Here is a 57,671-nt window from a genome sequence, read left to right as displayed (position 1 = left end):
ATGGCCAGCTGTACCTGGGCCACGATCGCGTTCTGCACGGCGGGAGACAGGTTGGTCTGGTAGGCGGTGGCCGTCTTCAGCTGCTCGGCGACCAGCCTGCGGGCCTCGGAGAAGGGGTCGTCGCCGGAGACCTTCTGGAAGAACGGATCGTCCAGCGAAGCCGTGGTCGTCGGGAAGACGACCACGTTCGGGTCCTTGCACCAGGCGGTCTGGTTCTCGGCGTCGGTCAGGAACTCGGCGAACGCGAGCGCCACGGGCGCGTGATCGCTGGTCGCGGCGACGGATATGTACTGCGGGGCGCCGGTGGTGTGGCCGAGCGCGTCGAAGGGCTGCTGGCCGACGCCCGTCTTCGCGTACACCGACGGGCTGTTCTGCTTCACGAACCGCACGAAGCTCGGGTTCGTCGAGCCGTACGCCACCTTGCCCTGGCTGTACAGCGTGGACGGGTCGTTGCTGGAGGACAGCGAGTCCTTCGGCATCGCGCCCTCCTTGTACAGCTTCGCCATCCAGGCGACCCACTGCACAGTCCTCGGATCATTGGCGAAGACCGCGGACCTGCCGTCGGCGGAGAGCGCCTTGATGTTCATCTGGTCCCAGTCGGCCGGGATCCGCCACACCGGGTTCGCCATCGTCGCGTAGTACGCGCCCTTGGCCGCCTTGGCGACCTTCTCGTAGTCGGCGAAGAGGCCGAAGACGCTGCTCGGCGACTTCGAGGTGTCCACGCCGGCCTTCTTGAGCAGGTCCGTGTTGTAGGTCAGCACGATGCCGCCGGTGTACCAGGGGAGCACGGTGTGCACGGTCGCCCCCGAGGCGTCCGTCATGGTGCTGGACTTCCAGAACGCGGGGACGAACGGCTTCGCCACGTCCGGGTCCTTGACGCCCAGGTTCAGCAGGTACCCCGCCTTCGTGAGGGCCGTCGCCGTCTCGGAGTTGAGGTTGATGACGTCCGGCAGGGTGCAGGCCTGGGCGTCGGCGACCGTGCGGGTGGTGAACGTGTTGTCGCCGGGGTCGTCGATCCACTTGACCGTGGCACCGGGGTGGGCCTTCTCGAAGTCCTTGATCACTCCGTTGAAGAACGATCCGAAGTCCTTCTTCAGGTTCGTGGTCTGGAAGGTGATCTGGCCCTTGACGTCCCCGGTGAGCTTTCCGGAACCGACGTTCCCCCGATCCACCTTGCAGCCGCCGGCTGTCGCGCCCCCGCCGCCGGAACCGCCCGACAGGCCGCAGCCCGCGGCGGTCAGGGCGAGGACGAGGACGCCCGCCATGGATCCGGTCAGTCTCTTCGCACGCATGGTTGCCCTCCTGCGGCCACTTCCGGATGGTTCAAATCACCAACTCGAACTCTGATTGATGAAAAGGTGGACCAGAATTCATCGGAGGTCAATGGTTCGCGTGTTTCGTTTCGGTTCCGTGCGCCGACGGACGGGCTCAGTGCCGGTGCTCGTGGTCCGGATGCGCCGGGTCGCCGGGGTGCTCGTGCCCGGCCGGGTACGCGACGCCGGCCCGGGCCAGGTCCAGCCAGTCGAAGAAGGCCTGGCGTCCCCGTGCCCGCCGCAACTCCCGTGCCACGTCCTCCCGTACGCGCTCGTACGGCTGGAAGTCCCCGGCCGCCGCCGTCGCGAAGGCGTCGACACCGCGCCGCAGCGCGTCCTTGGTGAGGAACCGGTCCCGGTTGCGGACGTAGTAGTCCCGCACCGCCTCCTCAGGCACCCGCTGTTCGGCCTCCAGGGCGGCCAGCAGGGCGCGGGCGGCGGGGGAGTGGGCGAGGGCCACCGCGACGATGCTGCCCAGGTCGGCGACATCCGTTCCGGACACGGCCAGGACGCGCTCGGGGGAGATCTCCCGGGGCGGTTCCAGGCCGCGCTCCACGCAGGCCCGCCGGGCGAGTTCGTCGGTGACGACGACCTGCGTCGCCCACCGCCTGCGCTGCCGCTCGGCCCGGCCGAGCGCCTCCGGACGGGCTCCCGCCGGGTCCCGGGCGGGAACGGCCGCCAGCAGCGTCTCCACCCGTTCCACCGGCACGGATTCCCCGTCCACCACAGCCGCGTGCTCGCTCACGGCGTCACCTCCAGTACGACCGCCTCGGTGTAGGCGACGCACCCGTGCCAGCCGGCCTTCGCCAGCAGCCAGTACGCCCCGGGCTCCACCGCCGAGGCATCCACCTCGATCCCGCACTCCAGTGCCTCCCCGGCGGCCACGGTGAACCCCTGGCAGCCCGGGGAGACCCCGGCCCAGGTTCCCCACGACGACACCGCCCACAGGGTGCCGTCGACCGGCCCCCGGGTCGGGTTCCGCAGCACGACCGGGACCGTCACCCGTTCACCCCTGCGTACGTGGATCCGCTCGACTCCGAGGCGGGCCAGGAGAGTCGGCCCGGTCCGCCCGTCCGGCTCGCCCTCGGGCACGGCACCCGGCACATCGACGGCGACCACGTCCTCGTACGCCTGCCCGTCGCGGGTCAGCCGCGCCCCCAGCCAGTACCGGCCGGGTGGGGTGTCCGGAGGCGGGGTGAGCGTGACCTCGGTGAGGGTGAAGCCGCCGGGGCCCAACGCGTAGGGCAGGCGGGCGGGTTCGGCGGTCCAGCCGGGCGGGTGTCTGAGGTCGACCGTGCCCGTGGCCGAGGCGTCGGTGAGCTCGGAGGAGATCCGCAGCGTCACCGTGACCGGTCCGGAGGCGGTGAGCGCGGCCGGCGAGAGATGAACGACGACCGGGAGGTTGCCGCGGGGCGCGGGCCCGGAGTTGTGCAGCCAGTAGCGGGTGGCGACCGGCTGGGCGGGCTCGTGCGCGGCGACCCCGGGACCCGGCGCGGGCGGCGCGCCCCCGGGAGTCGCCCGTACGGTGGCCACCTCGAAGCCGGTGAGATCGAGGTCCAGCGCACCGCCGTCGGGGACCAGCGGCTCCCCGGGCCTCTCCAGCACGTCCGCCCGAGCGCCCGCCGTCCACGGCCGGGGCCCGGTGACCCGGGCCCGCACCGGCCGCCCGTCCACCTCGTGCAGCCGTACGACGACCCCGCTCGCCGGATCCGCGGCCGCCACGCTGCCGCGCGCGAGCGGCGCTCCGCTCGGCTTGAACGCATCGAGCAGCACCCGGCCCTCGGGTTCGAGGGAGAGGAGGGTCACCGTGCGCGGCAGGCTGCCCGGTGCGTCGTCGGGTTGCCGGACGCGTGCCGTGAGCGGGTGGTTGAAGGCGTGCCCTGCCTGCGGCAGCCCCAACTCCCGCCAGTCGCCCGCACCCGCGACCACGGCGTACTCGAACGTGTGCGACCAGCGCTGGAGTTGAAAGCCGGACCCGTCGGGTGCGGTGCGGCGGGGCGGGTCCACCCAGATGCCGGAGGGCCAGCCGGTGCAGGACCGCATCAGGGACATGTACAGGTCGCCGGAGGCGGTGACCACGCAGCCGGGCGTGCCCCGGTTGAGGACGGCGAAGCTGCGCCCGTCCCAGGCGTCACCCGGCGGCAGCGCCTCGCCGCGCCCCGCCGCCGTGGTCCGTACGACCGCGTCGTCCAGGTCGGCGACCAGAGCGTCGACCGCCTTCGCGTCGTCGTCGGCGCCGGCCACGATCAGCAGGGGGAGCTGCTCCAGTTCGCGGAGATCGGCGCCGGGCACCCACTCCTCGCGCAACGACGCCCGCGGCGCCACCCAGACGGTCGCGAGGCCGCCCTCGGCCAGCTGCCGGTCCACCTCCCGGGCCGCCGCCGGATCCCAGCTCAGCGCCTCGGCGACCACGGCGTTGCGGTCCGGGGTGCCCACGGCGATCCGGAGGTCGGGCAGGTTGGAGTCCACCTCCAGGTCGCCGTAGCGGGGACCGCCCGCGACCGTCGACGTGGCCGTGACACCCGCCCGCACCAGGGCCGCCGCGAGCGGGGTGCCCAGCTCGCCGGCGGAGTCCCAGTCGGCATGGATGAGTTCGGCGACCCCGACGGCCCGCTGCCCGAGCAGCCGGCCGGTGTCGTCGTGCACGGCGATCCGGGCCGTGGAGCCCAGCCCGAACCAGGTGTCGGCCGGATTGTCGAGGGTCCACGGGAACCGCTCGCTGTCCACCTCCACGAACCCGAAGCCACGCCCGATCACCGCGTCCGCGACCTCGTGCACCGGCAGCCCGCCCCGCACGTCCGAGGGCCAGCGCACCCGGATCAGCCGGTCGGCGCCGTCGTACCCGTCGATGCTCGTCGTCACGTCGAGCCGGTCGACGCCCGTCCAGAGGGTCAGCCGCTGCGTGTACCGGAAGAGTCCGAGGTCACCGCGGACGGTGATCCGCGATCCGGCGGGGGAGTGCTCGACCTCGACGTCCGCGGTGACGTCCCGGCTCCGGGCGGCGGTCGTGCCGGTCGGGGTGAGATGCCAGGGCCCTTCGCCGAACCGCGGATGCCGGGGGTACTCCTCCTGCACGACCAGCTCGTTGCCGATCTCACCGGCGCGCAGCAACTCCCGCCCGCCCTCGGCGAGTCGGCGCAGCCCGCGGACCCCGCCACCGCGCGCCGGATCGACCGTGACCTCGTAGAACTCGTTGCGGATGGTGAGCCCTTCGCCCGGCGCCCACCCGGGCACCGAACCGTCCGCCAGCGAAAGGGCCTTGAGGCCCGTCCCCGGCACGTCGGGTACGACGACCCGGAGCCGGCCGTCCTCCCGGACGGCGGGCAGCGGCAGGCCCGTGAGGTCCAGCGGGACCAGGCCGCCCGGGTCGTCGACCGTGAGCACGTCCCGGCGTCGCCAGGTGGCGGAGTTGAAGACGACCAGGTCCGGGGCGCCGCCGGGCAGCGGGACGACCTCGCGGGCCAGCGCGTCGGTGGCGTCGGCGTGCACCGTCTCGGCCAGGTCGTACAACTCCCGCCAGCCGGTGAGGAGATCGATGTACACCTGGTCCGACTCCGAGCCGGTGATGGCGTCGTGATGGGCGCCGTAGACCAGTTGCCGCCAGGCCTTGTCGAGGGCCGCGTCCGGGTATGGGTGCCCGGTGACGAGGGAGGCGAGGGTCGCCCAGGCCTCGGCGTCGGCGAGCAGCGTCTCGCCGTACCGCTGGGCCTGCTTGGTGTCGATGTAGGAGACGTCCTTGCCGGTGTAGACCGGGTTCATGTCCCGGGTCTGCGGCGAGGCCGTGCGGCCCTCCGTCGCCAACTCGGCGCGCACGGCGGCGAAGAAGTCGCGGGGGATGCCGCTGACGAAGCGCGGCCAGACGTACCGCTCGTTCCAGTCACGGTGGATGCCCGTCACCCAGCGGCACGGCGGCGCGTAGTCACCGCCGACCGGCAGCAGCACGTTCCTGGTGAGCGCGACCTTCTTCAGCCCCTGGAACAGCCGGAACGCGGCCGCCTCCGCCTCGGGCAGGGAGGGCGCGTTGTCGATCGCCCAGCCGGCGCCGTAGTGGTTGACCATGTAGGCGGTGAGCAGCCCGCGCCCCGAGGGCGCGATCCAGTTGAACTCGGCCGGGAACTGCATCCGCCCGGGATCGCGCGGCTCCTCGCCGAAGACGGAGAGCGTCGGCCCCCACTGGTGGAACGGCCCGCGCGCCCAGGAACTGGAGGTGATCCCGGCGTCCGCCATCAGCCCGGGGAACTGCGGATCGTGCCCGAACGCGTCCAGCTGCCAGGCGGTTTCCGGTGCCGCGCCCATGATCCGGCGCTGGAACCCGTCCCCGTACAGGGCGTTGCGTACGGTGGCCTCCGCGCCGGTGAGGTTGGTGTTGGGCTCGTTGTAGGTGCCGCCCATGACCTCGACGCGTCCGGAGCGGATCAGCTGGCGCAGGAAGGCCCGCTCCTCGGGGAAGGCGTCCCAGTAGGGCTTGAGATAGTCCACCTCCGCGAGCACGAAGGTGTACAGGGGGTCGCGCCGGGCGAGGTCGCAGTGGGCGCGCACCAGGCTCATCCCGGACTGGCCGCGTGAGTCGAAGGTACGGGCGGGCAGACCGCTGGAGGCCGGGTCGTCGGCGGTGTCCCAGGTCTCGGTGTAGGCGGCCTGGGTGTTCCACCAGACGGGGTCGTAGTGGAAGTGGCTGACCATGAACATGGTCCAGCTGGGCTCGGCGGCCGTGAACTCGGCCGCGTGGTGCAGGAGTCGGCCCGCACCCGCGTCCTCGACGGTCACCGTGATGCTGCGCCGGTCGCCGGGCGCGAGCCGCTCGGCGGACACGGAGACCTCCGCGCGTACGGTTCCGTCCTCGCCGGCGGTCGCCCGGTGCTCGCCGACGCTGCGCACCCCCGGCCCCTCGACGGTCAGCAGCACCGGGCGGCCCGGGATGTGCTCGGCCCGGACGACGACCACTTGCAGTGGTTTCTCAGGAGTGCCGGTGAAGAGCTCGGTCGACTCGACAGAGGTCACACGCATGGGGCTCCTACGAGTGCTCGGCGGAGCCCCATCCTGGCATCGAGGGGTGGTTCAATCAACCACGAGTGTGAGTCATTGATGGTTCATCCATGCAGGGAGAGGGGTGGCTCAGCGCGACCGCCGGGGCTTCGCCGTGTGCTGCCCGGCGATGTGGTCGGTCAACGCCAGTGAGGCGCTGGCCCGTTGGTAGGAGAGCTGGGCGACCCGGACGTACAGGCAGTCGATGAGGACCAGCACCGAGTGGCGGGCGCCGATGATGCCGGTGGGGAAGCTGGTCTCCGAGGTGGAGGAGATGAGCCGGATGTCGGCGGTGCGGGCGAGCGGGGAACGCGGGTCGGCGGTGAGGGCGATCGTCGTCGCACCGCGCTCCTTGGCCGTCTCGAACGGCTCGGTCGTCTCGCGGGTCGCCCCGGAGTGGGAGATGCCGATCGCGACGTCGGCGGGGGTGAGCAGGGCGGCCGAGGTGGCCGCGGCATGCACCTCGGTCCAGCCGCGCACCGAACAGCCGATCCGGAACAGCCGGGTCTCGGTCTCCTGCGCCACCGCGCCGCTGCCGCCCACGCCGTAGACGTCGATCCTGCGGGCGCGGGCCATGGCCTGCGCGGCCCGCTCGACCGCGTCCAGATCGATCCGGTCCAGGGTCTGCTGGACGGCCCGCAGGTCCGCGGTGCCGACCACCTTCACCACCCGCTCCAGGCTGTCATCCGGGGAGATGTCCGGACCGATCTCGGCCGTGCCCCAGTCGGAGACCTCGCCGCGGCCCCGTTCCTGGGCGAGCGCGATCAGCAGGTGCTGGTAGGAGTCGAGGCCCACGGCCCGGCAGAACCGGGTCACGGTCGCCTGGGAGGTGCCGGTGCGGCGGCCCAGCTCCGCGGCCGAACAGTGGGTGACGGCGGCCGGATCCTCCAGGATCAGCTCGCCGACCTTCCGCAGGGAGCCGGCCAGGCGCGGCAGCTCGGTCCGGATGAGTGTGGTGACGTCGGTCGAGGGCATGAGGAGAAGGTATCAGCCACCCTTTGGGCGGTCTGTTGAATACCAGGACCGGAAGGACGCGGCATTGCACAGCGTATGGCGCGCGTGATTTATTGATTCATCGATAGTGATGTAGATGGGGTGGTTCAATCCATCCGGCCGTTCCCGGCAGTGGGGAGTGCGAACGTGTCCGTCGAGTCCGCCAACGAGTCCGGCACCGGCCCGGTGAGCTCCGAACGCTTCGCCCGCGAGGGCCTCGACGCCCTCCATCGCCTCACCGAGTCCGCACGCGCCGACGTCACCCGGGCCGCCGCACTGATCGCCGACTGCGTCCGCGCCGACGGGGTCGTCCAGGCCTTCGGCACCGGCCACTCCCAGGCCATGGTCCTCGAGGTCGCCGGCCGCGCGGGCGGCCTGGTGCCCACCAACCGGATCAGCATCGCCGACCTCGTCCTCTACGGCGGCGAGCACCCGAGCGTCCTCGACGACCCGCTCCTGGAACGCGAGCCCGGCGTCGCGGCCCGTCTCTACGACCTGGCCGCCCCGCACCCCCAGGACCTCTTCGTCGTCATCTCCAACTCCGGGGTGAACAACGTGATAGTGGAGATGGCCCTGCACGCCAGGGAACACGGACACCGCCTTCTCGCCCTCACCTCCCTCGCCCACACCCGGGCGGTCCCGGCCGGCCACCCGAGCGGCAAGAAGCTCGCCGACCTGGCCGACGTGGTCCTCGACAACGCGGCCCCGCGCGGCGACGCCCTCCTCGGACTCCCGGGCGGCGGCGCGGTCTGCGCGCTGTCCACGCTGACCGGGGTCATGCTCGTGCAGATGGCGGTGGCCGAGGCGGCCGGCCTCCTCCTCACCTCCGGCGACCGCCCCCCGGTCTACGTCTCGGCCAACGTGCCCGGCGGCTTCGAGGGCAACCTGGAACTGGAGAAGCGGTACGCCGGACGGATCCGGCGCACCGCGAGCTGAGGGGACGTCAGCCGACCGGCGGGCGACGGCCGTTCCAGGGGAGCGCGAGTTCCAGGGCGCGGGACACCTGGAGCAGCAGGTCCTCCCGCCAGGGCGCGGCGACGAGCTGGACGCCGACCGGCAGCCCGGTGGCCTCGTCGTGGTGGACGGGGAGCGAGACCGCCGGCTGGCCGGTCACGTTGAACACCGAGGTGAACACCCCCATCGGATAGCTGTTCAGCAGGGCGGCCAGGGGATGGTCCTCGGTACCGGCCCGCCAGGCGCCGACGCGAGGCGGGAGACAGGCCATCGTCGGCGTGACCAGCAGGTCGAAACTGTCGACGAAGCCCTCGACGATGCGCCGCGACAGGTGCTGGGCCCGCTGCACCGCCTCCACATAGGACCACGAGTCCACCGACCGCGCCGCCTCGCGCAGCGCACGGTTGTGCGGCTCGACCCGCTCCGGGTCCGCGAGGTCGATCCCGGCGGCGCCGACGTTCCAGATGGTCGTGAACGCGGCGATCAACTCGTCCGTCGGCGGCAGCGGCAGGGCGGTGTCCACGACATGGTGTCCCGCCGACTCCAGCGCCCGGAGCGTGACCTCGACGGCCGTCACACACGCCGGGTCCACGCCGATCCCGCCGACGGGCGAGTCGGTGAGCACCCCGATCCGCAGCCCGGCCGGCGCCCCGGCCGCCGTCGCCGCGGTGAACGAGCCGCGCGGGGACGGCGGCGACCACCAGACGCCCGGATCGTGGCGGGCGAGCACGTCGAGGGCGGCCGCGGTGTCCGCCACCGTCCGGGTGACCACACCGCTGACACCGAGGCCCTCCACGACGACGGTCGCGTTGCCGACCAGGCCACGGGTGGGCTTGAGACCCACAAGTCCGGTGCAGGAAGCGGGGATACGGATCGATCCGCCGCCGTCCTCGGCGTGCGCGATCGGCGCCATCCCGGCGGCGACGGCCACGCCCGCCCCGCTGGACGATCCGCCCGGCGTACGGTCCGGGTCCCAAGGGTTGCGCGAGATGCCCAGGGCCTCGCTCTCGGTGAAGGGCAGGGCGCCGAACTCCGAGGTGGTGGTCTTGCCGAGGAGTACGAACCCCGCGTCCACGAACCGTCGTACGACCGGGTCCGAGACCGGGGCCGGCGCCCGCCCGGCGCCCGCGGACCCGTGGGTGGTCGGCCAACCGGCCACGTCCGCAAGGTCCTTGACCGGCAGCGGGACACCGTGGAAGGGCGGTAGGTCGTCGGGCGACGCGGCCCGCACCACCTGGTCGGCCGCCACGGCGGCGGCCTTGCGGACGTCGTCGTCGGCCCGGTGGCAGAAGGCGTTCAGCCGGGGGTCCAGCTCGTCCATCCGCCGCAGACAGATCTCGGCCACCTCGACGGGGCTGATCTCCTTCCGTCGTACGGCCGCGGCGAGTTCGACGGCCGGCGTGAACGAGTCGAACGAATCGATGGGCTCAATCGGCTCAATCGGCGAGCGCATCACGAGCGGTCCTTTCCGGTCCGGGGCACTTGCGGGAACGCCGTCAGTCTCGGCCCGCCCGCACCGCTCCGTATTGGACGAATGTTCCGTACGCTGGCGCCATGCGATCCGCCCTGGCGGCTCCGAGCGCCGCACAGATCTGGGACATCGCCACCCCGGCGCGGCCCGGCCTGCTGCCGGGCGTCAGCATGGCCGGGTTCCGCGCGCGCACCAGGGATCCCATCGACCTGAGCGTGGTCCCGTATCCGGCCGTCACGGTGGCCGTCGACCTCGGCGACCGGCCGCTCGCCGTCGACGACCCCGGCGGCCGGCGGCACCACGGCAGCATCGTCGCCGGACTCGCGGCCGGCGGCCTGCGCGGGCACGGCCGTGCCATCGAGTGCCTGCAGATACGGCTGTCACCGCTGTTCGCCCACGCCGTGTTCGGCGACTGCACGGAACTCGGCGGCACCGTCGTCGCCCTCGCCGACCTCTGGGGCCCGGACGCCGTACGCACCCAGGAACAGCTGCGCGCCGCCCGGTCCTGGCCGGACCGGTTCGCGATCGCCGAGGCCGCACTCGCCCGCCGGTACCAGGCCGGCCGTGCCGTCGACCCCGAAGTCGCCTTCGTCTGGCGGGAGATGGTGACACACCTGGGCGGGGTCCGGGTCGAGCCGCTGGCGGCCGAGGCCGGATGGAGCCGCAAGCGCCTGTGGTCCCGCTTCCGCTCCCAGACCGGCCTCACCCCCAAACGCGCGGCCCAGCTGATCCGCTTCGACCACGCGGCCCACCGCCTCGCCGCCGGACACGGCGCCGCGCGGGTGGCGGCGGAGATCGGCTACGTCGACCAGTCCCACCTGCACCGGGACGTCAGGGCCTTCGCCGGGGTGACGCCGGCAGCGGTGTCCCACGCGCCGTGGCTGGCGGTCGACGACGTCGCATGGGCCGCGCCGGCCTACCTGTCGGGAACACCGCTGCGAGCCGCCGGGCGGTGACGGCGCAGCTCCCCGCCCCCCGGTGGCCGGGACCGACTCCGCCGGACGTGCCGTGCGCAGCCGGACGTGTCATGTTCCGCGGGAGGCGCCGTGTTCCGCCGGACGTGCCGTGTTCCGCGGGAGGTGCCGTGCCCAGTCGGTCCGGCCGGTGCCGTGTTCAGCCGGCGGGCGTCTTCCGCAGTCGGCGGTGGCGTGTCCTCGCCTGCGCCCTGGCGGCCTCGGACAGGCCGGGCTGGAGGCGGCGGGCGGCGTCCACGTGGTCGTCGGTCCAGATGATCCGGACCGCGACCGGGGTGGGCCGGCCCCGGCCGTCGCTGAGTTCGGTGCGGACGGACTCCACGAGCCGCGTGGCCCCCTCGGGCCGGAGCGGAACGGCGTCGGGGACGGGACAACGGCCCCCGAGGCTCGCGGCGAAGTCGTGGTACCAGCCGGTGACCAGGGCCGCCGACCCGAGGACGGCGCGGTGGGCGTCGGCCCGGACCGCCTGGACGCGGGCCACGTCCTCGCCCTGCCACAGGGAGACGACGGCGTCGGCGGCCAGCCGCAGCCCGACGACGCCGTTGACGAGGGTGTTGGCGCAGGACAGCGACAGCGGCTTGGCGCCGCGTTCGGCGAGGTAGTTGCGGAACGCGTCGTCGAGGCGGCGGGCGGCGGCCGCCGCCACCCGGCCCTGCGGATCGGGGTCGACGGGGTGGCGGTGGCCGAGGGCGTGGTGCACGGCGTCCCCGAGGTAACGGGCGCTGTCGTCGTACGCCTCGGCGAGTGCCTTGTGGACGGCGCCCTGGGCGCCGCGCGGCCAGAAGAACACGGCCACGAGGACGCTGACCGCGCACCCCAGCGCGATGTCCTGGATGCGCAGCAGGACGATGTGCCAGTTGGGGTCGTGGCCGATGTTGAAGAGCACCACGAGCGTGACGGTGAACGCGGCCTGCCCGGCGGCGAAGGAGACGGCGGCGGGCGCGATCCCGGCGAACAGGACGGCCACGGGGAGCACGAACCACAGCCCGGTGCCGTGGTGGCCGATCAGATGCAGCAGCCCGGCGCCGATCACGGACCCGGCCACCGTGCCGAGGACGGCGCGGGCGGCGTTCTGCCCGGTGCTGAGCGCGTTGGACCGCAGCACGGACAGGGTGCCCAGGAGTACCCAGAAGGAGTGCCCCACGCCGGTCACCCCGGCCAGGAACACGGCGATGCCGAGGCCGGCGGCGCCGCGCAGGCTGTTGTGCAGCCACACCGAGTCGGGCCTGAGATGGGCGACGGCCCGTTCCCGGGCGGAGGCGAGGGGCGCGGCCAGTGCGCCCGGCTCACGGCCGAGGAGCCGCTCGGGCCAGCTGCGCTGCCAGGCGGTGGCCGCCATGTCGACGTTGTCGGCGATCTGCAGCACGGCGAAGCCGAGCTCCTGGGCGCGGAAGGACACGTCCAGCGTGGCGATGAACCCGAAGACCTCCGCCGGACTGTTCCCGCCGGGATGCTCGGCGGGCACCCGGACGGTGGAGCTGTGCTCCATCCCGGCCAGGACCGCCCGCAGCTCCTTCTCGCGGGCCCGCAGCGCACCGGTGTCCCCGTTGAGGTCCGTGAGCAGGTCGCAGGCCGCCTCCAGGACGTGGGCGGCGGCGCGGCGCACGGTGTACGCGGCCGGATCGCAGGTCGGAGGCTCGTCGGTGTAGTCGGACCGGTCGACGAGGACCGCGCACAGCCAGGTCAGCTCGTCCACCAGCCGGACCAGGGCACGTGAGGTCGCGGACAGGCCGGTGGGGCGGTACGTCGTGGCGTCGAAGACCCCGCGCAGGTCCGCGCCGGTCCGCGCGGTCTGCTCCGCCCCCACCCGGCAGTGCTCGGCATCGGCCCCCGGCCCGTCCGGTCCCGGCAGGGCCGCGCGGATCCGCAGGTACCCGGCGGCGGCACGGCACACGGCGGCCGCCGGGGCGCTGAGCGGGTCGGCGACGGGACGCGGCCACAACAGGGCGACGGCCGGCAGCGCCACCGCCGCCGCGAGGCCCGCACCGGCGAGGCGCTCGGGCAGCTGCGACAGCGGTACCGGGGCGCTGACCGGCAGCACGAAGGCCAGCAGGAGCGCCGTCGAGCTGCCGGCCAGGACCGAGCTCACCACGCCGGCGAAGAGGACCACGAAACCGATCACGACCGTGGCCGCCACGGCGAGCCAGATCTCCCGCCCCGCCAGCGTCCCGGCGCAGATCAGCACCAGCCACGCCACCGCGAGCGCCGCCTGTGCCCGCAGCCGCTCCACCATCGGCCCGGAGTAGTCCACCAGCAGCAGCATCGAGAACGAGCCGAACGCGGCATAGCTCGCCATCGTCGGCGAGTGCAGCACCTCGGTGCACAGCGCGAACAGGGCGGGCATCACCAGCGCCGTACGCCCGGCCCGCCGGGTCGCCGCGAGATCCGGGTCCTTGCCGCGCAACCACGTCACCCAGCGTGGCGCCCGCCCCGACATGTCCACCTCCCGCCGGCCCCGGAGCAGCCGGCCCCACCGCCGTACCGCCCACACCACCCATATGCGGCCACCACCGCCCCGCCCGCAACATTTACCGGGGCCGCACGACACCCGGACGACCTGGCAGGACCGCTCAGCGCACCGGGAAGCCGAACGAATACCCCTGTTCCTTCAGCCACGGCAGCACCTCGCGCAGAGCGGCAACCGTCTCGGAGCGGTCGCCGCCGGCGTCGTGGAAGAGGATGGTCGGCCCGTTGGGCATCTCCTCCTTGACGGTGGTGACGATGGCGGTCGTGCCCGGGCGTTCGAAGTCCTTCGAGTCGACGTTCCAGCCCAGCGGGCGCATGCCGTGGGAGGCGGCGAGCTTGCGGCTGTACGGGGTGAACGCGCCGCCCGGGGCGCGGTAGTAGAGCGGCCGTACGCCCCCGGACGCCTCGGTGATCATGCGCTCGGCGTCGAGGATCTGCTGGGACTGGTAGGCCTCGGACTTGGTGTCCATGGTCACGTCGTGGGAGACCGTGTGGTCGCACAGCCGGTGCCCGGCCGCCACCACCGCCCTGACCAGGTCCGGGTGCGCCTTCGCCTGCGGTCCGATCATGCAGAAGGTGGCCTTCACGCCGTACTCCTTGAGCACCTGGAGCACCTCGGGGGTCCAGACCGGATCCGGCCCGTCGTCGATGGTGATGTTCACGCCCCTGGCGCCCCGATCCGAGGCGTGTGCGATCCCCATCGGCACCGGGGCCGCCTTCGGAGCGCTGTGGTGCACCGAAGTCCCGGCTTCCACGCGCTCGTCGACGGGACCGGCCTGCGCGGTCCACAGCGAGGCGGCCACGGTCACGGCCGTGACCCCGAGCGCCGCCGCGACCACCTGGCCGTACCATCCCCGTCCGCCGTGCCGCGCCATGTCCGCCCCGTTCCCTGTCGTTTCGTCGACCTCGTGCACCCGTCAGGACGGAAGACGGCGGGCACCGGATCCATCCGTTACCGATCACGGACAATTCCGCGAGAGTTCTGCGACAGGCTCCCTGCGAGACCTTTAACGCCGGGAACGGCAATCGGTGTTGGCGGTCACCCCGCTTTGTGCCAAGACCCAGGTGATCAGGAGTCGTACATGGGGATGCGCGGCTTGTTCGACCGCTTGCGCACCAGCGGTGCGAGTGTCCTGTGGATGATGAAGTACTCGGCGACGACCGCGCACACGAGGATCGACGCCCAGACGCTCGTGGTGTAGATGTCGTGGAAGGTCAGCGAGGGGAACGGGCCCTGCAGGACCAGGCCGAGACCGAGGAAGGCGCGGAGCACGACCGCGGCGAAGCTCAGCGCGTAGTTGCGGATCAGCCAGATCCGGTGGAGCTGGATCTGGCCCTGCCGGATGGCGCGGAAACCCTGGAAGAGGGTGTACAGCCAGGCGGTGGACAACAGGTAGAACGCGACCTGCACGGAAATGCCGGAGACGGAGAACGTGGCGGCCACGAAGGCCGCGAGCGCGGCGACCACCACGCTGCCCATGTACACATAGCCGAGCGTCCGGTGCAGGGCCGGGCGGCCGGCCAGCAGCCTGTTCACGAACTGGAACGGCCCGATCAGCAACAGCAGGCTCGCGGGCAGGGCGTGCACCACGATCGTCAGGTAGTGCACCGCGACATCCGGGTTGAGCGGGATCCGGCTCGCCGACGCGTCGCCGGTGAGGTAGGTGGCGCCCGAGAACACGGCGATGCCGGCGGCGGAGACCGCGAGCGCGGCCCAGGCGATCCGCCGCCTGCCGCTACGGGAAACGGGAAAGGTCATCACAAGCTCCTGCTCGACCGGGTGGATGCAGCGAGCTTCCCGTGCCGCCGGCCGCGGCCGCGTCGGTGAGAACTACGTAGATCAGCCGCCTACGCGACGCTCAGAGAGGGAGTTCGCGCAGCTGGCGGCGGGAGGAGATGCCGAGCTTGCGGTAGCTGTTGCGCAGGTGCGTGTCGATCGTGCGCGGGCTGAGGAACAGCGCGGCGGCGACCTCCTTGGACGTGGCGCCGCCGGCGACCTTCCCCACGATCAGCCGCTCCTGGGCGGTGAGCAGGTCGAGCGGGTTCGCCCCGTCCCGGCGCGGGCGTTGCCCGGTGGCGACCAGTTCACGGGCCGCCCGCTCGGCGAACGCGGTCGCGCCGACCGCGGTCAGCGTCTCGTGCGCCGCCCGCAGTTCGACGCGGGCGTCGGCGCGGCGGCCGGCCCGGCGCAGCCACTCGCCGTACAGCAGGCGGGTACGGCCGTAGTGCGCTCGCACCCCGGTCCTTGCGAAGAGGTCGACCGCTTCCCGGTAGCGGGCGTCGGTGGCCTCCGCGCCGGGATCGAGCAGCGCCTGCGCGAGCCGGTACCTTGCCTCGGCCCAGGCGGTCCGGCCGGTGCGCGCCAGGGCTTCGAGACGGGCCATGACCGCGGCGCACTCCTTTGGCCGTCCGGCGCGGACGGCCGCCTCGACGAATTCCGGGTCGAGGCCCCACACCACATAGGAACCCTCCTCCTCCTGGGTCCGGGAGGCGAGTCCGGTTTCGAGGGCGGCGGAGTAGTCGGCGAGCCCGTTGCACAGCACCGCCGTCGCGTACAGTTCGCCGACCGCCTCGTCGCGGCCGATGCGCCGGCGCATCGTGGCCCGCAGCTCGCCGACCCGATCGGCGTCACCGCGCCAGCCGGCCAGGATCAGTTCGGCGAAGGAGAGGCTGACGGTGCCCGCCGCCTCGTCGATCGCACGGGCTTCCGCAAGGCTCGCGGCCGCCTCCTCGTAGCGGCCGAAGACCGTCCGGGCGATCGCGTGGACACGCAGGGCCTGGGGCAGCACGGCGAAGGCGCCCTGTTCCCGGGCCAGCTCCACCTGCCGGGCGGAGAGCACCTCGGCGGAGTCGTCGTCGCCCAGATCGAGGGCCATCAGACAGGCGAGCTCCATCCACCACGGGCTGGCGGCGGTGCGGAACGCGGCCACCGCCCGCCGCATCGTGGGCACCGCTTCCTCGACCGGTGCCAGGACCTGGTCGAGCAGCGCGTCCAGCAGCAGGTCGACCGGGCGGGACTCGTCCTGCCGCCGCGGTGCCTGCTCGCGGATGCGCGTGCCGAGCTGCCGCAGTCGTCCCGGCAGCCGGTCGACGAACATCGACGAGGAGAAGGCCTCCAGGTAGGTCTCTCTGGCCCGGTCGGGCGGGAGGCCCACCGCGGCGTCGACGAGCGCGACGGTCGCTTCCGGGCTGCGGGCCACGTGGAATTCGATCAGGGCCCGCTGCAGCCGGGCGTCGGCGCGGTCCGCCGGTGCCAGCGGACGGCGCTCGGCCTGTGCGAGCAGTTCACGGGCCCGGGCGGGCGCGCCGGAATCCAGCCTCGCCCGGGCCGCGGCGAGCATCCGCTCACCCTGGCGGACGGGATCGGGTGTGAGCTGCGCCGCGCGTTCGAGGAACGCCGCGGCCGCGGCCAGACCGCTGCGCCGTTGCGCCCGCCCGGCGGAGCCGACCAGCTCCGCGGCGACCGCCTCGTCGGTGTCGACCACCGAGTGTGCCCGGTGCCAGGCGCGGCGGTCGGGGCCGGTCTCCGCGACGGTGGCCTCGGCGAGTGCGGCATGGACCCGCCGGCGTGTACCGGGGGTGGCCGAGCGGTAGGCGCCCGAGCGCACCAGCGGGTGGCGGAAGCGCAGCCGGGGCCCGAGGCTGACCAGTCCCTCGTCCTCCGCGGCGGTCAGCTCGGCCGGGTCCAGGGCGAGCAGACGCGCGGCGCGGCCCACCAGGCCGAGGTCACCGACCGGTTCCGCGGCGGCGAGCACCACCAGCGAGCGGGCCGCGGAGGGCAGTGCGCGCACCTGTCGGGCGAACCGGGCCTCCAGCGCGTCCACCACGTTGGCCCGCGGCCCGTCGTCGCTCCCGGCGGGCAGGCCCAACGGCCCGGTCCGGTGGCCGAGTTCCAGCAGGGCCAGGGGGTTCCCGCCGGCCTCGGCGAGGATCCGTTCGAGCACCTCGCCGTCCAGGTCCGTGCGGGCGGCCGAACGCAGCAGCGTCCTGGCTTCCGCGTCGCCGAGGCCCGGCAACGGCAGGCGCGGCAGATCCGTGAACCCGGGCTCGGCGGACGGGCTCCGCTCGACCGACCGGTCCCGGTCGACGGACGGACTCCGCTCGGCGAGCAGCACCGCGATCCGCTCGGCGGCGACCCGCCGCGCGACGAAGCCCAGCACCTGCCGGGTCCCCGCGTCGACCCACTGGACGTCGTCCACCACGCAGCACACGGGCCGGTCCCTGGCGAGCTCGTGCAGCAACCCCAGCACGGCCAGGCCGATCGTCAGCGGATCCGGGGTCGTCCCGCCGCCGAGGCCGAACACCGACTCCAGCGCCAGCCGCTGCACCGCGGGCAGGCCGTCGCGATGCCCGATCACCGACGTGCAGAGCTGGTGCAGCGCGGCGTACGGAAGGTCCCGCTCGAACTCGGTACCGGCGGCGCGCAGCACCAGCCATCCGTCGAGGCCGCCGACCGCGGCGTCGACGAGCGCGGACTTGCCCATCCCCGCTTCGCCGGCCACCACCAGCGCCCCACCGCGCCCGTCCGCCGTCGCGCGGACCAGGTCGTCGAGCGCGCGCAGCTCGTTCTTCCGGGCGACGAAGACCATGGCGTCGGCTCCCCTCCCCGGGCGGTGACGAACGCTGTCACTCTAACGGGGGTGCAGGGGGGCAACGGTCTCGGCCGATGGAAGGAGCCGACGGCGGGCGGGGCGCGCGGTGACTGCCGCGCTTGTGCAGCCGCGCTCTGCGTGGTTTTTGCAGCCCTTGCCGACGTGCTCCCGACTGCCGGGCGCGGCCGAACAGGACAGGCTGGGCTGTAGAGCGTGCGTTGTGCGCGTGCTCGACGCACGCCGTTCGCACACCGCGGGTCGGCGTGAGCCGTTCCGGCCGGGGGTGGGGGAGTGGCTCACGCCGAATGCGAGTGCGCGTCCGTGGTGCCCGGCCTGTCAGCCGAAGACGGTGTCGGCCGGAAGACCGGACTGAAGCAGGACGTCCTGCATGTTGTAGTAGTCGTCGTTGGTAAGGATCTTGTTTCCGCGCAGCTGAAGGACGGTGGCGACCGGTACGGAGAACGGCTTGGGTGCGTTGAGCAGCTGTCCGCTGAACGTCCAGCTGATCGACACCTGGTCGCGCCCGGCGAACGCGTCGGTGACCTCGATCTTGGCGTTCTGGACGAAGTACTTGGTGTTGCTGAACCACTCCGCCATCCCGTCCCGGCCGGTGTAGGTCCTCCCGAAGGCGTGGTCGGTGTACCGGGAGCCGTCCTTGACGAACAGGGCGGCGAAGCACCGCGGGTCGTTGCCGTTCCACGCGGTCGCCCAGTTGACGGCAACGGCCGGAAGCCGGTGGTGGCTCGACAGGTCGACCGCCGTCATGGTCGCCGCGGAGGCCGGCTGAGCCGAACTCGACGCGGCCGGCCCGACCGCTCCGGCGATGCCGAACGCGGCAAGAGCCGCGACGGTGGTGACGCTGCGACGATTGATGGTCATGGTTTCTCCAAGAACGGTGATGCGCTCGCGTGCTGGTCGGCTGACAGTCCCGTGGCGGGGCGGCCGTCCGCGTCGGCGAAAACCACGTAGATCCACGCCTACGCAGTCAGGGGCCGGCCGGGGAAACGCCGAGCCGGCAGTCACCCACCTGTGGACGACCGACGAACGGTCGCACCGGCACCGACGTCACCGGCGAGCCGGCCTTCCGCAGCCATGGGGCCCATCGGCGGCGATCACGGAAATAGGGATCCTATGATCCGGAGCGCGCGCTGTCCGAAAAACTCTGTGGTAATTCAGAGAAAGGGCGGGAAGCCGGCCGGAGGCGGCTGCGAGCAGTACCGTATCGTGCGTCATATCGGATTCGTCCGAGCGGATTTAGCAAAGTGGCGACAAGGCCTTCCCTCAGTGAAATCAGCCCAGCCCGACCGTGGCTAAATTTCGCTGGTGGCCGACTTTCGATCCCGCGGAAATCGATGCGAGAGCGCTTTCATGGATTTCTCATTCTTCTCGGTGATAGTCATCGCGCAGCCGCTGACCAGAAAACCCGGAGACTCGAGAAATGAGAGGTGCAACCTAGTGTCCGAAACCGGCATGGGTGAAAGCACGGCACAAGAAGGGCACGCGGCGGAGGTCCGGTCGGCGGAAGCGGACCGCCGTACCTTCATGCGCAGGGTCTTCCTGGCCGGCGGTGCCGCCGCGTTCACCGCCATGGGCGGAGCCGGCGCGGTGGCGTTCGCCGACGACGGCTCCACCGCCAGTCCCTCGGCCGCGGCCGACGACAGCGCCGGCCCGTCCCCCAGCGCGAGCCCCACCGGCGGAGGCGGGGGCGGAGGCGGCGGCATCCTCGGCACGCAGACCATCACCGAGGACTTCTACGGCCTGACCACCGACGGCGGACAGATCGACGACCTCTTCACGCTCCACTCCAAGGGGGTCGACACCGCACCCGTCGTCGCGGCCGCCCAGGCGTTCCTGGCCGGGCTCACCGACGCCCAGAAGGCGAAGACGCAGTTCTCGCTGCGCTCCACCGAGTGGCGGACCTGGAGCAATCTCGACCCAGGGGAGTTCAAGCGGCAGGGCGTGTCGCTGGCCGACCTGACGGACGACCAGAACGCGCTGGGCACCGCCCTGATGACGGCGGCGCTGAGCGCCGACGGCCTGGAGACCACCGAGAGGATCCGCCGTCTCAACAACGCGGCCGGCGTCCTGCTCGGCAAGGCCGACGTCTTCAACGACGAACTCTTCTACTGGACCGTGATGGGCACGCCCTCGGCCACCGCCCCCTGGGGTTTCCAGTTCGACGGCCACCACCTGGTCGTCAACTACTTCGTGCTCGGCGACCAGGTCGTGATGAGCCCCTGCTTCTGGGGCTCGGAGCCGACGAAGATGGAGATCGACGGCGAGACCGTCTCGGTCTGCCAGGAGGAGGTCGAGGCGAGCCTGGCGTTCATCCAGTCGCTCACCGAGGCCCAGCAGGCCACCGCGATCATCAAGGCCACGAAGGCGAACGAGGACATGAAGGCCGGTGCCTTCGCCGACAACGCGGTCGTCGCCTACGCCGGCATCCGTGCCACCGAACTCACCCCGGCCCAGCAACACAAGCTCCTCGCGGTCGCCGAGGCGTTCGTGAACCGGGCCAAGGCCGACGTGGCCAAGGTGCGCATGGCCGAGATCCGCGGCCACCTCGCGGACACCTACGCGGCCTGGATGGGCGGCACCGGCGACGACGACCCCTTCTACATGCGCGTCCACAGCCCGGTCGTCTGGATCGAGGTCGACTGCCAGGCGGCGGGGCCGCTGGGCGGCGCCTACGGCAAGACGCGCGGTGACGGCCCCACCCAGCTGCACATCCACTCCGTCATCCGCACCCCCAACGGCAACGACTACGGCAGGGAACTGCTCCGCCGGCACTACCTGACGTCACCGCACCACCACTGAGCCACGCCATCGAAGGGCCTGCTCCCGTTCCGCCGTTACCCGGAGCAGGCCCTTCGATGGCTTCGTCGGCAGCGGAGCCTCAACCGGTGTGCAGAGCCTCCCTGATGGAGTCGACGGCAAGGTGCCGTGCGACGTTCGTGGCGTTCGTGTCGCGCAGGCTGTCGAGCATCATGAAGTCGTGCACCATCCCCTGGACACGCACGGCGGTGACCGGGACGTCTGCCTCCCGCAGATGCGACGCATAGGCCTCGCCCTCGTCGCGCAGCACATCGGCCTCGTCGGTGATCACCAGGGCCGGCGGCAGCCCCCTGAGGTCCTCGACGGAAGCCTGGAGCGGGGCCGCGTAGCGCTCGTGGCGTTGGGCTTCGTCGGTCGTGTACTGGTCCCAGAACCAGATCATGCCGTCCCGGGTGAGGTAGTAGCCGTCGGCGAACTGCCGGTAGGAGGGCGTGTCGAAGTCGGCGTTCGTGACCGGGTAGAGCAGGATCTGCGCGGCGAGATCGATGTCGCCGCGGTCCTTGGCCATCTGGGCGAGGACCGCCGACATGTTGCCGCCCACCGAGTCACCGCAGACGACCATCCGGGACGGGTCGAGGCCGTACTCGGTGCCGTGCGTCACGACCCACCGGGCGACGGCGTAGTTCTGCTCGATCTGGGTCGGGTACTTGGCCTCGGGCGCCCGGTCGTACACGGGGAACACGACCGCTGCCCGCGCCCCGGCGGCCAGCTCCCGGACGAGACGGTCGTGGGTGTTCTCGTCACCGAAGACCCACCCGGCGCCATGGATGTAGAAGATCACCGGCAGCGGCCCGTTGATGCCCTCGGGCTTGACGACATGGGCGCGTACGGTGCCCCACTCGCCGGCGTCGACGTCGATCCAGCTCTCGTCGATGGGTGGTTTGGCCACCCCCTTGCCCGTCTGCAGACCGGCGAGGATGTCACGCCCCTGCGGGGGCGGTACCTCGTAGATCCGCGGGTGGGATGCGGTGGCGTCGGCGAGTTCGCGGGCTGCGGGCTCCAGGTAGGGGGTGGGCGGCGGGGGCAGATCCTTCATGACGAACCTCCAGAAAGTGCCGATGCCGCGGCGGTGGGGTTCGGCCGGCCGCTCGTCTGCGCAGGTCACCACCTGCTGAGCGGGGCACCGCGGGTGCGTCGGCGGCGAGGCCGGGCGGCGGCATCGCCTTCCAGCCTGACACCGGACGGCGGAGGCGGCATCACGTGGCCCGCGCCGTACGGTAGCCCCGGCGCTACGGGCTGTGGCGGCAACTGGACAAAGGGCCCAGGCGCTGGCCAGTATGGGCCACACGGATCCGGTGACTGGACCCATCCGTGGCAGAGAGCAGCGGAAGCCGCCCCTTACGAGCATCCCGGGGTTGACCATTGGACGAGCTGTTCGGGCGGGACGAGGAACGCGGCCGGCTGACGGCGGCGCTCGACGACGCCCGGCGCGGGATGAGCGGCGTCCTGGTCCTGAGGGGCGGGCCGGGAAGCGGCAAGAGCACCCTGCTCGACCACCTCGAGGCAGACGCGGCCGCCGACTTCGAGATCACGCGCTTCGACGCCGTGGAGTCCGAGGCCGAACTGGGCTTCGCCGCCCTGCACCAGCTGCTCAGGCCGCATCTGTCCCAGCTGCCCAAGCTGCCCGACCCGCAACGTGCCGCCCTCGGCCAGGTCTTCGGACTCGAGGAGCGGACCAGCCCGCCCGACCGGTTCCTGGTCGCCCTCGCGTCGCTGGGGCTGGTGGACGCCCGCGCCGACGACCGGCCCCTGCTGTGCCTGGTGGACGACGCCCACTGGCTGGACGAGGAGTCAGCCGCGGTGCTCGCCTTCGTGGCCCGGCGGCTGCACGCCGACGCGATCACCATGGTCTTCGCCGCCCGCACCCGCCCCGACCGGGTCGACCACCTGGCCGGACTCCCCGAACTGGCCGTGACCGGCCTGGACACGGACGCGGCCGGGCGGCTGCTGGAATCGGTGGTCCCCGGCGCCCTCGACCCCGGCGTCCGTGACCGGGTCATCACCTCGACCGGCGGCAACCCCCTCGCCCTCGTCGAAGCGGCCCGGGAACTGAGCGCCGACCAGCTCAGCGGCGAGGCGTCGCTGCCCGAACCGATGCCGCTCGGCAGCGCCCTGGAACGCGTCTACCTGCGCGAGGCGCTGGCGCTGCCGCCGCAGACCCGCACCCTCCTGCTCACCTCGGCCGCCGATCCCACCAGCGATCCGAACGTGCTGTGGCGGGCCGGCCCCGCGCTCGGCTGCGACGCCGGCGCCGCCGCGGCGGCCGAGGAGCGCAGCCTCCTCTCCATCCGTGAGACCGTCAGATTCCGTCACCCGCTGATCCGTTCGGCCGTCTACTACGGCGCCCCCCTCGCCCAGCGCGCCCGGGTGCACGCCGTCCTCGCCGAGGTCGCGGCGGATCTCGGCGAGGTCGACCTGCGCGCCTGGCACCTCGCGGCGGCCGCCACCGATCCCGACGACGTCGTCGCGGCGGAACTCGACCGCGCCGCCGTACGCACCCGCGACCGCGGTGACTGGACCGGCAGCTCGTCGCTGCTGGCCCGCTCCGCGGCCCTGACCCCGGACCCGCCCGCCCGGGCCCGGCGCCTGCTGGCGGCGGCCGAGGCGAGTGCCGTGGCCGGCTCCCCGGCCCGGGCACAGGCGCTGCTCGACGAAGCGGCCGCCTACCGCGACGACCGGCGCTACAACGGCCTGGTCCAGCGCGTCCAGGCACGGATCCACCGGCTCACGGGCGCACCGGCGGCCGCGACGTACGCCCTGCTGACCGCGGCCCGGGAGCTGGGCCCCGTCGACATCAGGCTCGCCCGCGACATCCTCGTGGAGGCGCTCGTCCAGGCGCAGATCAGCGGCTCGCTGGCACCACCGGGGGCGACGCGCCGCAGCGTCGCCGAGACGGTCCGCTCGCTGCCACTGCCCGCCGGGATGCGGGCCACCACGGGCGACGTGGTGCTGGAGGCCGACACCGCCGTACACCTCGAAGGCCTGGCCGGTGCGGGTCCGAGGCTCCGGCAGGCCGTGGCGGCGGTGCGGCAGGAGGAGTCGACCGCGCCGGAGCTGTTCCAGCTGCTGGCCGCGGCCTGCTCGCACGCCACCGTCCTCGGCGACGACGTCACCCTGCACGAGCTCGCCTGGCGGCTGCACGCCGAAGCCGGCCGGCAGGGCGCCGCCATACCCATGGCCCTGGCCCTCAGCCACACCGCCCTCTCGGAGCTGATCGCCGGCCGCCTCGACGAGTCCGAGCGCCTCTTCGACCAGCGGGCGGCGCTGGAGGAGGCCCGCGGCTCCGAGCTGTATCTCGGCGCCCTGCTCATCGCCGCCTGGCGCGGCCGGTTCGAGGAGGCCGGCGCGCTGGCCGAGGCGGTACGCGAGCACGCCGCCCGCACCGGACAGGGGTACCAGCTGGTCTTCCTCGACTACGCCCGGTGCGTGGTCGAACTGAGCCAGAGCCGGTACGAGGAGGCGTACCTGAGCCTGGCGGGCCAGATCGGGGAACTCTGCCAGGCGAAGTTCGCCCTCGTCGACATGGTCGAGGCGGCGACCCGCAGCGGCCGGCAGGACGAGGCGCTGGGCCTGCTGGAACTCCTGACCCGGCTCGCCGAGCGCACCCCTGTCCCGGGCCTGCTCGGCGACCTCGCCCGCGCGCGGGCCCTGACCACCGCCGAGCCGTCGGCGGCCGAGAAACTGTACGTCCAGGCCATCCGGCACCACCAGGACGTCCGCGGCCCGCTGCGTCGGGCCCGCAGCCACCAGCTCTACGGCGAATGGCTGCGCCGGGAGCGCCGGACCAGGGACGCCCGGCACGAACTGCGCACCGCCCACGAGCTCTTCGACGCCATGGGCGCCCAGGGCTTCGCCGCCAGGACGGCACAGGAACTCTCCGCGGCCGGCGATTCCCTCCCGGCCGGTGCGCACGTGCCGAGCGGCGGCGGCGAACTCACCCCGCAGGAGGCCCGGGTCGCCCGGCTCGCCGCGGGCGGCGCCACCAACGGGGAGATCGCCGCCCAGCTCTTCCTCAGCGTGCACACGGTCGACTACCACCTGCGCAAGGTGTTCCGGAAACTCGACGTCCACTCTCGCCGGGAACTCGCCGCCCGTCGCGACCGGCTCACCTCGACGTAGTCCGGAATCCGGTCCACCGTTCGCGATGATCATATGGAGATATGCGGAAGTCCTCAGGTGAACCTGGCTCCGGGCTCCACGCGCCCCGAAACTGTGAACAGTCAGTCGGTGGCGGCCTGTTCCAGCAGCGTGTGCGCCCAGAGCCCGAGGGAGCAGTCATGAGATCGCGCCTCCAGTGGATCCACGGCCGCGGAGAGCACGCCGTCGTCGCACGCAAACAGGCGTACGCGGCCGAGATCCTGGTCAAGTTCCTCGTCCTGGTCGGCCTGGTGTACATGCCGGTTCTGGTCTTCCACTGGGGCGGGTGGATCCCGTTCGCCGCGGCCGCCGGCTACCTGCTCTGGGAACTGGGCCGCGTCACCAGCGCACTGGGCGAGCTTGCCGACCTCTGGAACGAGCGGCACGCACAGCAGCGCGAGGAGCCGGTGCGAAGCGACGCCCTCAAGTGACCCGACACGCGGTCACCCGGGTTCAGCCGGTCCGGTCGACCTCGTGGACCAGCTCGATCGCCCGCCCCAGCGTGGTGAGCCGGTCCTCCAGGGTCTCGCCGGCCGGGTAGAGGCGGACGGTGTCGACGCCGGCGTCCCGCCAGACCGCGAGGCGCTCGCGCACCATGGCCTCCGTGCCGATCAGCGTCGTACCGAGCACCATCTCGTCGGTCACCAGACCGGCCGCGCCGTCCCGGTCGCCGGCCTGCCAGCGTTCGCGCACCTCGGCGGCGACCTCGGCCCAGCCCTGGCGGCTGTAGGCGCTGTTGTAGAAGTTGGTGGACGCCGAGCCCATCCCGCCGAGGCTGAAGGCCAGTTCCTTCCTGCGCCCGGCGACCATCGCGCCCAGCGCCTCCTCGTCGGCCGCGAAGGCGACCTCGGCCCCCTGGCAGACGTCCAGGTCCGCGCGGGTACGACCGCTGCGGGCCAGGCCCTCGTCGAGGTGGGCGAAGTAGGCGTCGGCGGCGCCCTCGGGCACGAAGCTGGTGCCCAGCCAGCCGTCGGCGGCCTCGCCGGTCAGCCGCAGCATGGCCGGGGAGAGCGCGGCGAGGTAGACGGGAATGTCGTGCTCTGCGCGCATCGACAGCCGCATCGGGACGGCCTCACCGCCCGGCAGCGGCAGTGTGAACTCCGCGCCGGAGTAGGAGAGCCGACCGCCGCCGACCACTCGCCGTACGATCTCCACCGTCTCGCGCATGCGCCGCAGCGGCCGGGCGAAGGAGACGCCGTGCAGCCCTTCGATCACCTGCGGGCCGGAGGCACCGAGGCCGAGCAGGAAACGCCCGCCGGACAGGTTGGAGAGGGTGATGGCCGTCTGGGCCACGGCCGTCGGGGTCCGGGTGCCGAGCTGTATGACGCCGGAGCCGAGCAGCATCCGGTCGGTGAGCGCCGCGTAGTAGCCGAGCGCGGAGGGCGCGTCGGAGCCCCAGGCCTCGGCGACCCAGCAGACGTCCAGGCCCAGCTTCTCGGCCTCGACCACGAAGTCGCCCTGCTGGGACCAGTGTTCGCCGCCCGAGGCCTCGATCGTGGTGGCCGTCCGCATCACGCCTCCGCCCGCTTCTTGATCTGCGCGAGGGTGGCGGTGATGCCACGCTCGAACTCCCGCAGCCGTACGAACACGATCTTCTGCTCCTTGTCCGGCATCCGGTCGATGGCGACCGACAGCCCGGAACGCCCTGGCCCCAGCTGCATCCACTGCGACAGTTCGGTCCCGCCGTCCTTCGGGGCGAGCCGGAACCGCCAGACCGCGGACGGGTCGGCGGGATCCTCTACCGCCCAGGCGAACACCGACTCCGGCTCGCACTCGATCACATGCGAGGTGGTCTCCCACTTCCCGAACGCCTCGTGCTCACTGCGGCCGACGAACCTGGCCCCGACCGCAGGAGCGGCGGCCCCGTCCAGCCAGGCGACGGACCGGAGCTCCTCGCTCATCTCCGGCATCAGCTCGATGTCACTGACCAGGGCCCACACCGTGGCCGGTGAGGCGTCGATCCAGGTCCGCACCTCGATCGTGGGTTTGTCCGCGTAGCGCGCGCCCGTCCACTCCAAGACCGTCGGCCTCCTTGCCGTCCAGGTGTCTGACCTCCAGGGTTGCTAGATGAGACTCTCCCTGTCAAGAGGGAGCGCGGGTGCGCGGTCACGCGGTGCTCAGTCGGTGCCGAACCGCCGGCGGATGTCCGGCCGCTGCCTGAGCCGCTCGGGATATCCGGGCCCCATCCGCATCGAGGTCTCCTCGGACCTGAGCGGCGTACGGCACTGGGAACAGACGACCTCGGCGGTGGTGTCGTGGTCGCAGGCCTCGTGGTGGAAGACCACGGGCACGCCCCGCTCCCCGGCCAGCCAGCGGTCGCCCCACGCGGACATCGCCGCGAGCACCGCGAACAGGTCCCGCCCCTTCTCCGTGAGGACGTAGTCGTAGCGCGGCGGCTCGGCCTCGTACAGCCGCTTCTCCAGGATCCGCTCGTCCACCAGGTGGCGCAGCCGGTCGGTCAACGTGTTGCGGGCGATGCCCAGTTCCTGCTGGAACTCGTCGAAGCGACGGATCCCGTAGAACGCCTCCCGCACCACCAGCGGCGTCCAGTGGTCACCCAGCAGATCGACGGTCCGTGCGATGGAGCACGGCCACTTGGCGAACGACGTCCGTTTCATGGCTCCACGATAGCGAGTCTCATGATGAAACCCAGCTGACTGTTGCGTTTTGCGGGGCTGTGCGACCGGACGCGGTCCCGGCTCGTAGTCATCGGCCCGCCCGCACCACGAACCCCACGGGATGTGAGCGGCCCGCGCAGGCCGCAGCATGAAGCGGGGGGGCCGGGCCGTCCGCCGGGTGGCCGTGAACCGTGAATCGAGGTGTCCGACCATGAAGGTCGAGGGACCGGTCGCGCTGGTGACCGGAGCGAACCGGGGGATCGGGCTGGCGTTCTGCCGCGCCCTGCTGGCCCGGGGCGCGGCCAAGGTGTACGCGGGCGTACGGCGGCCGGAGGACTTCACCGAGCCGGGTCCCGAACCGCTCCGCCTCGACGTCACCGACGCCGAGCAGATCGCGGCCGCCGCGCGGACGGCGTCCGACGTGACCATCGTGATCAACAACGCGGGCATCCAGGCCGGGCCGGGCCTGCTGGAGGGCTCCCTGGACGGCGCGCGGCAGGAGCTGGAGGTGAACTATCTGGGCACCTGGGCTGTCTCGCGGGCCTTCGCGCCGGTGCTCGCCGCCAACGGCGGGGGTGCTCTGGTGAACATGCTCTCCGTGGCGTCGTGGCGTTCGACCAAGCGGTTCCCCAGCTATGCCGCGTCGAAGGCGGCGCAGTGGTCGGTGACGAACGCGTTGCGGGTCGCCCTGCGGGAGCAGGGGACGCTGGTCGTCGGCGTGCATGTCGGCTGGGTGGACACCGACGCCACCGTGGGGGTCGACGAGCCGAAGACGGATGCGGCCGAGGTGGCCGCGCAGACGATGGACGCGATCGCCCGCGACGAGTCCGAGGTCCTCGTCGACGAGACGGCCCGCCGGGTACGCGCCGCGTTGTCCGGCCCGCTCGATCTCATCTACCCGACCGCCTGATCGCGCGACCTGATCGTGCGACGGTGGAGTCAGCAGATCGACTCGACACAACGGTGAGGTGGAGCCATGCAGACCGACTTCGACGTCGTCGTCCTGGGAGCCGGGCCGGGCGGTTATGTGGCCGCGATCCGCGCCGCCCAGCTGGGCCTGCGCACGGCCATCGTGGAGGGCCGCTTCTGGGGCGGCGTCTGTCTGAACATCGGCTGCATCCCGGCGAAGGCGCTGCTGCGCAACGCCGAGGTCGCCCAGCTGATCCTGCACGACGCGGAGAAGTTCGGCGTGAAGATCAGCGGAGAGGTGGGCCTGGACTACCGCGCCGCCTACGAGCGCAGCCGGGTGGTGGCCGACGGGCGCGTCAAGGGCGTCGGCTACCTCATGCGCAAGAACCAGATCGAGCAGTTCGAGGGGCAGGGCACCTTCCTCGACCCCCACACCCTGCAGGTACGCATGAAGGACGGCGAGACGAGGCTCTCCTTCCGCTCCTGCATCATCGCCACCGGCTCGACCGTGAAGCTGCTGCCCGGAACGTCGCTGGGCAGGCGCGTTGTCACCTACGAGGAGCAGATCCTCTCCGACAGCCTCCCGTCGAGCATGGTCATCGCGGGTGCCGGGGCCATCGGCGTCGAATTCGCCTATCTGCTGCGGTCGTACGGCGTCGAGGTCACGCTGGTGGAGTTCCTGGACCGGATCGCCCCGCTGGAGGATGAGGAGGTCTCGGCCGAGCTGACCAGGCGCTTCAAGCGGCAGGGCATCCGGGTCCTGACCTCCACCGCCGTGCAGTCCATCGAGGAGACGGCGGACAACGTCCGAGTCACGGTCAGGTCCGGTGACTCGGAGCAGGTCCTGGAGGCGGAGAAGGTCCTGCAGGCCACCGGCTTCCAGCCGCGGACGGCCGGCTACGGGCTGAACAGCACCGGGGTACGGCTCACCGAGCGCGGTGCCATCGACATCGACGGGTACTGCCGCACCAGCCAGCCGCACATCTACGCCATCGGCGACGTCACGGCGAAGCTGATGCTCGCGCACACCGCCGAGGCGATGGGCATCGTCGCCGCGGAGAGCATCGCCGGCGCGGAGACCATGGAACTGGACTACCGCATGATCCCGCGCGCGACGTTCTGCCAGCCGCAGATCGCCAGCTTCGGCTGGACCGAGGCCGAGGCCCGCGCCCAGGGCTTCGACGTGCGCGTGGCGAAGTTCCCCTTCACGGCCAACGCGAAGGCGCACGGCTTCGGTGACACGGTCGGGTTCGTGAAACTCGTGAGCGACGCCCGGTACGGCGAACTGATCGGCGGCCACATGATCGGACCGGACGTGACGGAGCTCCTGCCCGAGCTGACGCTCGCCCAGAAATGGGACCTCACAGTGCATGAGCTCGCCCGGAACGTGCACGCCCACCCGACGCTGAGCGAGGCGGTCCAGGACGCCCTGCACGGGCTTGCCGGACACATGATCAACCTCTGACGGGCCCACCCGGCCCCCTGGCCTACGCATCCCACGCGCCCGGACTACGCACATCACGGGATCTCCCACGCTCCGGCGCCGGACACGATCGATGTGAAGAGTTCGACGCGAGACAAAGCGAGGATCCACCGCATGCCCATGATCGACGTGTACGCCGCCAAGGGGCTCATCAAGGACCGCAAGGCTCTCGCCCAGGATCTCGCTCAGGCGATCATGCGCTGGGAGAAGGTACCGGTCATCCCGTTCTTCACGGAGAACACCGCCGCGTTCGTCCACGAGCTGGACGCCGACGGGTTCTCCACCGCGGGCGGCGGCAACGACCACGTGCGCATCGCCGTCACCACCAACGCGGGCGCGCTCGACAGGGAGCAGCAGCTCGGCCTGGTCAAGGAGCTCTCGGAACTGGTGGCCGCCGCCGCGGGCGACCCCTCCCTCGCCGAGCGCACCTGGGTCGCCCTGACCGAGGCGGTTCCCGGCGGCTGGGGCATCGGGGGGCACGCCTACACCAACGAGGAAATCGTCCAGCACGTACGCGAGTTGCTGGGCAAGGCCTGACACTCCGGGGGTGCCCGTGCCGTCGTACGACGGCACGGGCACCCCCGCTCCACGAGCGGGGCCCGGGGCCTACGGACGGACGTAGGGCCGGGTCAGGATCTCCATGTTGTGGCCGTCCGGGTCCTCGAAGTAGGCGCCGCGACCGCCGAACAAGCCGTTCGTTCGGCCGGGTTGGGTGTGCTGCGGGTCGGCGTAGTAGGTGACCCCGGCCGTCTCCAGACGGCTGATCATGCCGTCGAACCGCTCCTCGGGGACGAGGAAGGCGTAGTGCTGCGACTGGATCGGCTCGTCGCGCTTCTCGTAGTAGTCGAGTGTCACGCCGTTGCCGAGGTCCATGGGCAGGAACGGCCCCAGCGGGGCGCCGACCTCCAGGCCCAGGATCGTGGCGAGGAACCCGGCGGAGAAGTGCCGGTCGCTGGCGTACACGGCGGTGTGGTTGAGCTGGACGGCTGCCGACGGCAGCTCGGACACGTGCGGGTATGGCTGGTCAGGGGACATCGGTGTGGTCTCTCCGGTCTCGGGACATCCGCTGGGACGGGCGCCGCATACGGGCGCCGGGGCGAGGACGCGGAGATGGCGGCGGGCCTCTTGCACGCCTCGGGCTCACGCCGAGGCCGGGAACCTCACTCGTGCATGGCCCATGGCCGACCCGGCAGTCACCCGGCCGACTTTAGTGACCGTCACGAGCCGGGGGCAACGCCTTTGTCCGCTGCGCCGGACGACTGCGGGCGCCGAGCGGTCCGGCGGAAGATCTCGGGGGCGGATTCGGTTCCGATGGCGGTCGTACTATGACTTGACCGCCCAGAAGCCGCCCCGAGGAGTCACCGTGGCCCGCCCCCGTACCGCCGCCCGGACCGTGGAGCACCCCGAGCTGTCGGAGGTCTCGCTCCAGCAGGTGCTGGAGGCGCTGGTGGACCCGGTGCGCCGGATGGTGGTGTCGCAGCTGGTCCGCGCGGGGGAGGACCTGAGCTGCGGGACGTTTGTCGCGCCCGTGTCGCTCTCGACGCTCACGCACCACTTCACGGTGCTGCGCGAGGCCGGCGTGATCCGGCAGTACTACGTCGGGACGACGAAGATGAACACGCTGCGCACCGACGAGATAGAGCTGCGGTTTCCGGGCCTGCTCTCCGCGGTGCTGGCCGCCGCGGCCGTGGAGGCGGAAGCGGACGCGGTCCGAGACGGCCGGTGACCTTATTTCGATCGCGCTCAAAATTTGACGGCCATCGAACCTTGGGGCAAGGTGAGCGGAGGCGCCGGGCCGACCCGGCGCGTCTCCTCCCCGATCCCTGCCCCTAGGACGGATGCGCCATGGCAAGACTCGTTCAGTTCGACCGGACCGGCGGACCCGAGGTCCTCACCCTCCGTGATGTCGAGGTCGGCGCGCCCGGCGCGGGGGAGGTCCGGATCCGCGTCGACGCGATCGGTCTGAACCGCGCCGAGATCATGTTCCGCGAGGGCGCCTACTTCTACGACCCGGTCTACCCCTCCCTGCTCGGCTACGAGGCCGCCGGTGTGGTCGAGGCGGTCGGCGAGGGCGTGGACGGCCTCTCGGAGGGCGACCCGGTGGCGGTCGTACCGCAGTTCCTGCAGACCGACTACGGCACCTACGGCGACCATGTCATCGTCCCGGCCTCGGCGGTCGTGCCCCGCCCCGCCGAGGTCGACCCCGTGCGGGCGGCGGCCGTGTGGATGGCCTACATCACCGCCTACGGACCCCTCGCCGAGAGCGGCCAGGTGCGGCCCGGTGACCATGTCCTGATCACCGCGGCCTCCAGCAGTGTCGGACTCGCCGCCATCCAGATCGCCCGCCATGTCGGCGCGATCCCGATCGCCACCACGCGCGGCCCCGGCAAGAAGCAGCGCCTCCTGGACGCGGGCGCGGCCCACGTGATCGTCACCGACGAGGAGGACCTGCCCGCCCGGATCAAGGAGATCACCGGCGGCGAGGGCGTCCGCCTGGCCTTCGACCCCGTCGCGGGACCCGGCGTGGAGACCCTCGCCCAGGGGATCGCCCCGGGCGGCTTCCTGGTGGTCTACGGCGCCCTCGACCCGCGCCCCACCCCGCTGCCCAACGCCCAGTCCTTCCCGGCGCTGACCAGCAGCACGTACACCCTCTTCGAGATCACCACGGACCCCGAGCGGCTGCGTCGCGCGGTCGCGTTCGTCAACGCGGGCCTCAGTTCGGGTTCCTTCGACCCCGTCGTCGACCGCACCTTCGACCTCGCGGACATCGTCGAGGCGCACCGTTACATGGCGGCCAACGAGCAGGTCGGCAAGATCGTCGTCACCGTCACCCACGAGGGCGCGGCGTCCTGAGCCCGGAGCCGCGAGCGGGGCGTTGACATGCCGGCCGTCAGCGCTCCGCGCGTGCCGCCATCCGGGCGGCGGCGTCGTGGATGAGCCGCGCGTGCAGTTCGAACAGGGCCACCAGGTCGACGGAGTCGCCCTTGACCTCCCGGTGCACGAACAGGCCGTCGGCGCCGGCCACGGCATAGGTGGTCAGGGTGTCCACGACGTCCTCGGCCAAGGTCGGGAACAGGGTGGCGACGATCTCGGCGATGCGCTGGTGGGCGGTCTCGCGGACCTGGAGGAAGACCGTACGGCCGCGGGGCTCGGTGGGGCGGCGTTCCAGCGCGAGCATCAGGCCGAGGCGCAGGAAGTCCGGTGCGGCGACGAGGGACCTGGCCACGTTCGCGGCCATCATGGTGACCCGTTCCAGCGGGGTGCCGGCGTCCTCGTCGGGCAGTTCGACGGCCCTGAGCCAGGTTTCGAAGCTGCGCTCGATGACGGCGGCGATCAGGTCGTCCTTGTCCTTGAAGTGCCAGTAGATCGAGCTGGCGGGCAGTCCGCACTTGGCGCTGACGGCCGCGATGGAGGTGCCGTCGTAGCCGCGCTCGCCGGCGATCTCCACGGTGGCGTCGAGGATGCGCTGCCGCGACTCCACCCCGTTCGCACGCTTCCTGCGCGTCGTCTGCGGCCCGGTCATCTCTGCGCCTCTCGGGGACGGGATCGCGGCGGCCCCGGTGGCGGGCCGCCTCTGCAGTGAGCACTTTAATTGGAACATCCCCTACAGCAGCAACCGCCTGCCGGGGTCCGGCCACCGATCGTCCCGGCCGGACCGGCATTCGGCGGGCCGGGAAGCCGGAGCCGTGTCGTCCACGCGGTCCGGGGCTCCCCGCGGCCGAGTGTCAGCCGTGGCCCAGGCGGGCCTCCATGGCCGCCACCAGCCGTCGCAGCGCCTGGGTCACCCACTCGCGGTCCTCGCCCAGGCCGTCCAGCAGGCCGATCTCGACGGAGAGCTGCCGGGGGAAGAGGTCGTCGACCGCCTTCGCGCCGGCCTCGGTGATGGTGACCAGGGCGGCGCGCCGGTCGGCGGGGTTGGGGGTACGGGTGATGTAACCGCGCTGTTCCAGCCTGCCGAGGGTCTTGCTGACCCCCGCGCGGGAGAGGCCCAGCCGCTCGGCGAGGCTCCGGGCGATGAACGGCTCGGTCGCGTGCCGCAGGGGGATCAGCATGTCGACCTCCGGCGCGGTGAGCGGAGCGCCCGCGTAAAGGGGTTCGACGGAGCGGTTGAGCAGTCCGGTGGCGTGCTTGAGCAGCCCGACCAGCTCCATGGGGGAGGTGTCCAGGCCGGGGTTGTGCGCTGCCCACTGGGCGCCGACGTCTGCGGCGGACGGAGTGGACGGGGCGGAGGGGTTGGGGGAGGGCATGCGGCTCGTCTTCTCGCTCTCCATGTTTGTTAGCTAGTGAACTATCAGCTACCTTTATTTTCATGGTAGCTCCGTCATCCTCGCGCAACCGCGACGACGCCGTCCCCGACACCGCCGGACCTGCGCCTTCGGGTCGTACGGTCACCGCCCTCATCGCCGTGCTCGGTGCGCTGACCGCCGTCGCCCCGCTCGCCACGGACATGTACGTTCCCGGTTTTCCCGCGCTGGGGAAGGCGCTCGGTGCGAGCAGCTCGGCCGTGCAGCTGACGATGACCGCGTTCCTGGCCGGACTCGTCGTCGGCCAGCTGGTCATCGGCCCGCTCAGCGACGGCCTCGGCCGGCGCCGGCTGCTCATGGCCGGGTCGGCCGGATTCGTCCTCTGCTCCGTCGCCTGCGCCGCCGCCCCGGACATCGCCGCCCTGACCGGTGCCCGCTTCCTGCAGGGTGTGGCGGGCGCGGCAGACATGGTGCTGGCCAGGGCCGTCCTCACCGACCGCTTCCACGGACCCGAACTGCCGCGCTACTTCGCGGTGCTGTCACAGGTGATCGGCGTGGCGCCGATCGCCGCGCCGGTGCTCGGCGGGGTCGTCCTCGCCGTCTCCACCTGGCGGGCGGTCTTCGCCGTGCTGGCCGTGCTCGGTGTGCTGCTCCTGCTCGCCGTCGTACGGGCGGTGCCCGAGTCGCTGCCGCCGGAGCGGCGTCACGGCGGCGGACTCGCCGGGACCTTCCGGGCCATGGGTGCGCTGCTCGCCGGTCGCGCGTTCATGGGATACGTCCTGGTGGTCGCCCTCGTCTCGGCCGCGATGTTCGCCTACATCAGCGGCTCCAGCTTCGTCTTCGAGAACCTGCACGGCGTGTCGTCGACCACGTACTCCCTCATCTTCGCCACCAACGCCGTCGCCATGCTGGCCGCCGGGGCCTCCTTCGCTCGCCTGGCCGGGCGCGGCACCCGCCTGAACACCCTCCTCTCGGCCGGGGTCGGGATCGCCCTGCTGGGCGCGCTGGCGCAGGTCCTGCTGGTGGTGACCGTGGGCGAGACCCTCGCGGGCACCTGGACCACCCTGTTCGTGACCGCCGGTGGCATCGGCCTGGTCTTCCCGAGCGCCATGAGCATCGGCCAGGCGGTCGGCCGCACGGCTCCGGGCGCGGCGTCCGCGCTCCTGGGCGGCTTCCAGTTCCTGTTCGGGGCCCTGACCGCACCGCTGGTGGGCGTGTTCGGGGAGGACAGCTCCCGGCCGATGGCGCTCATCATGCTGAGCGCGCTGGTGGCGGCGGGGCTGGCGCTGGTGGGGCTGGCCCGGCCCTGGGAGGGATGCGGGGAGCCGGTGCCGACGGCGTAGCGGCAGGAGGCCCTTGTCGCCTACGTCCTCCCCCGCCCGCTCTCAGGGCCCGGAGGCGCGGGACCGGTCCGCCGGTCCCGCGGCGGTTCACCCGGCGGGCAGGTCGGTCAGGAAGCGGGCCCCGGAGGTGTAGGCGGGATCGTGCGAGACCTCGCCACCGACGGCCCGGGCCAGGCGCCTGGCGAGCGGCAGTCCGAGGCCCGCGCCGTCGTGCCCGTCCTCGGGATCGGCCCGGCGACCGGGCTGGAAGAGGTCGCCCACGAACGCCTCCGGCACGCCGGGACCGTCGTCGGTGACGCTGATCCGCACACCGCCGGGCACCGGTCGCGCGGACACGGTCACCGTGGAGCGCGCGTACCGGACCGCGTTCGTCAGGAGCGGGCTGACGATGCGTTCCAGAAGGGCCGGCCGGACGCCCGCCGCCAGCTCCGGAACTGTCGCGTCCACGACGGCCTCCACCTGCTCCGGCGTCCCGAGGCGGTCGACCAGCCGGTACAGGACCGGCACGACGGCCGTGGCGCCGGGGGCCGTGGCGGTGGTGTGGGCTCCCTCACGGGCGTCGTCCAGCAGGGTGTCGCAGATGGTGCGCATGGCCTGGGCGGCCTCGGCGATCACCTCGTGCGTGGCGCGGGTCTCGGCGGCGGAGCGCGGCCGGGCCCGCCACCAGTCCAGCTCGATGATGATCCGGGTGAGCGGGGTGCGCAGTTCGTGGGACAGCTCCCCGGTCAGCTGCCGCTCGTGCCGCAGCACGGTACGGATGCGGTCCAGCAGCGAGTCCAACGAGGAGCCCAGGCGCGCGAGTTCGGCCGGATGGTGGGCCGCGCCGAAGCGTTGGTCGGAGCCCACGGCGCTCCACTCGGTGGCCTGGTCGGTCATGGTGCGCACCGGACGCAGCGCCCGCCCGACGGCGAGGCGGGTCAGCGCGTAGGTGCACGCGAGCATGACGGAGTCCAGGACCAGGGAACCCAGCAGCACGGCGGCCGCCGAGTTGCGGTACGGGGCGAGGTCCAGGGCGGTGACGACCGTCGCCGTGCTGCGGCTCCCGGCCATGGACCGCGCGCACAGCCGGACCGATCGGGGATTCCCGGCCGCCACGGTCGAACAGACGCCGTCTCCCCGTGCGGCGAGCCGCGCGGCGGCCTCGGTCAGTGTGCTGTCGGCGGCGGTGGACGGGGGCTTCTCCAGCAGACGTGTCCCCGTGTAGATCCAGACGTTGGCGTCCAGGAGCCGGTCGTTGACGGTCTCCAGGACCCGTACCCGCGGGCCGCTGGTGTCCACGGTGGTGGCGACGGCGTCCGCACGGCTGCGCAGCTCCGCGTCCGCCTGATGCTGCAGATGCCGGTCCAGCACGGTGTTGAACGCCACGGTCAGGACGGTCATCAGGAGGGCCGCGGTGGTCAGTGCCACGAGTGAGAGCCGGCCGCGCAGCGTGCGGGGGGCCAGGTGCCGCAGGAATCCTTTCATGACAGCCGGTGGCCGATCCCGCGCGCCGTTCCCAGGCTCAGGTCGCTGCCAGCCTCGCGGAGCTTGCGGCGCAGCCGGCTCAGGTACTGGTCCAGTGTGTTGTCGCTGACCTGGGCGCCGTCCGGCCAGGCGGCCCTGACCAGGTCGCGGCGGCTCACGATGCCGCCTCCCGCGGCCACCAGGTTGGCCAGCAGGCGGAACTCCGTCGGGGACAGCTCGACCTGGGCCTCGCCGACGCTCGCGCTGTGCCGGGTCGCGTCCAGGACCAGGTCTCCGGCCGCGGACACCGCCGGCGGGGCGGCCCGTTTGAGCGTCGCCCGCAGCCGCGCGACGAGTTCGGCGAGGTGGAACGGCTTGGGAAGGTAGTCGTCGGCCCCCGCGGAGAACCCGGACAGCCGGTCGGTGAGGTGGTGGCGGGCTGTCAGGAAGATGATCGGGGCCGCGAAGCCGTTGGCACGCATCGCCTGGCACACGTCCCGCCCGTCCGCGTCCGGCAGTCCGACGTCCAGTACCACCGCGCCGATGGCGTCGTTGGTCAGCCGCAGGGCAGTGGCACCGTCGGCGGCGGGCACGGGCTCGAACCCCTCGTCGGCCAGCCCGCGGCGCAGCACGTCACGCAGGGCGTGGTCGTCCTCAACGACCAGGATCTTGTGACGCATGGCCCTCCGTCGGAGCGACGGCCGTACGGCCCGAGTCCGGGACGAACGAGGCGGGCAGCGGCCCGGGCCTCCGTCCACCGGCACGGGCCGAGCCGTCCGGTCGTGGCCCGTCGGCCACCGAAGACGCCGGTGAACCGGCGGGTACGCCGGGACGGACGCGGGCGGTACCCGCCGGCGGGACGCGGTACCCGATGGCGACGCCGGGCCGGACGGCCCGGGCCCGGACGATCACCCGCGTCCCTCCTCGGACGCGGCGGCCCGCCTCCCCCGGTACACCTCGGCGAGCACGGGGATCAGCGACACGAGCACGATCAGTGCCACCAGCGGCAGCAGGTACCGGTCGACATTCGGGATCGACGAGCCCAGCGCGTATCCCGCGAGGGTGAGGCCGAGACTCCACACGAGTCCGCCGACGACCTGCCACTGGGTGAACGTCCGTACCGGCACCTCCAGTGCGCCCGCCATCGGATTGAGCACCGTCCGCACCACCGGCACGAAACGGGCCAGCACGATGGCCTTCGCGTGGCCGTACCGCTCGAGGAACTCCTCGGCGCGCTTCACACCTTCGTGCAGGCGCCGGGAGCGGCTGCGTGACAGCAGTGCTCCGCCGGCTTTCCGTCCGAGCAGGTATCCGAACTGCGCCCCGGCCAGCGCACCCACGGCCGCCGCCACGAGCAGCGGTCCCAGGGACAGGTGCAGACTCCCCTGCGCCGAGCCGGTGCACAGCAGGCCGGCGGTGAACAGCAGGGAGTCGCCCGGCAGGAAGAACCCGACCAGCAGTCCCGTCTCGGCGAACATCACCGCTCCGACGCCGAGCACGCCGAAGGTCGCCAGCAGCGAATGGGCGTCGAGTACGTTCACGGCCAGCTGTGACGTCGCGAGGATCGGAGTGGTCATGAACGGGGCCCTTTCCGGCGGACGGCTTCACATGGACACCTGGGCGACTACATCATTGTAGACACTGCGGGAAACTCTAGACGATCGCCGGACCCGTTCGTCCCCTCGCCGCTTCGGGGCGGCCGAGGGAACAGTTCGCCGTGCGCAGGCCGCCACGCAATGTAGTGGAAGTCTCCCGGCCGTGGACGATGACCGCCGGCCCGGGCTCCTCGGCCGGAGGTGACGTCAAACCGCTGTGCGGCAGCCGTGCGGCACGCGAACGCGCCTCCTTATCACCTGCTCAGCCACCCTGACCAGGGACTTTGTCGAGGCGGTCAGGTTGCGTTCAGGTTGGGCGGGTGGACTGGAAACTCATGCACCAGAGGCACCAAAGCATTGGCAAAGACATCTGTGGTGCCGGGAGCCGAGCGTGTCATCGTGCCGCTCATGACCACGGAGCACCTCCTCGACGACCGTTCCCGCGTTCCCCTCCGCACCATGGCGAACAAGGTGCCGGAAGTGACCGCCTACTTCTGGATCATCAAGGTGCTCACCACCGGGATGGGGGAAACCGCCTCGGACCTGCTGGCCCGGGTCCTCGGTCCGATACCCGCCGTCGGCCTCGGGGGCCTCGCCCTCGCTGCCTCCCTGGCCGTGCAGTTCGCCGTCCGCCGGTACATCGCCTGGGTGTACTGGACCGCCGTCGTCATGGTCAGCGTGTTCGGCACCATGGCGGCCGACGTCCTGCACGTCGGTCTCGGCGTGCCCTACACGCTGTCCACCCCGTTCTTCGTCATCGTGCTGACCGCGGTCTTCGCCCTCTGGTACGCCGTCGAGCGGACCCTGTCCATCCACGGCATCCGCACCCGCCGCCGTGAGATCTTCTACTGGGCTGCCGTCCTCGCCACGTTCGCCCTCGGCACCGCCGCCGGCGACCTGACCGCCACCGCCGGCCTCGGCTACCTCGGCTCGGCGGTCCTCTTCGCCGCCGCGATCTGCGTCCCCGCGATCGCCCACCGCGGCGGTGCCCTGAAGGCCGTACCCGCCTTCTGGACGGCCTACGTCATCACCCGCCCCCTCGGCGCCTCGCTCGCCGACTGGATGGCGGTCGGCCACAGCCGGGGCGGGCTCGCCCTGGGGCTGGCACCGGTGACCCTCGCCTGGACGGTCGCCATCGCCGGCTTCGTCGGCTACCTGGCCGTCTCCCGCCGGGACACCACCGGCCCCGCGGCGGCCTGAGAAGCACCGACGCCCCGGCCTCCGGGCGCCGATGTTCCCGCGACTCGTCGGACCGCATCGATACCATTGCGGGAACGGCGAGTTGGGGGAGTCCTGAGTGGAACCGTTGGTGGGAATGGTGCTCTCGGCTGTCGGCACGGTCGCATCCGGCGCCCTGTCAGGGGCAGGCGGCGAGGCAGGCAGGCGAACCTCCGAGCGGCTCTACGACCTGCTCAGCAGGGGTCGGGCCGGGGCCGCCGGGACGGGCACCGGGGCCGCCGGCGGCGATTCGGCCGCACCTTCCCTCCCGGTCACCCCGGACCAGCAGGCGGCCGCCGCTTCGCGCCTGCTGGAGTACGCGCGTACCTCGCCGGAGTTCTCCCGCGAGGTGACGGAATGGGTCCGGGAATCCGCCTGGCTGGCGCCGCGCAGCGTGCCGGCCGTGGCACCCGGCGCCTCCCGGCCGCAGATGCTCCCACCGGGCACGGCGGCCTTCACCGACCGCGAGGACGTGCTCGCCTGGATCACGGAGCTGCTGGACGGCGGGGACCGCGCACCGGACGCGCCCCCGGTCGCCGTCCTCACCGGGCCGGGCGGCATCGGCAAGACCGCCACCGCCGTCCGGAGCGCGATCGAGCTGCTCGATCGGTTCCCCGACGGTGCCCTCTTCGCCGACCTGGAGGGCGCGTCGGCCACCACGGCCCTCCCGCCCTCCGACGTGCTCGCACGATTCCTGGAGCGGCTCGGCGTGCCGCCCGCCATGGTGCCGGGGGACGAGGCGCGGCAGCGCGACCTGTACCGCGACTGCACGGCCGGCCGGCGCCTGATCGTCGTACTGGACAACGCCCATGACGACGCGCAGGTGATCCCCCTGCTGCCGGCCTCGCCGGAGTCGCTGGTCCTGGTGACGAGCAGGCATCGGCTCGGGCGTCTGGTCGCCGGTCACGGAGCCCGGCCGTGCGCGCTCGGGCCGCTGTCGACGGAGGATTCCGTCACCCTGATCAGGCGGGTCGCCGGCAGCGACCGGCCGTCCGCGTCGGACGCCGTCGTCCGGGCCGTCGCGGAGGGCACCGGTGGCATTCCCCTCGCCGTGTGCACCACAGGGGCGGGCCTCGCCTTACGGGAGCACCTGACCTGGGAGCGTGTCGCACAGCAGCTGTCCGGGCGGAACCACGGCGACGGAGACCAGGAAGGCACCGCCACGGGTGAACCGGCCCCCGACGCCCCGGGCGACCCCGTCCGTCTCGTCCATGACGTCGCGTACCGCGAACTGACCCCCGAGAGCGCCGCGTTGTACCGGGCGATCGCGGTGTGGCCCTGGCCGACCGTGACCGTCCCGATCGCGGCCCACGCCGCGGGGATCGGCGCCGACGAGGCACGGACGCTGCTGGAGCAGCTGGCCGGGGTGCACCTGCTGGAGGAGGTCGCGGAGGAACGCTACCGGTTCCACGACGTGACCCGAGCCCACGCCCGCGGACTCGCGGCCGCCGAGGACGGCCACGGCCGCATGGCGGCCGCGGTCCGCCGGGTGGCGGTCGCGCAGCTGCGCTTCGCGGCGGGTGCTGACTTCAGGGTGATGCCGCTGCGATGGCGGCTCGGCCCCGCATACCGGGGACTCGCCCATCCGGAACACCGCGACCCGGCGGACGGCAGGCGCGCACTGGCGGAACTGCGGCGTGAACGGGAGAACCTCGCGGCCGTCGTCCGAGCCGCCGCGCACCACGAACTCCACGACCTCGTCTGGCAGTTGTGCGAGGCCATGTGGGGCCTGCACCTGATGCTCGGCTTCCACGCGCAGTGGATCGACACGCACCTGCTCGGCGTCGAGGCCGCCCGCCGCAGCGTCGAGGCGGAATTCGGCGACCCGCGTGCCGTGGGCCGGATGTGGACCCAACTCGCCTTCGGCTACATGGGGGAGGGGCGGGCGGACGATGCCGCCGCCGCGCTGGCGAACGCCCGGGCCGCGGACCGGGCCTGCGGCCACCACCGGGGCGAGGCCACCGCCGTCGAGGTTCTCGGGCTGCTCCATCTCAAACGGTGGGAGTTCCCCGCGGCCCAGCGGTGCTTCGAGGAGGCCCAGGGGATCCTGCGCCGTATCGGCCCGGGCGAGGACGGCCGGGAGGACCTGCCGCGTGCCACGGCCCTGCTGGAACACCACATCGGCCGTGCCCTGACCAAACAGCGGCGCTTCGACGAGGCCGTCGTCCGGCTGAACGACGCCCTCGCGCGGTTCCGCCGCCTGCCGGACGGCGGCGACCCCTACAACGCCGCGCGCGTGTACATGAGTCTGGGCGACGCCCACCTGGACGCGGGGGATGCCCAGCAGGCGCGCGTGTGCCTGGACGAGGCCGTCAAGGCCATGACCGAGGCGGGTGCCGGGCTGCAACTCGCCGATGCCCTCGACGTGAGGTCCCAGTGCCATCGCCGCCTGGGCCATGGGGCGGAAGAGGCCGCGGACCTCAGGGCCGCCGCCGCGTGCTATGAGGAGCACGGCGACCGGCTCGGCCTGGACAGAGTGCGGTCGCGGCTGGCCGACGCGGAGACCCGGGTCGCCGGCTCATGAGGTGGCCGGAGCCGCTGTCCCTACGGTGACCAGGTGTGTCGCGGAACCGGTGCGTACCGTGATCCCGGGCATGGCCCGGGCCAGGTCGCGGCCGCTCGCGAGCCACGCGTAGAGCGCCGAGGCGTAGACGGCGGGGTCGCACAGATCGGGGCGGCCGTCGGGGGCGGCGGCCGCGGACAGCCGCAGGAGATCCCCCTCGCGGGTCCGTACGACACACCGGTCCGGCCCGTCGACATAGGCGGCCAGTCCGCAGTACGGGTAACGGCTGAGCGCCTCCGCCGTCCAGGCGGCGGGAGGGCCCAGCCGCGGGTCGTCGGCGGGGGCGCGCCGCACCACGATGTCGGCGATGCGCAGTCGACCGCGGTCCCGGGTCTCCTCGTCCACCAGCGTGTGCGCGGACTCGGCCGCCACGGCCGCCTCTTCCGACGGGTCGGGCTCGCCGTCGGCCGCGGCGTACCGGCTGAGGGTGACCTCCGGCGGATCGGCACCGATCCCGCCGACGAGCACGCGCACCGGCGTGGTGCGGCGAGCGGGCCGGCAGGGCGGCAGCGGCAGTGGGTCGAGCAGCGCCGGATGCCCCGGCTCCGGCATCCCCATGAGGTCGTAGAACAGGCGACGCAGGAGAACGGCCGACTCCTCGGGGGCCGAACTCGTCTGCTCCGCCAGCTCCTTGTACCGGGTGGCGTCATGTGCGGCGATCACCCGGTCGATCTGGGTGCGCAGACCGCTCCGGGGAGACAGACGGGGAGCGGTGCGGCCGAGTGCGGCCACCGGCGAGAGCGGGTCGAGGTCCTCTTCGGGGAATGCCCCGAGCAGGACGGGTGTGCCAATGGAGGCTGCGTAGTAGGTGACGCTCGAGTGGTCGCCGAGGACGCAGTCGGCGGCGATCAGGGCCTGTCGCCAGCCGTCGAGGGGAGGGATGGCGTCGAGGCCGGCCTGCTGTGCGTTGCTGAGCCAGGCCCGCACCTGACCCGGACCGTGGCCGTACCAGATGTTCGGATGCAGGATCGCGACCGTCCGGTACTCGTCGGCGGGCAGTTCCGCCGTCAGGCGGGACAGCAGCCAGGGCAGCAGGTCATCCGTCTCGGTGTCTCCGGCTCCGCCGAACAGCGAGCGCGGTGCCCAGGTCGAACTGACGAGGATCAGGCGCTGACCGGGTCCCACGCCCAGGGCGCGCCGGAAGCGCGCGCGTTCGGGGAGGGCGGCGAGGATGCGGTCGTAGCAGGGGTCCCCCGCGAGTACGGCGGTGGGCACCGCCTCCGGGCAGGCCGAGCGCAGCCGCTCCAGCTGTTCGGGGTGCGAGAGGACGGTGGCGGTCGCGAGCGGACGCCCGTTCTCCAGAAGCCATTCCGGCGAGAGGCCGAAGACCGGCGCCTGGGCCAGGCGCCCGGTATCCGGTATCCGGTATCCGGTATCCGGTATCCGGTATCCGGTATCCGGTATCGCCAGCCTCTTATTGTATCCAACGCCATGCGACAGGACGGCCAACTTGCCCTGGAGTGCCGCCAGTTCACCGCCGTAGCTCGCGGCGATCACCAGGTCGAACTCCGTGTCCTTGGCCTGTTCCCAGGGGAGGACCGGCAGTTCCGCCGCGGCCAGCAACTCGGGCACCCCCGCCAGAAAGGGGGAGGACTCTGTGCAGGTGGCGAACAACTGCACCCGGATGTCGCTGTGGAACAGCGGGAGTACGTCCAGCAGACGCGTCGCCGACGTCACGTTGTGTACGACGAGCAGGACACGTCGGCAGCCTGTCCGGGTGATCCACCGCTCCGCGTCCTCGCCGACCGGCACCCGCAATCGGACAGCCCCACTCATCACAGCTGCATGGTACCGAGGGCCCCGACGAGCGGTCCGGACGCCGCCGCTCAGCTGCAAGTGAGGCGGCCGGCCGCTGCCTTGGCCGTGAGGATGCGGTGCACGGAGGCGGCGACCTTGGTGCGGAAGGTGGCGTCCTTCGCCATCTGGGCCTGCACCCCCTGCACCATCGCCGGCACGGTCGACGCCTTGACCGTCAGGACCATGTCGCCGCCGGCGCCGATGAACTGCACCGCCCGCTGCGCCGGAGTGTAGGCACGTACCGCGACGGCCTGGCCGAGGTCGTCGGAGATGACGACTCCCTTGAAGCCGAACTTGGTACGCAGCAGCGAGTTGATGACGGTCGGCGAGAACGCCGCCAGGTGCTTCGAGTCGATCTTGGTGTACTTCGCCGACGAGATCATCACGAACGGCGCACCTGCCTTGATGCCGCTCTGGAACGGCTGGAGGCTCGAACTGGAGGCGGTGGTCACCGAGTCGACGACGTTCGCGGTGGTGTCGGTGTTGCCGATCACCTGGCCCAGCCCGGGGAAGTGCTTGAAGGTGGTCATCACTCCGGCAGCGCGGAAGCCCGCGGCGAAGGCACCGGTGTGCGAGGTCACGACGGCGGGGGTGTGGCCGTACTCGCGGTAGAAGTGGCCGATGGGAGCGTTGCGGGTACCGAGGCTCGCGGGCACCACGTCGGCGACCGGGGCGAGATTGAGGTCCAGGCCCGCCGCCTTGAGCTGCTGCGCCCAGGTTCCGGCGCGACTGCGCAGGGTCGTCGTGCTCCACGTGCCCTGGGTCAGGGCGTTGGGCATGACGGAGAAGCCGGGACCGCTGAGCACCTGGACCTGGCCGCCCTCCTGGTCGGTGGAGACCAGCAGTCCGACCCGTCGCCCGCCGACCGTGTCGGCCTGCGTGCGGATCCCGTCGACCACCTTCCTCGTCGCGGTGGTCCCGGCGGAACTGCGCCCGGTGAGCATGACGGACCCGACATGGTAGGTCCGCAGCGTCTGCAGATCCGTGGTGCTCGGGTGCGTCGCGGCGACCCCGCCCATGAACAGCTGCCCGACGCGCTGTGCCTGGGTCATTCCCGCATAGACCGTGTCGGCGCAGCCCGCCGCTGCAGCGGCGGGCAGGCGGGGGGCGGTCTCGGCCGCGGCCGGTACGGTGCACACACCGGCGGCGAGCACGGTGGTGACGAGTCCAACAGTGGTGCGCCGGGCAGCGGAGCCGCCGCGCGCGCGCCGACGAACAGGTGTCCCCACGATGCGCTCCTGACTCAAACGGGTGCACGCCACGAAGACCACCGGGCCGACGGACAACATCGGACCGCATGGCCCGCGACCGGTTCATTCGCACAACACGTTACGCCGAACGGGTGCTGTCGGCACCCGGGCGGAGCCGTTGTCCCGGGCCGCGAGGGCGACCCGGGACAATGGCTCCGGAGCGGGCGGGAGAGGGTCAGGGGATGAGCCGCCACTGGTCGATGTAGCCGACGTCGATCGCGGCGTGGTCCTGGACGCGGAGTTTCCAGGTGCCGGTCAGGGGCTGTGCGGAGGCGTCGACGGTGAACGTCTGGTCGACGTTGTCGGCGGAGCCGCCACTGCGGTTCAGGAGCGAGTAGACCGTTCCGTTGGGGCCGACCAGGTCGACCGTCAGGTCACCCCGGTAGGTGTGGATGATCTTCACGTAGACCTGGGTGGTCGTCGAGGCGTTACCGGTGCGGTCGGTGACGGTGATCGGGGACTCCACCGCGGAGCTGTTGTCGGGGATGTCGACGCGGGTGGCGCTGGCGTAGACGTAGGCCACCTCCCACGAGAAGCTCACGGTGCTGCTCGCGCCGGTGCCGTCGGTGACCGTGATGGTGACGTCGCTGGTGCCGAGGGTGGTCGGGGTGCCGGAGATCAGGCCCGTGTCACTGATCGTCAGTCCGTCCGGCAGACCGGTCGCCGTGTAGGTCAGGCCCGCGCCGGAGTTGGTGGTGTACGCGTCCGTCTGGAGGGACACCGCCTGCCCGATGCCGCTGATCTGGTCGGTGATCGGTGCCACGTTGACGCCCAGCGCGATCCGGTTGCCCACGTTGATCGCCGCCCACGCGTCGGCCACCGCGAGGTAGGAGGGGCTGTAGGCGCCGAAGAGGTCGGCCGCCGCCTGGAGCGTGGCCGTACGCGCGCCGGCGTAGTTCGTGCTCGACGTCATGTAGGTGGTGAGCGCCCGGTACCAGACGCGCTGGGCGTTGTCGATGCCGATGCCGGCCACCGGCCGGCCGTCGTAGGTGGGGCTGTCGTAGGCGACCCCGTTCACGGTCTTCGCTCCGCTGCCCTCGGAGAGCAGGTAGAAGAAGTGGTTGGCGGGGCCCGAGGAGTAGTGGACGTCGAGGCCGCCCAGTGAGGAGCTCCAGTTGTCGCTGGACGCGCCGTCCTTGGAGGGCTTGTCCATGTAGCGCAGCGGGGTGCCGTTCCCGTTGATGTTGATCTTCTCGCCGACCAGGTAGTCCGGGACGTCGGCCGGCAGGTTCTCGTAGAACTCGACGGCGGCGGCGAAGATGTCGGACGTGGCCTCGTTGAGACCGCCCGACTCGCCGGAGTAGGTGAGGCCCGCGGTGGCCGCGGTGACACCGTGGCTCATCTCGTGGGCGGCCACGTCGAGCGCGGTGAGCGGGTGGGTGTTGCCCGAACCGTCGCCGTACGTCATGCAGAAGCAGGCGTCCTGCCAGAAGGCGTTGACGTAGTTGTTGCCGTAGTGGGCGCGGCTGTAGGCGGCGACGCCGTCGTTGCGTATGCCGTTGCGGCCGAAGACGTTCTTGTAGTAGTCCCAGGTGGCCGCCGCACCGAAGGCGACGTCCACGCCCGCGGTCTGCCGGTTGGCCGGGGTGCCGTCGCCCCAGACATCGTTGTCGTCGGTGAAGAGCGTGCCGGTGCCGGAGGTGCCCTGGTTCAGGTCGTAGGTGCGGTGTCCGGCGCGGTCGCCGTCGACGAGCTGGTACGTCGAGCCGGAGAGCGTGGTGCTGAGGGGCACGGTGCCGTTGAACTGGCCGGTGCCGGTGCCGGTTTCGACGCCCTGGTACCTGAAGATCTGTTTCCCGGAGTCCGCGTCGGTGATCACGTGGAGCTCGTTGGGGGTGCCGTCGTCCTGGAAGCCGCCGACCACGGACTCCCAGGCCAGGGCGGGCTTGCCGGAGGCGGCCCAGACGACCAGACGCGGGGCGCCGTCGATCGCGGGCTGCTCGGCGCCGGCCTTCGCGGCGGTGGTGAGCGCCTTGGCCTTCGCCGTCGCCGCGGAGATCTTCGCCTTGGTGGACGGGACCGCGAGGGCCGCCTTCGTGGCCCGCGACACCGTGAGGCGGCCGCCGCTGTCGTGGACGATCAGGTCGCCGCCCAGGACGGGAAGGCCTGCGTAGGTGCGTTCGTAGCGGGTGTGCGTCGTACCGTCGGCGTCCTGGGCCACGTCCTTGACGAGCAGCTTCTCGCCGGCGCCGAGGCCAAGGGTCCTCGCGGTGTCAGGGGCGTGCGTCGCGGCGCTCTTGAGCAGCGCCGTACGCCTCGCCGGCGAGAGCGAGGCGGGGGCCGCGCCGGCGTCGGGGGTGGCCAGGATCTTGGCGGGGGCGTGACCGTCGGATGCGGCCATGGCGGTGCCGTGCTGGATTCCGGCCACGAGCATGGCACTTGCGGCGGTCAGCGCCAGGGCGACGCTGTGTCTGGTGCGATGCTGATGACGGTCCTGCCGGAACATGCGTTCTCCTTCTGTGGGGTGGTCGGGCCTGGTGGGGCCCGGGAGAGCGGGTCGGCCTGGTGAGGCCGTCCGGCGGCGCGCGGGTGGGTGGCACGGTTCGAGGGGGGGGCAGGTCCTCGCTGCCGTGCGGGGTGAAGACAGGGGTCGGACACGGGAGTTGTGTGGGACAACCTGTGAGTAGACGGTGAACTTTCGGAGAGCAGATTGACACCCGGGAACCACGAATGTCATGAGCGCATCAGAACAACGGCTTGAACTGGCGGTTGCGAGCGGCTGGTTCGAGCGCCTGAACAGTGCTTTTCGGCCGCTGCTCCAGCCCGTCCGCGTGCTAGCGGGGCCCGTCGAGTCGGATCGCCCGCGGTGTGACGGCCTAGCCGTCGGCCTCCGTGTCATAGCGCTCGCGCGCCTCGTGGACCTGCTCGATGTGGGTCTCCGCCCAGTCCTTCACGCCCGCCAGGAGCAGGGAGAGGCTGTCGCCGAGGGGGGTGAGTTCGTAGTCCACGCGGACGGGGACGGACGGGGTGACCGTGCGGGCGAGGATGCCGTCGCGTTCCAGTGAGCGCAGGGTCTGGGTGAGCATCTTGGGGCTGACGCCGGCGATCTTGCGGGCGAGCTCGCTGTAGCGCATCGGGCCGGGGGACAGCGCGCAGACGACGAGGCTGACCCACTTGTCGCTGATCCGGTCGAGGAGCTGGTTGGTGGGGCAGGACCGGATGAACGCGTCGTACTCCACGCGCGCCTGCTCGCGCCGCTGGGCCGCCGTCGTCGTCGGCATCGCTCACCTCTTGGGGACCTAGGCACCTTCAGGTAACTACTTACCGGAGGAGAGTAGCTCTTCCTAGGGTTGCAGACAGCTGAGGAGAGACCGAAGCGAGAGCGTCGTACGGGGAGCAGGCCGTCATGCGTGCAGCAGTGGTGAACAGGTTCGGCGGGCCCGAGGTCGTGGAGGTGGTGGAGAGCGAGCGGCCCGAGCCGGGCCCGCGCCAGGTGCGGATCAAAGTCGCGGCGGCCGCGCTGAACCCCGTGGACGCGGGCGTGCGGGCCGGGTTCTTCGGCGGTGCGGGCAAGCGGATCGGGCTCGGCTGGGACGTCGCCGGGACCGTGGACGCGGCCGGCGCCGCCACCGCCTGGGGCGTCGGCGACCAGGTGGTGGCACTGGACCCCGGCATGGTGCGGCCGCTCGGCACCCACGCCGAGTACGTCGTGGTGGAGGCGGACGCGACGGCCACAGCACCGGCCACGGTGGACGCGGCGCACGCGGCGACGCTGCCGCTGAACGGGCTGACCGCCGTGCAGGCCCTGGACCTGCTGGAGTTGACCGAGGGGCAGTCCCTCCTGGTCACCGGTGCGGCGGGCGCGGTCGGCGGCTTCGCCGTCCAACTGGCCACCCACCGGGGGGTGTCGGTGACCGCACTGGCCCGCGAGGCCGACGAGGAGCTCGTACGGGCGCTGGGAGCAGCGCACTTCACGGCCGGCGGAGTCGAGGCGGGGAGCTTCGACGCCGTACTGGACGCGGCGGTTCTCGGCGCGGCGGCCCTGGAGTGGGTGCGCGACGGGGGCGGCTACGTCGGCGTCCGGCCCGGAGCCGAACCGGCGCCGGTGCGCGGGATACGGACGACCGCCGTCGCCGTGACCGCCGACGGGGCACGCCTCGCGGAACTGGCGGGACTCGTGGACGAGGGCGTGCTGACGCTCCGGGTGGCCGAGACATTCCCCCTGGAAGAGGCCGCCAAGGCACACGCCCGCCTCGCGGAGGGCGGGGTGCGGGGGCGGCTGGTGCTGGCCCCCTGAAGGCTCGTCGGTGCTGGAACTTCCGCAGGTCAGGGCGTTGCTTGAGCTGTCATCCGGTCAACTGCGGCAAAAAGGCGTCACTCGCTCCAGCCGCAGTTCTGACGCTCCGTCAAGTCGGCCCGCGCAGGCGGACCGACCGGTCACCTGAGCGTCCCGGCCCCGCGGAAACGAGTGCTTGCCCGGCCGCCGCGAGGTATCGGCGGCCGGGTCTTCGGTGTCCGCCCGGTGGTGTGGCCACGACCGGCCTTCCGGCGGAGTTCCGGCGTACCGTACGGTGCGGATGAAGGACCGCTCCGGCCGAGCCGGGGCGGGGCGGGGCGGGGAAGGAAGCATGAGCGAGCAGTCCAGCGGTCACGGCACTCTTGCGGACATCGGGACGCCGACCGGCGAGATGGTGGTGGTCGAGGACCTGCGCCGCACTTACGGCAGCGGCGACACCGCCGTCCACGCCCTGCGAGGTGTCTCCTTCAACGTGCCGCGCGGCGAACTCGTCGCCCTCAGAGGCCGTTCCGGCTCCGGCAAGACCACCGTGCTCAACCTGGTCGGCGGCCTCGACACTCCGGACGGCGGCCGGATCATCCTGGACGGTACCGACCTGGCCGGGCTCGGCGACGACGACCTGCTGGCGCTGCGCCGCGACCGTATCGGCTTCGTCTTCCAGTCCTTCGGCCTCATCCCGATTCTGACCGCCGCCGAGAACGTCGGGGTCCCGTTGCGCCTGCGGAAGGTCCCGGCCCGCGAGCGCGAAGCCCGCGTCGGCCTTCTGCTCTCCCTGGTCGGCCTCTCCGACCACGCCGACCAGCGTCCCGGCGAGCTGTCCGGCGGCCAGCAGCAGCGGGTCGCGATCGCCCGCGCGCTCGCCAACAACCCCGCTCTGATCATCGCCGACGAACCCACTGGCCAGCTCGACGCCGACACCGGCCTCACCGTGATGGACCTGCTGCGCGCCGTCGTCCGCAGCGAATCCGTCACCGCCCTCGTCGCCACCCACGACACGCAACTCCTCGCGCTGGCCGACCGCGTGCTCGAACTCCGCGACGGCCGCATCGTCGAGGACATCTGACGGCACCGCCCGCGGACCGGCGGCGGGAGACTGCGCCGGGCGGCCCTCGACCGCTACTGGCGCTCCCTACGGTGGGAGCGGCCTCGCCCGGCACGCGTATCACTCGTCGCAAGCGCCGCCACCCGACCTTTCGGGACGGCAAGACCACCCCCGTCCCGAACCGGAAGTCGCGGGCACCGGAGCACCGGCCCTGCGCGCCACGCTGATCGGCGAGCCGCCGGCCCGGCGGATCACGTCTCTCGCACGGACTTCCGCATTACCCTGGCGGCTGTCCGGCAGGGTTATCCGCACACTTCACCTCCTCGGGGGACCGCGTGGCAGCGCACGAACAGCCGAACGGGGCACCGGACTTGGACGAGCTGCGCCGACGGGCCGCCGCGGCCGCCGCCCCGCAACGCGAGGAGGGGCTGGTCGTCTGCGAGAACCTGGTGCGGATCTACCAGACCGACGGCGTCGAAGTGCAGGCCCTCCAGGGCCTCGACCTGGCCGTGGCCCAGGGCGAGATGATCGCGGTGATCGGCGCCTCCGGCTCCGGCAAGTCCACCCTGCTGGGCATCCTCTCCGGCCAGGACGTGCCCACCGCGGGTGCCGCCGAGGTCGCCGGACACGACCTGCTGGCGATGAAGCGCCGCGAGCGGCTGGACTACCGGCGCACCACCGTGGGCTTCGTCTGGCAGCAGACCTCCCGCAACCTGCTGCCCTACCTCACGGCGGCCGAGAACGTCATGCTTCCGATGACGTACACCGGGCTCAAGCGCTCCCGGCGCCGGGCCCGGGCCGAGGAACTGCTCGACCTGCTGTCCGTCGGCCACTGCCGGGACCGCGCCCCCGACACGCTCTCCGGCGGCGAGCAGCAGCGGGTCGCCGTCGCCGTCGCCAACGCCAACGAGCCCCGCGTGCTGTTCGCCGACGAACCCACCGGCGAACTCGACACCGCCACCAGCGACGAGGTCTTCGCCGCGCTGCGCCGGGCCAACGAGGACCTGGGCGTCACCGTGATCGTGGTCACCCACGACGCGCTGGTGTCCGAGCAGGTCCAGCGCACCGTGGGGATCCGCAACGGCCGCACCTCGACCGAGGTGCTGCGCCGGGTCGCCACCGGCGAGGACGGCGTCGAGGTGCTCACCGCCGAGGAGTACGCGGTACTGGACGCCAGCGGCCGGCTGCAACTGCCGGGCGAGTTCACCGAGCGCCTGCACATGCGCAGGCGGGTGCGGCTGGCCCTGGAGAGCGACCACATCGGCGTATGGCCCGACGAGGCCGCACGGCGCGCGAAGTCCGATGCGGAGGATGCGGAGGACGCGGAGCACACGGCGCACGGCGGCCGGAGCGGCTGACGCACCTCGCCCGCGCGGCCGGTCAGGTGAGGCGCAGTACGGCCCCCAGGCGGCGTCGGCGGGCGAGGGCGGTCTCGGTGATGGCGGCGGCCAGGATCAGGGCGGTCACGCCGGCGACGAGGGCGAGGGTCAGTGAGTAGTCGGTCCGCAGCGCCGGTTGGGCGGGGCCGCCCGTGAACTGCCGTAGGTCCAGCGTCCCCGCCATGAGCCGCGGTTCGAGCAGCCCGAGCAGTGTGCCGCCCACCGCGGAGGCCACTGCCAGCGGCAGGAGCTGGAGGAAGTGCAGCGCACCGGCCTCCTCGCCGCCGAGTCCGAGCGTGCGCAGGAACGAGGCGGTGCGGCTGCGCTCGTGGGAGGTGAGGGTCAGTTCCAAGGCGAGCGCGAGCAGGCCCGACAGCGCGGCGAGGAGTGAGGTGACGGTGTAGATCGTGCCGAGGCCGCGAGTCAGGCCGTCCGCGCGCAGGGTGTTCAGCGTCTCGGAGCGGACGCGGATCCTGGCCAGCGGCCCGAGCGCCTCGGCCGCCGCCGACCGCAGTGCCGTGGGCTCGGTGGTGGCGGGACCGTCGCCCTTGAGGAGCAGGACGGTGCTGCCCGAGGGCTGCTGGGGCAGCAGATGTTCGGCGTCGGCGGTGGTGATCAGCAGGGGCGTTCCGGCCGCGATCTGTGCTGTGACCGGCCCGAGGAGGGGGTCGCGCAGTTCCTTGGTGGTGAGGGTGCCGACCGGTTGGAGGGTCAGGTTCACCGGAGGCTGCCCCGGGGTCACCGCCGTGGTGGTGAAACCTCCGGTGTGCTCGCGCGCCCGCAGGCCGGGGGAGAGGAAGGACGGCAGCGGGGTGCTTGCGCCGGCCCGGGTGCCCGGCGGGGTGGCCAGCCCGGACAGCAGGGCGTCGGCCAGCGGCGACTTCGGGGCGACGGCGGCCAGTCGGCGGGGATCCACGGTGATCACGGCGACCTGGGTGATCGCCGCGCCGTCGGCCTGTCCGGCCAGGTCGAGGGTGCGCAGATGCTGGAGGGCGGTCCGTATTCCAGCAGTGGCGGTCCCGGCTGCCGTGGTGCCGGCGGAGGCTTCGGTCCCGGCCACGGTCGCGCTCGCGTCGGCGCCGGTGGTCCAGGCCGCGCCGGTGGTCAGGCCGTCGTCGATCGTACGGTGCACAAGGCCGCCGAACACGGCCGTGCCCAGGGTCAGGACCAGGACGAACAGCGCCAGCCTGGTCGCCGGGGCGTCGTGGGCGGCCCGGGCCGCTCCGATGAAGCCCACCGCTCCCCGGCCGCGCCGGGTCTGCCGCAGCACCAGGCGCAGTACGAACGGGTAGATCCGCAGCAGGATCAGTACGACGGCCAGCGCCACCAGTACCGGCACCGCGCCCAGAATTCCGTCGGGGCCCTGCGAGCGCAGCGCGACCACGCCGGCCGCCGCCACGAGCAGCACCGTCAGCTCCAGGACCACGCGTCGGCCGACCACGGTCTTCCGGCGCGAGCGGCGGAGCCGGCCGGGCCTGCGCGGCTCGCGGACCGCAAGCCAGGTCATGAGCGGTACCGTCAGCGCCACCACCGCGGTGGCGAGGGCGGCGGGCACCGGTTGCGGCGATCCGGAGGTGCCGGTCGGAGCGAGGGCCTGTCCGGCCGCCCAGCCGAGCAGGGCGGCGATGAGCACCACCGGCCAGGCCACGGCGCAGCGCAGCAGCACGAGCCGAGCGGTGGACGCGCCCCGCGCCCGTTGCAACCGCAGGTGCGGCTGCCGTCGGCGCAGCAGCAGCCGTACCGCGACGGCCACGGTGGCCAGCGCGACCGCGGCCAGCGCGTCGACGGCGAACGTCGCCAGCGACCTGGCCTGTTGGTCCTGAGCGGTGAACGCGGCGAGCAGCGGCGTCAGATAGTCGGTCAGCAGTACAGGCCCGGTGGTCTGGCCGCCGATCTGGCAGCCGATGTCGCCGGTGATCGGGTCGACCCCCTGGCACAGGGCGGCGCTCAGGTCCGCGCTGTACTGGGACAGCGGCCCGGTCAGTGCGCGGGCCTGGTCGAGCGCCGCCCCGGACAGGTCGGCGCGCAACTGCCAGGTCACCCGCGGGCCGCCCACCCCTGCGTCGGCCAGCAGGCCGGCGGCGTCGAGGCCGACGAGGCCGCGGACGGCGAGCACCGTGCCGGCGGAGCGCTCCGCCGGGTAGCGCGACGGCTGGTCCAGCGTCTCCCGGCCGCTCCAGAAGTCGTCGGTCGCGGCCGTGGTGCGGTAGACCCCGCTCACCAGCAGCTCCGCGTGGGGCGGTGCGTTCTGTACCCCGGGCGTCTTGGCGAACTCAAGGGTCAGTCGGCTGCCGGCCCGGACGCCCAGCGCCTGCGCGGTGGCCTGCGACAGACCGATCTGGGGCGCGGTGCCCAGCGGCGTGTGGTCGGCAGGCGCGTGGCCGCTGACGTAGTGCAGATGGGCCCGCGCGGACGGCAGATAGCTGACCGTCAGCTTGGTGTCGGTGTTCGCCGGGCCCGGCGGCTGCGGTGAGATCAGCGACGCCTGGTTGTAGTCGTAGCTGCCGCCGCCGGCGGAGGCCAGGTGCCGTGCGGCGGAGCCGCCGAACCGGTCGGTGAGGGTGCGGCCGGCGCCGAGCAGGGTGGCCATGTCCACGGCGGGCGGCTGGCTGTCGAAGACCTCCGGTGTGGTACTCAGGCTGATCAGGGGCGCCTGGGCCTGCGCGGCGTCGACGCGCTGCCGCAGCGCCCGGTCCTCCTGGCGGCCCGCGAAGGCGGGGGCCCAGGCGCACAGCGCCGTCAGTACCAGGACCAGTACCGCCAGGCAGGCCAGCAGCGGCAGGTCGCCGCGGGTCTCCTTGCGTATCAGGCGCCGCGTCACCGCCGCGCCCGTGCCCACGGATCGCGTCACCGTCCGCCCTGTCCGGTCGTGTCCGGCCGCCCGGCTCAACGGTCTTCCCCCGCTCGCAGTACGCGTACCAGGTCCACTCGGGCCAGCAGCCGGGCCAGCGCCAGTACGACCGCGCTGATGGCCAGAGCGGTCGCCACCGCGGTCAGCGCCACAGTGCCCCAGGGTATGACCTGCGGCAGCGGGGGATAGGGGGCCTGTCCGCTGTCGTCCACGGTGACCAGCGGCAGCACCGCCGCTGCCAGGACCATGCCCATCAGTGCCCCCGGGACCACCGCGAACAGCGCCAGACTCAGTTGCTCCGCGCCCAGCAGCGCGGAAAGGCTCTTGGCACGGACGCCGATCGCCCGCAGCAGGGCGAACTCCTTGCGGCGCTGCCGGGTGGAGACCACCGCGTGCACGGTGAAGGCGATGACCGCGAAACCGGGGGCCAGATACCGGACCAGTTCCAGCACCCGGCGCAGCCCGCTGCGGAACGGGTCGGCCTGCAGGGACGCGGCGGTGCGCGCCGTGGTGGTGACGCGGCCCAGCGCGGGCTGCGCCTCGGCGGCAGCGGCCGTGCGCGCGCTGTCGGTGCTGCTGAGCCACCAGAACGCGGGATCCCTCTGGTCGGCACCGGCCAGCGTCAGCGCGGTGGCGAGTTGGCGCTGGTCGGCGATCAGCTGCCCCGGTCCGCGGCCCAGTCCGGGCGGCGAGTCGACTCGGTCCACGATCTTGGCGGTGACCCGGCCGCCGCCCAGATCCAGCGTGGTGGTGCTGCCCACGCTCAGGTGCGCGTCGTGCAGCGTCGAGGCGTCGGCGCGCACCGGAAGCGGCGCCGGGTTGCCGGCCGGGCCCGCCACGAGTCGCACCTGGCTGCCGGGCTGGGTGTCGTAGTCGCTGTCGGCCAGGCCGCCGAAGGCGTCGCTGATGGCCCGGGAGGGCCGACTGCCGGTGCTGATGGTGGTCCGGAGCACCTCGGAGCCGCCGGGAACGATCGAGCACACCCCGGGGGTGCCGGGATCGTAGCGGCCGGCCGGCTTTCCTCTGCAGGCCCCCGCGGTGGAGTCGGCGGCGTGGTCCGAGCCGTCGGCCCAGACCTGCCCACCGGGCAGCCGGGCGACCCAGGTGTCCGCGGTGCCGCGCGCGCCCAACCGGATCAGTTCCAGGTCCAGCCGTGCGGGACGCATGTTCGGCTGCGGCAGGACCTTGACGGCGGTCACCGTCAGTGGATACGTCCGCGGGTGGCCGCCGCTCAGCGCCACGTCGAGCGGGACGACGACGGTGTGCCGGGTTCCGTCGGCGGCTGGGAGGTGGGCCGCCACGGCGCTGACGACGCCGGACGCGTCCTGCACGGTCAGTTCCAGGCTCGGCGCCGCGCGGCTGCCGTCGCTGCGTACCCGCTCGTCCAGCAGCAGCGCGGTCGGACGCCCGGGGAGCGGTATCCCGAAGACGGCCGGTGCCGCGGTGCGGGGAGCGGGCCCGCCGATCATTCCGACGAGGTTCTCGGTGGCGCCGCCGGGCAGGTTCACCGTCGACTGCGTCACCGGCGTCACCGCGGTCACCGCCGGCAGCGCGCGATAGGCGGCACCCAGTACGGAGGAGGGGTAGCCGCCGTCTGCGGACGGGGAGATCCGCACGTCCGCGCCGACGGTGAACGCGGCCTGCTCGGACGCCAGACCGCCCAGGCAGGCCAGCGCGGTGGTGGCGAAGGCGCTCACCGACACGGCCAGGCACATCAGCACCACCGGTCCGGCGTTGCGCGCGGCCCGCCGGCTCAACTGCCAGCCGGCCAGCGCGGGGACCAGGCCCCGGCTGCGACGGCCGAACCAGTCCAGCAGCAGTGAGGTCAGCGGCAGCAGCCGCAGCAGCAGGAGAGCGGCGGCGCCTGCCACCAGGGCCGGCACCAGGACCAGCACCGGGTCCGCGGACGCGCTGCCGGTACCCACGCCGGAGATCAGCGAGTGATGCCGCCGCAGCTCCAGATACCCCAGGGCGGCGACGGCCAGCAGCGCCAGGTCGGCGCCCAGCCGCTGCGCGGCGGCGGCCCGTGCGCCGCGGCCCGGCCGGGACCGGGCCGACGGCAGCACGGGCAGCAGCACCGCCGCGGCGTGCACCAGCAGGGTCAGCCCCACCGCCGCCCACGCGTCGGAGCCCCGGCTGCCGGGGTGCAGCAGCCCGGCCAGGAAGGGTGCGACGGCGGCGGCCGGGACGCCGGTGAGTGCCCACTCGGCCGCCGCGCCGCGCAGCAACCGCACGGTGCCGGCGCCTCTGGCCTGTTGGAGGGCCAGCTCACCGCGTCGGCGCTCGGTCAACTGGCGAGCGGTCAGCACCAGGGTGGCCAGGGCGAGGACCGCCAGCAGTACGCTCGGCAGGTACAGCGAGGACCGGGCCGCCACCATCGGCACCGTCAGGTCGTCGATCGCGCCCGGCAGGGCGGAGACCACCGTCAGGTCGTCCAACGACGGCTGCCGCCCGCGGAACACCGACACGCGGCTCTGGCTGCCGGAGAAGGCACCCAGCCGGTCGTGCAGCCCGGCGAGGCTGCCCGCGTCGAGGCGGGAGAAGTCGGGCTGCACACTCCAGTGGACCGTGAGATGCCCGTTCAGGGCGGCGCTGCCGTTGAGAGCCGACGCCGAGACCACCAGCAGGTCCTGGTCGGCGGTCTCCCCCTGGGTCAGGTCGCCGGCCATCGCGGGCCAGAACCCGACGGCACCGGTCGCCCGGAAGACGCCGGTGATCCGCAGGGTCGTGGCGCGTGCGAAGGCGTCCTGCACCTGGAGGCTGGAACCGGGTCCGACGCCCAGGCGCTTGGCCAGCGCGTCGGGCACCGCCGCGTCGACCGGGGCGGTGGACCCGGTGGCGACCCGGACATCGGGCAGCGAGGTGAACGCGTCGGCCGGGGCGTGGGCCGTGCCGGCGGGCCACCGCCCGGCGGTCAACTGCCCGAATCTGCCCCCGTC

At 72.5% G+C, this 57,671-nt stretch carries 42 protein-coding genes (2 of these 42 cut by a window edge); 16 read left to right on the top strand and 26 right to left on the bottom strand.

Annotated elements, in window-relative coordinates:
• The 4 genes from KVT45_RS36960 to KVT45_RS36945 all read right to left on the bottom strand — a co-directional run.
• Nucleotides 1-1,292, bottom strand: partial view of an extracellular solute-binding protein gene (locus KVT45_RS36960; RefSeq protein WP_217553548.1) — the 5' portion only. The gene continues 79 nt to the left of window position 1, outside the view; only the first 1,292 of its 1,371 coding nucleotides appear in the window; its start codon is at nucleotides 1,290-1,292; its stop codon lies off the left edge, out of view.
• Nucleotides 1,293-1,428: 136 nt separating this feature from the next.
• Nucleotides 1,429-2,058 carry a peptidyl-prolyl cis-trans isomerase gene (locus tag KVT45_RS36955; protein ID WP_217553547.1) on the bottom strand — a complete coding sequence of 210 codons (630 nt, stop codon included), beginning with the start codon at nucleotides 2,056-2,058 and terminating at the stop codon, nucleotides 1,429-1,431.
• Nucleotides 2,055-6,320, bottom strand: coding sequence for an NEW3 domain-containing protein (locus KVT45_RS36950; RefSeq protein WP_217553546.1), 4,266 nt, complete (start codon nucleotides 6,318-6,320; stop codon nucleotides 2,055-2,057). Before KVT45_RS36950 ends, KVT45_RS36955 begins: the two co-directional genes overlap by 4 nt.
• Nucleotides 6,321-6,428: 108 nt before the next feature.
• Complete coding sequence (locus KVT45_RS36945) at nucleotides 6,429-7,313, bottom strand: MurR/RpiR family transcriptional regulator (protein ID WP_217553545.1); 885 nt, start codon at nucleotides 7,311-7,313, stop codon at nucleotides 6,429-6,431.
• A 165-nt stretch (nucleotides 7,314-7,478) separates the two neighbouring features.
• Here KVT45_RS36945 and KVT45_RS36940 point away from each other — a divergent pair, with 165 nt between their 5' ends.
• Nucleotides 7,479-8,267 (top strand): sugar isomerase domain-containing protein, encoded by a 789-nt coding sequence (locus KVT45_RS36940; protein ID WP_217553544.1) that lies wholly within the window; start codon nucleotides 7,479-7,481, stop codon nucleotides 8,265-8,267.
• A gap of 7 nt (nucleotides 8,268-8,274) precedes the next feature.
• Here KVT45_RS36940 and KVT45_RS36935 read toward each other — a convergent pair whose 3' ends face one another.
• Nucleotides 8,275-9,738, bottom strand: coding sequence for an amidase (locus tag KVT45_RS36935; protein WP_217553543.1), 1,464 nt, complete (start codon nucleotides 9,736-9,738; stop codon nucleotides 8,275-8,277).
• A gap of 101 nt (nucleotides 9,739-9,839) precedes the next feature.
• Between KVT45_RS36935 and KVT45_RS36930 the strand changes: the two genes are divergently transcribed.
• Nucleotides 9,840-10,712 carry a helix-turn-helix domain-containing protein gene (locus KVT45_RS36930; RefSeq protein ID WP_217553542.1) on the top strand — a complete coding sequence of 291 codons (873 nt, stop codon included), beginning with the start codon at nucleotides 9,840-9,842 and terminating at the stop codon, nucleotides 10,710-10,712.
• Nucleotides 10,713-10,869: 157 nt separating this feature from the next.
• Here KVT45_RS36930 and KVT45_RS36925 read toward each other — a convergent pair whose 3' ends face one another.
• The 5 genes from KVT45_RS36925 to KVT45_RS36905 form a co-directional block, all read right to left on the bottom strand.
• Nucleotides 10,870-13,167 (bottom strand): FUSC family protein, encoded by a 2,298-nt coding sequence (locus tag KVT45_RS36925; RefSeq protein WP_217553541.1) that lies wholly within the window; start codon nucleotides 13,165-13,167, stop codon nucleotides 10,870-10,872.
• Nucleotides 13,168-13,300: 133 nt separating this feature from the next.
• Nucleotides 13,301-14,071 (bottom strand): polysaccharide deacetylase family protein, encoded by a 771-nt coding sequence (locus tag KVT45_RS36920; RefSeq protein WP_217553540.1) that lies wholly within the window; start codon nucleotides 14,069-14,071, stop codon nucleotides 13,301-13,303.
• Between the two features lie 194 nt (nucleotides 14,072-14,265).
• Nucleotides 14,266-14,955 (bottom strand): DUF2306 domain-containing protein, encoded by a 690-nt coding sequence (locus tag KVT45_RS36915; RefSeq protein ID WP_217553539.1) that lies wholly within the window; start codon nucleotides 14,953-14,955, stop codon nucleotides 14,266-14,268.
• Nucleotides 14,956-15,055: 100 nt separating this feature from the next.
• Nucleotides 15,056-17,785: an AAA family ATPase gene (locus KVT45_RS36910; RefSeq protein ID WP_217553538.1), complete on the bottom strand. Its 2,730-nt coding sequence runs from the start codon at nucleotides 17,783-17,785 to the stop codon at nucleotides 15,056-15,058.
• Between the two features lie 339 nt (nucleotides 17,786-18,124).
• Complete coding sequence (locus KVT45_RS36905) at nucleotides 18,125-18,667, bottom strand: nuclear transport factor 2 family protein (RefSeq protein ID WP_217553537.1); 543 nt, start codon at nucleotides 18,665-18,667, stop codon at nucleotides 18,125-18,127.
• Between the two features lie 591 nt (nucleotides 18,668-19,258).
• On the opposite strand from KVT45_RS36905, the gene KVT45_RS36900 reads away from it, so the two are divergent.
• Entirely contained in the window at nucleotides 19,259-20,605 is a 1,347-nt protein-coding gene (locus tag KVT45_RS36900) for a DUF3500 domain-containing protein (RefSeq protein ID WP_217553536.1), read from the top strand.
• 79 nt (nucleotides 20,606-20,684) lie between these two features.
• Here KVT45_RS36900 and KVT45_RS36895 read toward each other — a convergent pair whose 3' ends face one another.
• Nucleotides 20,685-21,659, bottom strand: coding sequence for an alpha/beta hydrolase (locus KVT45_RS36895; RefSeq protein ID WP_217553535.1), 975 nt, complete (start codon nucleotides 21,657-21,659; stop codon nucleotides 20,685-20,687).
• Between the two features lie 326 nt (nucleotides 21,660-21,985).
• Here KVT45_RS36895 and KVT45_RS36890 point away from each other — a divergent pair, with 326 nt between their 5' ends.
• Together KVT45_RS36890 and KVT45_RS36885 are read left to right on the top strand one after the other, a co-directional pair.
• The gene (locus KVT45_RS36890; RefSeq protein WP_217553534.1) at nucleotides 21,986-24,742 is read left to right on the top strand and encodes a LuxR family transcriptional regulator; all 2,757 of its coding nucleotides are present in this window, start codon (nucleotides 21,986-21,988) and stop codon (nucleotides 24,740-24,742) included.
• 158 nt (nucleotides 24,743-24,900) lie between these two features.
• Complete coding sequence (locus KVT45_RS36885; protein WP_217553533.1) at nucleotides 24,901-25,191, top strand: hypothetical protein; 291 nt, start codon at nucleotides 24,901-24,903, stop codon at nucleotides 25,189-25,191.
• Nucleotides 25,192-25,213: 22 nt separating this feature from the next.
• Here the strand turns inward: KVT45_RS36885 and KVT45_RS36880 are convergent, their stop codons facing one another.
• The 3 genes from KVT45_RS36880 to KVT45_RS36870 all read right to left on the bottom strand — a co-directional run bounded on the left by KVT45_RS36880 (nucleotide 25,214) and on the right by KVT45_RS36870 (nucleotide 27,378).
• Nucleotides 25,214-26,272 (bottom strand): LLM class flavin-dependent oxidoreductase, encoded by a 1,059-nt coding sequence (locus tag KVT45_RS36880; RefSeq protein WP_217553532.1) that lies wholly within the window; start codon nucleotides 26,270-26,272, stop codon nucleotides 25,214-25,216.
• Nucleotides 26,272-26,778, bottom strand: coding sequence for an SRPBCC family protein (locus KVT45_RS36875; protein ID WP_217553531.1), 507 nt, complete (start codon nucleotides 26,776-26,778; stop codon nucleotides 26,272-26,274). Before KVT45_RS36875 ends, KVT45_RS36880 begins: the two co-directional genes overlap by 1 nt.
• A 99-nt stretch (nucleotides 26,779-26,877) precedes the next feature.
• Nucleotides 26,878-27,378 (bottom strand): helix-turn-helix domain-containing protein, encoded by a 501-nt coding sequence (locus KVT45_RS36870; RefSeq protein WP_089104936.1) that lies wholly within the window; start codon nucleotides 27,376-27,378, stop codon nucleotides 26,878-26,880.
• A gap of 211 nt (nucleotides 27,379-27,589) precedes the next feature.
• Between KVT45_RS36870 and KVT45_RS36865 the strand changes: the two genes are divergently transcribed.
• The 3 genes from KVT45_RS36865 to KVT45_RS36855 all read left to right on the top strand — a co-directional run bounded on the left by KVT45_RS36865 (nucleotide 27,590) and on the right by KVT45_RS36855 (nucleotide 30,307).
• On the top strand, nucleotides 27,590-28,288 hold the full coding sequence (locus KVT45_RS36865; RefSeq protein WP_217553530.1) for an SDR family oxidoreductase: 699 nt from the start codon (nucleotides 27,590-27,592) through the stop codon (nucleotides 28,286-28,288).
• Nucleotides 28,289-28,354: 66 nt separating this feature from the next.
• Nucleotides 28,355-29,752, top strand: coding sequence for a dihydrolipoyl dehydrogenase (lpdA, locus tag KVT45_RS36860; protein ID WP_217553529.1), 1,398 nt, complete (start codon nucleotides 28,355-28,357; stop codon nucleotides 29,750-29,752).
• Nucleotides 29,753-29,884: 132 nt separating this feature from the next.
• The gene (locus KVT45_RS36855; protein WP_217553528.1) at nucleotides 29,885-30,307 is read left to right on the top strand and encodes a hypothetical protein; all 423 of its coding nucleotides are present in this window, start codon (nucleotides 29,885-29,887) and stop codon (nucleotides 30,305-30,307) included.
• Nucleotides 30,308-30,376: 69 nt separating this feature from the next.
• On the opposite strand, the gene KVT45_RS36850 is transcribed toward KVT45_RS36855, so the two are convergent.
• The gene (locus tag KVT45_RS36850; RefSeq protein ID WP_217553527.1) at nucleotides 30,377-30,805 is read right to left on the bottom strand and encodes a VOC family protein; all 429 of its coding nucleotides are present in this window, start codon (nucleotides 30,803-30,805) and stop codon (nucleotides 30,377-30,379) included.
• A gap of 328 nt (nucleotides 30,806-31,133) precedes the next feature.
• Between KVT45_RS36850 and KVT45_RS36845 the strand changes: the two genes are divergently transcribed.
• Entirely contained in the window at nucleotides 31,134-31,496 is a 363-nt protein-coding gene (locus KVT45_RS36845) for a helix-turn-helix domain-containing protein (RefSeq protein ID WP_308310978.1), read from the top strand.
• 119 nt (nucleotides 31,497-31,615) lie between these two features.
• The gene (locus KVT45_RS36840) at nucleotides 31,616-32,623 is read left to right on the top strand and encodes a zinc-dependent alcohol dehydrogenase family protein (RefSeq protein ID WP_217553526.1); all 1,008 of its coding nucleotides are present in this window, start codon (nucleotides 31,616-31,618) and stop codon (nucleotides 32,621-32,623) included.
• 37 nt (nucleotides 32,624-32,660) lie between these two features.
• On the opposite strand, the gene KVT45_RS36835 is transcribed toward KVT45_RS36840, so the two are convergent.
• Entirely contained in the window at nucleotides 32,661-33,293 is a 633-nt protein-coding gene (locus KVT45_RS36835) for a TetR/AcrR family transcriptional regulator (RefSeq protein ID WP_217553525.1), read from the bottom strand.
• Between the two features lie 202 nt (nucleotides 33,294-33,495).
• The gene (locus KVT45_RS36830; RefSeq protein ID WP_254647878.1) at nucleotides 33,496-34,041 is read right to left on the bottom strand and encodes a MarR family winged helix-turn-helix transcriptional regulator; all 546 of its coding nucleotides are present in this window, start codon (nucleotides 34,039-34,041) and stop codon (nucleotides 33,496-33,498) included.
• Between the two features lie 38 nt (nucleotides 34,042-34,079).
• On the opposite strand from KVT45_RS36830, the gene KVT45_RS36825 reads away from it, so the two are divergent.
• On the top strand, nucleotides 34,080-35,357 hold the full coding sequence (locus KVT45_RS36825; protein ID WP_217553524.1) for a multidrug effflux MFS transporter: 1,278 nt from the start codon (nucleotides 34,080-34,082) through the stop codon (nucleotides 35,355-35,357).
• Between the two features lie 87 nt (nucleotides 35,358-35,444).
• Here KVT45_RS36825 and KVT45_RS36820 read toward each other — a convergent pair whose 3' ends face one another.
• The 3 genes from KVT45_RS36820 to KVT45_RS36810 all read right to left on the bottom strand — a co-directional run bounded on the left by KVT45_RS36820 (nucleotide 35,445) and on the right by KVT45_RS36810 (nucleotide 38,377).
• Nucleotides 35,445-36,821, bottom strand: coding sequence for a HAMP domain-containing sensor histidine kinase (locus KVT45_RS36820; protein ID WP_217553523.1), 1,377 nt, complete (start codon nucleotides 36,819-36,821; stop codon nucleotides 35,445-35,447).
• Nucleotides 36,818-37,480, bottom strand: coding sequence for a response regulator transcription factor (locus KVT45_RS36815; RefSeq protein ID WP_217553522.1), 663 nt, complete (start codon nucleotides 37,478-37,480; stop codon nucleotides 36,818-36,820). Before KVT45_RS36815 ends, KVT45_RS36820 begins: the two co-directional genes overlap by 4 nt.
• A 228-nt stretch (nucleotides 37,481-37,708) precedes the next feature.
• Nucleotides 37,709-38,377, bottom strand: coding sequence for a DedA family protein (locus KVT45_RS36810; RefSeq protein WP_217553521.1), 669 nt, complete (start codon nucleotides 38,375-38,377; stop codon nucleotides 37,709-37,711).
• A 426-nt stretch (nucleotides 38,378-38,803) separates the two neighbouring features.
• Here KVT45_RS36810 and KVT45_RS36805 point away from each other — a divergent pair, with 426 nt between their 5' ends.
• Nucleotides 38,804-39,595, top strand: a complete 792-nt coding sequence (locus KVT45_RS36805) for a hypothetical protein (RefSeq protein ID WP_217553520.1) — start codon at nucleotides 38,804-38,806, stop codon at nucleotides 39,593-39,595.
• Nucleotides 39,596-39,692: 97 nt separating this feature from the next.
• On the top strand, nucleotides 39,693-42,137 hold the full coding sequence (locus KVT45_RS36800) for a tetratricopeptide repeat protein (protein WP_308310977.1): 2,445 nt from the start codon (nucleotides 39,693-39,695) through the stop codon (nucleotides 42,135-42,137).
• Here KVT45_RS36800 and KVT45_RS36795 read toward each other — a convergent pair.
• The 4 genes from KVT45_RS36795 to KVT45_RS36780 all read right to left on the bottom strand — a co-directional run bounded on the left by KVT45_RS36795 (nucleotide 42,132) and on the right by KVT45_RS36780 (nucleotide 48,444).
• Entirely contained in the window at nucleotides 42,132-43,952 is a 1,821-nt protein-coding gene (locus KVT45_RS36795) for a hypothetical protein (RefSeq protein WP_217553519.1), read from the bottom strand. The two genes, KVT45_RS36800 and KVT45_RS36795, sit on opposite strands and share 6 nt — an antisense overlap.
• A gap of 50 nt (nucleotides 43,953-44,002) precedes the next feature.
• Nucleotides 44,003-45,202: a glycoside hydrolase family 3 N-terminal domain-containing protein gene (locus KVT45_RS36790; protein ID WP_308310976.1), complete on the bottom strand. Its 1,200-nt coding sequence runs from the start codon at nucleotides 45,200-45,202 to the stop codon at nucleotides 44,003-44,005.
• Nucleotides 45,203-45,398: 196 nt separating this feature from the next.
• On the bottom strand, nucleotides 45,399-47,669 hold the full coding sequence (locus KVT45_RS36785; RefSeq protein WP_217553517.1) for a M4 family metallopeptidase: 2,271 nt from the start codon (nucleotides 47,667-47,669) through the stop codon (nucleotides 45,399-45,401).
• 370 nt (nucleotides 47,670-48,039) lie between these two features.
• Nucleotides 48,040-48,444 carry a helix-turn-helix domain-containing protein gene (locus KVT45_RS36780; RefSeq protein ID WP_217553516.1) on the bottom strand — a complete coding sequence of 135 codons (405 nt, stop codon included), beginning with the start codon at nucleotides 48,442-48,444 and terminating at the stop codon, nucleotides 48,040-48,042.
• Nucleotides 48,445-48,569: 125 nt separating this feature from the next.
• On the opposite strand from KVT45_RS36780, the gene KVT45_RS36775 reads away from it, so the two are divergent.
• From KVT45_RS36775 to KVT45_RS36765, 3 genes are all read left to right on the top strand, one after another.
• Nucleotides 48,570-49,460: an NADP-dependent oxidoreductase gene (locus KVT45_RS36775; RefSeq protein WP_217553515.1), complete on the top strand. Its 891-nt coding sequence runs from the start codon at nucleotides 48,570-48,572 to the stop codon at nucleotides 49,458-49,460.
• Between the two features lie 331 nt (nucleotides 49,461-49,791).
• Entirely contained in the window at nucleotides 49,792-50,523 is a 732-nt protein-coding gene (locus tag KVT45_RS36770; RefSeq protein WP_217553514.1) for an ABC transporter ATP-binding protein, read from the top strand.
• 350 nt (nucleotides 50,524-50,873) lie between these two features.
• A complete protein-coding gene (locus KVT45_RS36765) occupies nucleotides 50,874-51,860 on the top strand; it encodes an ABC transporter ATP-binding protein (RefSeq protein WP_217553565.1) in 987 nt (328 codons plus the stop codon).
• Nucleotides 51,861-51,882: 22 nt separating this feature from the next.
• Here the strand turns inward: KVT45_RS36765 and KVT45_RS36760 are convergent, their stop codons facing one another.
• A complete protein-coding gene (locus tag KVT45_RS36760) occupies nucleotides 51,883-54,732 on the bottom strand; it encodes a hypothetical protein (protein ID WP_308310975.1) in 2,850 nt (949 codons plus the stop codon).
• A 35-nt stretch (nucleotides 54,733-54,767) separates the two neighbouring features.
• Nucleotides 54,768-57,671 carry the 3' portion of an ABC transporter permease gene (locus KVT45_RS36755; RefSeq protein WP_308310974.1) on the bottom strand. 318 nt of this gene lie beyond the right edge of the window, so the window shows 2,904 of its 3,222 coding nt (coding positions 319-3,222); its start codon lies off the right edge, out of view — the gene reads right to left on this strand; the stop codon is at nucleotides 54,768-54,770.

It is taken from the genome of Streptomyces sp. GbtcB6, from assembly GCF_019091475.1.
GTDB lineage: Bacteria > Actinomycetota > Actinomycetes > Streptomycetales > Streptomycetaceae > Streptomyces > Streptomyces hyaluromycini.
This window is presented reverse-complemented; position numbering and strand designations above follow the sequence as displayed.

Excerpts from the sequence above, each read along its gene's own strand:
- KVT45_RS36950 (WP_217553546.1), bottom strand. The coding sequence starts at position 6,320 with ATGCGTGTGACCTCTGTCGAGTCGACCGAGCTCTTCACCGGCACTCCT.
- KVT45_RS36945 (WP_217553545.1), bottom strand. The coding sequence starts at position 7,313 with ATGCCCTCGACCGACGTCACCACACTCATCCGGACCGAGCTGCCGCGC.
- KVT45_RS36935 (WP_217553543.1), bottom strand. The coding sequence starts at position 9,738 with ATGCGCTCGCCGATTGAGCCGATTGAGCCCATCGATTCGTTCGACTCG.
- KVT45_RS36930 (WP_217553542.1), top strand. The coding sequence starts at position 9,840 with ATGCGATCCGCCCTGGCGGCTCCGAGCGCCGCACAGATCTGGGACATC.
- KVT45_RS36925 (WP_217553541.1), bottom strand. The coding sequence starts at position 13,167 with ATGTCGGGGCGGGCGCCACGCTGGGTGACGTGGTTGCGCGGCAAGGAC.
- KVT45_RS36920 (WP_217553540.1), bottom strand. The coding sequence starts at position 14,071 with ATGGCGCGGCACGGCGGACGGGGATGGTACGGCCAGGTGGTCGCGGCG.
- KVT45_RS36915 (WP_217553539.1), bottom strand. The coding sequence starts at position 14,955 with ATGACCTTTCCCGTTTCCCGTAGCGGCAGGCGGCGGATCGCCTGGGCC.
- KVT45_RS36910 (WP_217553538.1), bottom strand. The coding sequence starts at position 17,785 with ATGGTCTTCGTCGCCCGGAAGAACGAGCTGCGCGCGCTCGACGACCTG.
- KVT45_RS36905 (WP_217553537.1), bottom strand. The coding sequence starts at position 18,667 with ATGACCATCAATCGTCGCAGCGTCACCACCGTCGCGGCTCTTGCCGCG.
- KVT45_RS36900 (WP_217553536.1), top strand. The coding sequence starts at position 19,259 with ATGGGTGAAAGCACGGCACAAGAAGGGCACGCGGCGGAGGTCCGGTCG.
- KVT45_RS36895 (WP_217553535.1), bottom strand. The coding sequence starts at position 21,659 with ATGAAGGATCTGCCCCCGCCGCCCACCCCCTACCTGGAGCCCGCAGCC.
- KVT45_RS36885 (WP_217553533.1), top strand. The coding sequence starts at position 24,901 with ATGAGATCGCGCCTCCAGTGGATCCACGGCCGCGGAGAGCACGCCGTC.
- KVT45_RS36880 (WP_217553532.1), bottom strand. The coding sequence starts at position 26,272 with ATGCGGACGGCCACCACGATCGAGGCCTCGGGCGGCGAACACTGGTCC.
- KVT45_RS36870 (WP_089104936.1), bottom strand. The coding sequence starts at position 27,378 with ATGAAACGGACGTCGTTCGCCAAGTGGCCGTGCTCCATCGCACGGACC.
- KVT45_RS36865 (WP_217553530.1), top strand. The coding sequence starts at position 27,590 with ATGAAGGTCGAGGGACCGGTCGCGCTGGTGACCGGAGCGAACCGGGGG.
- lpdA (WP_217553529.1), top strand. The coding sequence starts at position 28,355 with ATGCAGACCGACTTCGACGTCGTCGTCCTGGGAGCCGGGCCGGGCGGT.
- KVT45_RS36855 (WP_217553528.1), top strand. The coding sequence starts at position 29,885 with ATGCCCATGATCGACGTGTACGCCGCCAAGGGGCTCATCAAGGACCGC.
- KVT45_RS36850 (WP_217553527.1), bottom strand. The coding sequence starts at position 30,805 with ATGTCCCCTGACCAGCCATACCCGCACGTGTCCGAGCTGCCGTCGGCA.
- KVT45_RS36840 (WP_217553526.1), top strand. The coding sequence starts at position 31,616 with ATGGCAAGACTCGTTCAGTTCGACCGGACCGGCGGACCCGAGGTCCTC.
- KVT45_RS36835 (WP_217553525.1), bottom strand. The coding sequence starts at position 33,293 with ATGACCGGGCCGCAGACGACGCGCAGGAAGCGTGCGAACGGGGTGGAG.
- KVT45_RS36830 (WP_254647878.1), bottom strand. The coding sequence starts at position 34,041 with ATGGAGAGCGAGAAGACGAGCCGCATGCCCTCCCCCAACCCCTCCGCC.
- KVT45_RS36825 (WP_217553524.1), top strand. The coding sequence starts at position 34,080 with ATGGTAGCTCCGTCATCCTCGCGCAACCGCGACGACGCCGTCCCCGAC.
- KVT45_RS36820 (WP_217553523.1), bottom strand. The coding sequence starts at position 36,821 with ATGAAAGGATTCCTGCGGCACCTGGCCCCCCGCACGCTGCGCGGCCGG.
- KVT45_RS36815 (WP_217553522.1), bottom strand. The coding sequence starts at position 37,480 with ATGCGTCACAAGATCCTGGTCGTTGAGGACGACCACGCCCTGCGTGAC.
- KVT45_RS36810 (WP_217553521.1), bottom strand. The coding sequence starts at position 38,377 with ATGACCACTCCGATCCTCGCGACGTCACAGCTGGCCGTGAACGTACTC.
- KVT45_RS36805 (WP_217553520.1), top strand. The coding sequence starts at position 38,804 with ATGACCACGGAGCACCTCCTCGACGACCGTTCCCGCGTTCCCCTCCGC.
- KVT45_RS36795 (WP_217553519.1), bottom strand. The coding sequence starts at position 43,952 with ATGAGTGGGGCTGTCCGATTGCGGGTGCCGGTCGGCGAGGACGCGGAG.
- KVT45_RS36785 (WP_217553517.1), bottom strand. The coding sequence starts at position 47,669 with ATGTTCCGGCAGGACCGTCATCAGCATCGCACCAGACACAGCGTCGCC.
- KVT45_RS36780 (WP_217553516.1), bottom strand. The coding sequence starts at position 48,444 with ATGCCGACGACGACGGCGGCCCAGCGGCGCGAGCAGGCGCGCGTGGAG.
- KVT45_RS36775 (WP_217553515.1), top strand. The coding sequence starts at position 48,570 with ATGCGTGCAGCAGTGGTGAACAGGTTCGGCGGGCCCGAGGTCGTGGAG.
- KVT45_RS36770 (WP_217553514.1), top strand. The coding sequence starts at position 49,792 with ATGAGCGAGCAGTCCAGCGGTCACGGCACTCTTGCGGACATCGGGACG.